Genomic DNA, 57,671 nt, shown 5'->3' on the forward strand with positions numbered 1-57,671 from the left:
GGAGGCGGGCGAACGCCGCGACATCACGTTCCACGTCCCCTCCGAACGTCTGCGGGACGCCGGCGATGGCCAGGTACGCGTGACCTGTTCGTTGGAAGCGGGTATGGGCGATTCAGCCACCGTGACACTGGAGTAGGCCAAAAGGCACTACGGAAAATGTGGGGTGTGATGCGCTGGAACCGCGTCACACCCCCGATGACGAGCCATCGGCCCGTCATCCGCGCAACCTGCAAGGCTGCGGGTTGTCACCCGATAGAAGGAAACAACGAAGGAGATTATAGATGAGATTGTCATCAGGCGATCCAGCCGGGCGTATCTCCGCCCGGAACCAACACAGGAAATGGCTGCGGAGCGGTTTGGCTGCAGTGCTGTCGATGGCGACGCTGGCGGCATTGGCGGCTCCGGCGAGTGCCACCGACACGATGCCATGGGGTGGCCAGTATGCCGATACCAGCCATCCCGAGCAGGCGGCAGGAGCCAACCAGCCATATCAGCATGGTTACACCGGTCTGGATATTCTGAACTGGAACCCGGCAGCGGACAAGGATTCAGAGTATCTGCGTTCCCGTGTGCCGTTGCAGACCCGCATCGCCGCCAATGCCGCGACTCAGAAGGACCCGAACCTGCCCGCCGACACGGAGATGTTCAACCTCGCCGGCGATTACGGCAACGCATTCTTCGAATCCTTCCATGACAACAACGTGTTCTCGCAGTACCTGTTCAACTACTGGCAGTACACCGACTACTACGGTACGTGGCACGGCCAGCCGACCGCGAACACACCAAAGAGTCTGTATGACGAGAAGGCCCAGTCCGATTGGACCCAGAAGTGGTTCGAGTTCGGCACGCTGAATCTGCCGAACGCCGCATACACGAACGCCGCCCACAAGAACGGCGCGAAGTCCATCGCGACAATATTCTTCTCCGGCAACGACCGTGGCGAGCAGACATACCGGGACCTGCTGCAGGGCAAACGCGACGACGGCACCTACCCTGTGGCCGACAAGCTGGTGGAGATCGCCAAATACTACGGATTCGACGGCTACTTCGTCAATCAGGAATCCAACGTTGATGCCGCGGATGTCCCGGCGTTCCAGGACTTCATGAAGCAGATCGTCGATCAGGGCATCTATATCCAGTGGTATGACTCCGCAGTCTATCCGGACGGCTATGTGAGCTACCAGAATATGTTCAACGATGCCAACTCGCCGTGGGTGCAGGATGCAGCCAAGGGCAAGGTCTCTGATTCCATCTTCCTGAACTACTGGTTCAGCGGCAATATGCTCAAGGATTCGGCGGACCATGCCAGCAGCCTCGGCATCGATCCGAAGACGTCGGTGTTCGCGGGCATCGAGGCAGGAAAAGAGAAATTCGACAACATTTCCTCGAACGCCAACTATATGAACGTCAATCTGGACGCCGACGGCAAGCCGTACGTGAGCATCGCCGCACTTGGCGCCGACTTCGTCTCCCATGAGCTGGGTGATGACAAGAAGGTCTATCCCAAGTACCAGAACCAGGTATTCGACCGCGAACGCCGTCTGTGGACCGGTTCATCCACCGGTGAGGCCGATACCACCGACATCGCCGACCCATACATTGACGACGGCACGAGCGACGACGGATGGAAGGGCTTCGCCTCGCAGATCGCCGAACGCTCGGTCATCGGCGGAACCGTCTTCTCCACGTCATTCAACACTGGCCACGGCCTCGAATGGCGCGACGGCGGCAAGCAGACCAGCGACCAGCAGTGGGGCAATATCAACCTTCAGGACATCCTGCCGACCTGGCAGTGGTGGATCGATGCCAAGTCCGACCCGCTCGAGGCCGACTTCGACTACGGTACCGACTACGTGGCGGCCCCGCGCTTCACGTATGCCAAGGTCGGAGCCTATGAAGGCGGCGATTCGCTCGTCCTGAGTGGCAAGCTGTCCAGCGACAACACGATGCGTCTGTACAAGACCGACTTGGACGTCACCGGCGGCACCAAGATCGATCTGACGTACAACAAGCTCTCATCCGATGACTCTAAGCTGCAGCTCGCGCTGATCTTCGCCGACGACACCAATGCCGTCGTGCCGGTCGATGTCGCCGACGGTGCTAAGACCGACGGATGGAAGACCGTGACCGCAGACCTGTCCCAGTATGCGGGCAAGAAGATCGCAACGCTCGGTCTGATCGTCAAGGCTGGTGCAAACCCCATCGACAACTATCAGGTGAACATCGGCAAACTCACTGTGAGCGATGGGGCGGCGCATACCCCGGCGACTCCGACTGGCTTCGCCGTCGAACGCGCCTACGCCGATTCCGACGAGCTTACCGTCAAGTGGGATATCGACGACTACTCGACCACAAAGAACTACCTGCTCTACCTCGACGACACGTTCCTCGGCGGCCGCTACGACGACACCCTATACGTCAAGCACCTGCCCGCCAAGACCGGCACCCTCAGGTTGTACGCCGTGGGAGCGGACGGCTCCCGCTCGCTCGCCGCCGAAGCGCCGCTGAACGAGGCGGCATCCGTGTCCGGTGTGAAAGTCGAACCCGGCAAGGACGGCAAGGTCAAGGTCTCTTGGACGAACCCGCAGGTGTCTGGCGAGAAGACCGTCACCCTCGCATCCGACACCGGTTCGTGGCGCTATGCCGCGCAGCCGTACTCCCAAACGGTGAAGATCTCGGCTGACAAGACGGACGTGACCATTGACAACGCCCCTGTGGATGGTTCCCGTTATGTGCTGACCGTCGACAACGCCGGTGGTGCGGCCGCTACCGCAACTGGGAGCTTTGCCGATGCGACGATCGAGCCCTACCCGGCATGCTCGGTGACGTGGGATGGCGATAGCGTGACGCTGGTTCGCCCGCAAACCCAGGATTGGCGTTACCTGTACATGACCGAGAAGTGGACCGACGAGAACGGCGATGCGCAGAGCAGGGAACTGGGTGCAACCTACACCTATTCACAGCAGACCCCGCCGATCACCGGCATCATCCGAGGCCGTACCAAGCCGGCGTCCTACACCCAGAGCATTGCGACCGGCCATGAGCTGTGGGTGCAGGTCGAGGACTACAGCGGCAACAAGACCGAGCCGGTGAAGATCCCGACGGCCGATGAGATTGCGAAGGGTTGCACCGTCGCCGATCCGACCCAGCCGGATGCCGCAAAGTCCACCCTGACCGCCGTAGACGGCGAGGCTGCCGCGGATGGCAAGGCCACGCGTACCGTGACCGCCGCCGTCAAGGACTCCTTCGGCAACCCGTTGACCGGCACGGATGTCGCTTTCGTGCTGCCGGACGGGGTTACCACAGCCGAAGGCAACACCTCGATCGCAACTGACGCCTCCGGTGCCTCGACGCTGAACGTGGTGTCCGCCAAGGCCGGCAAGTACACGATCAAGGCCAAACTCGGCGATGCCGAGATCGGCGAGGGTGTGACGGTCGAGTTCAAGGAGGTGCCAGCCACGGACGACAAGCCGGACAAGCCTAGCGACGAGACCGATACAGGCAAGAAGCCCGAGACGTCTGACACATCCAAGGACAAACTGGTCAATACCGGTGCCTCCGTGGCTGTCGTCGCAGCCGGTGCCGTGGTTCTGCTCGTCATTGCCGGTGCCGTCGTCATGGTGCGCAAGCGCATGTGATTCGCGGTGACTGACAGGCCCTGTGTCTGACAGGAAATCGAAGGGCGGTCTCCCTCTAGCGGGATGCTAGGCGTCCTCCGGTTCCCTTGCCGGATGTGGGGCCTGTCAGTCGTTCCTGCGTATGTGTGTCTCCATACGAGACACACATACGCCACAGCGCGCAGGCGTCGGGCATATAATAATTGGAATGCGATACTAAAACGCTTTAGCAATACGGTACAATTTATAGTTATTGTTGCTGGAGATATGATTGGTCTTCCGCTATGTTGCGGGTGCAGGTCATAGACCCATGACCTCATCGACGTCGGAGCGAACGGGGGAGTTATGAAGTCCGTCCAAGAGCATGTGCCGCAGCCGGCATCTCAGTTATCCTCCGGTTCATCGCGCGTGAGTCTCAAGGATATCGCCGATGCCCTTGGCATTTCGCCGACGGCGGTGTCCTTCGCCATCAACGATCGGCCAGGGGTGTCGGCGGAGACCAAGAAACGAGTCAAAGAGGCCGCTGCGAAGTTGGGATGGCAGCCGGTATACGCCGCGCAGGCGCTGGGTTCCTCGAAGACCATGACCGTGGGGTTCGCTCCGGCGCGTTTCAAGCAGGGGCTCAACGAGGAAGCCTTCATGCTGCACTTCATGGCCGGCGTGCAGGCTTCGCTGAGTCTCAAGGGCTACGGCCTGCTCTATCGGCCATGCTCATCCGCCAAGGAGGAGCTTGCGGTGTACCGGGATTGGGCCTCCCGCAAACGAGTGGACGGTGTCATCCTGGTCGATCTGCGCGTCGATGACCAGCGGCCGAAGCTGATGAACGCATTGGGCCTGCCTGCAGTGCTGGCCGGCGGTCCGGATCCTGACAATCTGGTGCCTTCGCTGTCCATCGACGATTCGAAAACCATGGACACCATCCTCGAGCATCTGCGGAAGATGGGGCATCGTCGCATCGCGTACCTCTCCGGCGACCCCTCACTGGACTATTCGCGCGGACGTGAGGCGGCGTTCCGGCAATTCGCGAACAAGTACGGTCTTGATGACATCCATATCGACTACACCTACTTCGATTCCAGCGTGGCGTCCGAAATGACATTGAACCTGCTGCAATCGCCGCAGCCTCCCACCGCGTTCATCTACGAAAGCGAGACCTTGGCCGCCGAGAGTCTGCATTCCATCACCGAATGGTATGTGCTGGACAATTACGAACGCACCGTGCAGGGTGTCGGTGAGCTGACAGGTCCCCGATACCCGTTCAACCTGCCCGCGATCGTCAGCTTCGAGGACAGCTTCGTATGCGAGGCCGCATATCCATCGATCACTTCCGTGCATCGTGACGCGAGCGAATACGGCTCGAAGATCGCGAAACTGCTGCTGAAGATATTCGCGGGGGAGAAGGTCTCCGGCAACCGCAAGATCCTGACACCCAGTTTGGTTGTCCGCGACAGTACCTCCCGCACTATCAACTGACACTCAACTGACACTCCGGTCGAGGCTGGTCACGAGTCTGGTCGCGAAGTTGGCCGCGAGCCCGGCCAATCGAAATGGTGAAGCCCCTGTCCCGGGCAATCGGGACAGGGGCTTCACCATAGGTCGCGAACGTATCAGGCGGCGTTCTTGACGGCGGTGGCGATGGAGACCGCCGGGTCGAGGAACGGGATCAGCGTGGACTGGAAGGCATGGTAGAGGTCGGATTTGCCGGGCCAGACGGTGCCGATGACCTTGTTGTCCTTGTCGAGCTGGTGGAACCAGGAGCCGCCCTCGTGGTCGATGAGATGCTCATCGACGTACTGCGCGAACGTGGCATACCAGTCGGTGTACTCCTCCTTGCCGGTCGCGGCATACAGAGTCGCGGTGGTGTTGAGCGCTTCGGCGAGCGTCCAGTGCATGCGATCGGTGACCACGGGCTTGCCGCTCCAGTCGGTCGTGTAGGCGAGGCCCACGGTGCCGTCCGCGTTCCAGCCGTCTGCCACGGCGCGCGCGAACAGCTGTTCGGCGGCCTCGATGTACGGCTGCGCGCCCTCCAGATTGGCGAAGGAGCTCAACGCCCACTGGGAGATCAGGCGGGCCCATTCGATGCCGTGGCCGGGGGTGGCGCCGTACGGCTTGAACTGGTCATCCTTCTTGTCGGCGTTGAACTCCAGGTCGACGGACCAGTCGGACTTGAAGTGCTCGGGGATACGCCATTCGTTGGCCTTGGCCCATCCGATCACATGGTCGATGATGCGGCCGGCGCGCACGCGGTACTTGTTGTCGCCTGTGGCGTCCGCCACGGCGAGGAACGCCTCCGTGGTGTGCATGTTGGCGTTGAGGCCGCGGTACGGGTCGAGCTCGGTGAACTCGGTGTTCCAGGTGTCCACGGCCAGACCGGTCTCGTCGTCCCAGAAGCGCTTGTCGAACGTGGCCAGCGCCTCATCGAGCAGCTCCTTGGCTCCCGGACGTCCCGCGAGCAGCGCGGAGGATGCGGCGAGCATCACGAAGGCGTGCGTGTAGCAGATCTTGTCTGCGGCGGGGGAACCGTCCTCGTTGACCTGCGGATACCAGCCGCCGTTGACGTCATCATGCAGAATGCCGGTCAGACCCTTCAATGCGGCGTCCACGAGCTTGTCCGCGCCCGGGTAGCCAAGCAGAGATCCAATGGAATACACGTGCGCCATGCGGCAGGTGATCCAGGTCTGCACGCCCTGTGCGGGGTCGAGCGAGCCGTCGGCGTTCAGCCAGCCGGAACCGCCGTTCGGCGCGGGGAAGCCCTTGCCGAACTTCAGCAGCTCATAGGACTCCGAAGCCATGAAGATGCGGTTGGCTTCGGTACCGAGCACATAACGTGGATTGGTGGTCATTTGCTTTGCCTTTCCTTGTTTCCTGTTATCTCTGATCAAGAATCCGAATCGTCGTTGATCACCGCTTGACGCGGATGTCGAAATAGTCCATGACCAGCTCGCAGAACATCATATTCGACCAGCTGAACCACTCGCGCGTGTACTTCGTCGGGTCATCCACATCGATGCCTTCATGCATCAGATGCGTGCCGGCATCGGTGGCCACGAGACGGTCGAGGATATGGGCCTCGTACTCCTTGTCTCCGCTGGTCATCGCCTCGACCGCCAGCGCGATCGGCCACACGTATCTCGGCGGCGTGTGAGGGGAGCCGATGCCTTTGAGGTACGTGCCCTCGTAGTAGTAGGGGTTCTCGTCGCTCAGCAGCGTGCGGCGGGTGGCTAGGTAGGTCGGGTCGTCCGGCTCGCAATATCCCAGATACGGCGCGGCCATGAGGTCGGGCACGTTGCTGTCGCCCATGATGTTGTAGTGTCCGAGTCCGTCGGTCTCGAAGGCGTAGATCGTCTCGCCGTTGCGATTCCTGGTTTTGCCGTAGGCTTCGATACCGTCGTGCACCGCGACGCGCAGCGCATGGGCGCGCGAGACGACCTGCGGGTCGTCGAGGATGTCGCCGCCGAAGATGCGCTCCAGGTAATCCATCACCACGACCACAAACATGTTCGACGGCACCAGATAATGGTAGGTGCAGGCGTCGTCGCTCGGACGGAAGCCGGACCAGGTCATGCCGGTGACGGCCACCGGGGTGCCTCGGCCGTCGTTGTCCAAGGATTCGGTGGGGATGTCCGTGTCGCGGATGAAGAAGTACGGCGAGCGTGTATGGTCCTGCTCGGTCTCGAACACGTCGAGGATCTTGGCGACCCCGTCCACGAACTCCTGGTCGAACTGGTCGGTTCGTCCGGTGTTGGCGTACAGCAGCCATGCGAGCTGGATCGGATAGCACAGGGAATCTACCTCGTACTTGCGTTCCCACAGCCAGGGGCTGGAGAAGTTCGACTGGTCGTTGGGGTCCCATGTGTGCCCGTTGGGCTCCTCATTGAAGGCGTTCGCATACGGGTCGATGTTGATGTAGCGGAACTGCTGTCGCACCAATCCGCAGATCATGTCGGCCAGCTCCGGGTCGTCCTTGGCGATGACGAGATAGGGGCGGACCTGCGCGGTGGAATCGCGCAGCCACATGGCGGGGATGTCGCCGGTCAGCAGGAACGTGGTGCCGTCCTCATGGCGCTTGACCGTGGTGGTCAGGGTGTTGGCGAAGCAGGCGTTGAAGTTCTCCGCCCAATCGGCATGTTCGCTGCCGCACAGGTCGGTGATGTGACGCATGAAGTCCTGCACCGACTTCGGTACTGCGATATCTGTCATATGATCCAACTTCTTTGTCTTGGGGATACTCGTATGGAACACGGATTATTCTAAACCGCTTTAGTTGTTGACACGCCAACGTTTTCGCAACTCTTCCGTTGAGCTGCATTGGTGCTGGACTGCTGCCATGCTGCTGCCATGCTGTCGTTGCGCCAAAGGTTCTCGCCATAAGAAAAGCCCCGCCAAGGCGGGGCTGGAACAGTGGGACTAGATAGCGGGGCCGGGCAGTGGGAACCTGTTTGCCGAATCAGGGAACCGGAACTGCCGGCAGATGACTGTCAGTTGGCGATCTCGCCCTTTTCGGTCATCTCCTTGAGCTGTGCCGGGGTGTACTTGTCGCGCTTGAATTCGGAAACGAAGTACAGGCCCACGATCAGCAGCTCGATGGCCGGCAGGATGAACGAGAACTGCATGGTGGTCGCATCGGAGAGCGCGCCCTGAGCCATCGGCAGGATCGCGCCGCCGACCAATGCCATCACGATGATGGCGCCGGCGGTCTCGGTGTGACGACGGTCCTCGACGGTCTTGAGCGTACGCGAGTAGATCGTCGGCCAGCCCGGGCCCAGCAGCAGGCTCACGATCACCGCGAGCCAGACGGACGCCATGCCGGGGACGAACGCCGTGCCCACGAGCACCACGAAGCCTGCGATCATATACACTGCGAGCACGCGGGTCTCGCGGAACTTGGACAGCAGATAGCTGGCGGAGATACGACCAACGAAGAAGATGATGTAGCTGACGATCATGTAGTTCGCGGCGTCACGGTCGGTGATCGGCGCGCCCGCCTTCTCGGATACGTTGAGCGCGAGACGGATCGTGAACGACCAGATGCCGGTCTGGGCGCCGATGTAGATGAACTGCACCAGGATGCCCTGCCAGAAGCGTCCATTATGGGCGAGGTACGTCATGGTTTCGCCCAACGTGGCCTTGGCCACATCGCCGGACTTGGTCTGCGGACGGCACTTGGGGAACTTCACGATCGCGAACAGCACGATGAACAGCAGCATGATGGCCATGACGACCATGTACGGCTGCAGGGTGCGCCCAAGCTGCTCCGAAGCGAGGTCGATGGCGGCCTGCGGATCGGTCTTGCGCAGCTTCTCCATCTCGGTGTGCAGGTTGGAGTCCTGGAACACCAGATACTTGCCGAGCAGGATGCCGGTGAGCAGACCGAGCGCGTTCATGGTCTGCGCCACGTTCAGGCGAAGTGTGCTCAGACGCTTCGGGCCGAGCAAGGTGGCGTAGGTGTCGGCTGAGGTCTCCAGGAAGCTCAGACCGATGGCCTCCACGAAGATGGCGAACAGGAAGACGTAGGTCACGAGGCGCGAGGCGGGGAAGAAGATGAAGCAGCCGAGCGCGAAGAACGCGAGGCCGGTCATGATGCCGATCTTGTAGCTGGTCTTCTTGATGAACAGCGATGCGGGGATGGCGATGATGAAGTAACCGGCGTAGAACGCGCTTTGCACGAACGCGGTCTGCATGTCGGACAGCTCGAAGACGGCCTTGAACTGGGTGATGAGCACGTCGTTGAGGCTCGAGGCGATCGCCCAGAAGGCGAACAGCACCGAAGTCATCGCGAACTGCAGTACTGGCGTACGGTCGAGGTATCCGTCGGGGCTTTCCACCCACGCCACTTTCTTGGATGAGGTGTTGTCCATGATTGTGTATCCCTTGGTTATGTATCTCTTGGTTGTGTATGGACGTGAAGCTGTATGGCGATTGATATGGGCGAATGCGCGCGGTGATGCGGCATTCGCATGCGGTGATGGTATGGATGCGGCTTCGGGCGACAGCGCCGGGGCGGTGCAGGTCCCGGAGCCGTCGCCGTCGTGGGCCTGCTACATGATCTGGCAGAACTCGATGACCTCGTGGTTCGGGCCCAGGACGTTGAAGTATCGGATGCCGTGCTCCCAGAACGTGTCGATGTGCTGGATGGAGCCCTCCACGAAGTCAAGTCCGAGCTTCTGGGCTTCGGCGAACGAGGCTTCGATGTCGGTGGAGTCGAGGGCGAAGTGGTTGATCGCGCCGTTCTCCATCGGGGTCGGGTCCATGGTCCACACTTCTAGCGTCAGATTGTTCAGACGCAGGAACGTGCAGCGGTCCTCGCCGTTGGGATAGATGCCGAGGCATTCGAAGCCGAGGCGCTCGTAATAGGCGATGGTGCCTTCGAGGTCGGTGGTGGGGATGCCGACGTGCTGGACTCCGGTGACGGTGTCGCGAATGGACATGGTTTCTCCTTTGAATTGATGGTGGGTTGATTGTCGTTGATGTTCCAGAGTGGAAGAGAGCGACCTCGAACGAGGTGCGAAAGGGGCGCCGTTGTCCCTTCCACACCTCGACCGAATGGAATCGCAGGTCAGAGGGACCGCGATCCTTTTATGGGATATGGGTTGTGTATTGGTTGGGTTGGTTGGCCGGAGGGATGTCGGTCACTTGCCGGCTTCGGCGAGGTAATCGGGCATCTGCTCCGGGTACGCCGGCCATGCGCCGGACTGGGTGCACACATAGGCCGCGGTGTTGACGGCCTTGCGGTGTGCGACCGCGAGCGGATCGCCCAGCAGCGTGCGTGCGGTGAAGGTGCCGGAGAAGGAGTCGCCGGCACCGACGGTGTCCACCACTTCGACATGGGGGGTGTCCAGCGTGGAGGACTCGCCCTTGCGGGAGATGATGGTGGAGTAGGCGGAGCCTGCGGTCAGGATCACGTAATCCAGGTTGAACTCGTCGAGGAACCAGCGGGAGGCGTCCTCGCCGGAGGTACCGCGGATGTCGAACATGTCGCGCAGCAGGAGCAGCTCCTCATCGTTGATCTTGAACACGGTGGCGTAGCCGAGCAGCTCCTGGATGAGCTCCTTGGAGTAGTGGTCGCCGCGCAGGTTGATGTCGAAGAACTTCATCGCGCCGGGCTTGGTGTGCTTGAGCAGCTCGGTGATGGTGGCGTGGGTCTCGGGGGAGCGCAGTGCCAGGGTGCCGAAGCAGATGGCGTCCGCCTTGGAGACCACGTCGATGAGCTGGCGGGTGTACAGGATGTGGTCCCATGCCACGCCCTTGACGATGGTGTATTCCGGGATGCCGTTCTTCAGAGCGACTTCGACGGTGGAGGTCGGCCAGGCGTTGCGCTGGATCACGGTGTTGATTCCGGCTTCGTCTGCCTTGGCGACGAGCTCGTCGCCAAGCTCATCCTCGCCCACCGCGCTGATGGCCCAGCCTTCGGCGTCATTCTTCATCGCGTGATAGGCGAAGTTCACGGGGGCGCCGCCCGCTCGTTTGCCGGTTGGCAGCATATCCCACAGCAGCTCGCCGAGGCTGAGGACGATTGGGGTGGTCATGGTTGGTTCCTTTCATTGGGTTGTGATCAATGCGTATAAAAAATCGTTTAGTGGCGCGAATCCTGCACCTAGGAGACATCGAAGAACACCGAGGGGTGCTCTAGGAATTCCGTGACCGCCACGGCTGCCGCGCCGGAGACGGCGGCATCCGCGGACAGTGTGGACAGCGTGATGGAGGTGGATGTGAAGATCTCGGGGATGGACCGTTCTTTGACCGTGTCGAGCACGGTATCCAGAAGCATCGTGCCCGCCTCGGCCACGATGTCTCCGATGATGATGTGTTCCGGGTTGAAGCCGTTGAAGATGGTGACGCATCCGTAGCCGACATACCGTGCTATGGATCTGACCAACGACACGGCCTGTGCGTCGCCGTCCTGGGCCTTGGCGAACAGTGCCCGTGCCGCATCGGTGTGTGTCATGACGGAGGCTTCGGGGATGACGGTGCCTTCTTCGATGAGCATGGCATGGATGGCCGGGGTGGAGCAGTAGCGCTCCAGGCAGCCGACGTTGCCGCAGTCGCAGGGTTTGCCATTGACGTCGATGGAGATGTGCCCGATTTCCGTGGCCGCGCCGAGGTGGCCATTGATCAGGCGCCCGTTCTCGATGACTCCGAGCCCGACGCCTTCGCCGATGAGGTAGTAGGCGAGGTTCTCGTTGGATTTGACTGCCGGGTCGAACAGGAAATGAGCCAATGCTCCGGCGCGGGCGTCTTGCTCGACGAACACCGGCACACGGAAGGCGGACCCGAATTCATGCACGAAGTTGATTCTGCGCCAGCCCTGCATGCTGGATACCACGGCGGTGCGCCCCTCGTTGCGCAGGTATGGACCCGGCACTGCCATGCCGATCGCCACGATGGTCGGATCGATGTCGATCAGTTCGGCAAGACGGCGGTGGATGATGATGGCGGTGTCGTCGATGGTGTCGTCGTATACGGTGGGCAATGACTCCAGGGAGATTGCGTTGCCGCGAAGGTCGAATACGCCGATCTGCACCAGCGAGCGCGCGAATTTCACGCCGATGATATGGAACTGGGTGGTATCGAGCTTCAGGCCGATGGACCGACGGTTTTTGGAGCCTTCGATGTCTCCGGTCTCCTCGATGACCCCCGCCTCGATGAGACGCGCGGTGATTTTGGTGATGGCCGCGGGGGTCAGATCCAGTGCCTTGGCGATCTGCGCCCGGGAGCTGATGCCGTGGTGGTACAGATGCTGAAGGATGCGGGAGCGATTGGACTCGGAGACGCTGGCCTGCGAAGTGGCGTGTTTGACTTCGAATGCCATGGGTCCTCCTTATCTGCTCCCTTGCGAGTGATCACGTCCGCTCGTCGTCGAACATCATCTTTGAATCTGAACTTGATTAAGATATTAACGTTGTTAATTGATTTACGCAATCAATTAACAACGTTCGGCGTGTCGCGGAATCGTGTGCTGTTTGCTAATTTGTTAAGAATGTTGTCAATACTCCGGGGCACACTGATCATGGATTTGCGCATGGAATCATGCGCGTATGCATGACAGTGTTGGTTCAACGGGGAGCTGAAGGAGCCAGGCCATGATTGAGCAGGTCGACAATGCGAATAGGAGCCGCATCGGCGTCGATGTGGGTGGCACGAAGATCGAGGCGGTGCGGTTGGACGCGTCCGGCCTCGTGTGTGAGTCGGCGAGGATTCCCGCACGGCCGGGCAACGAGGCCGTAATCGAGGACATCGTGTCCGCGGCCGCACGGGTGTGCGGTGGCGATTTCCAGCATGTGTCCTCCATCGGCATCGGTACCCCTGGACGGGTGGATCATCGGACCGGGCATGTGGACAACATCGTCAACCTGTCGGTGACTTCCTTGGACATGGGGCCGCTGGTTGAAGCGTGTACCGGAGTCGCGACCCATGTGGAGAACGACGTGAACGCCGCCGCGTTGGGCGCGGCTGCGGTGCTTGGCGGGACGCAGGGGCTTCCCGGCACCGTGGCTTTCCTGAACTTCGGCACCGGACTTGCTGCCGGTCTGGTGCAGGATGGTGCTGTGTTGCATGGATTCAGCGGAGCCGCCGGAGAGGTAGGGCATATCCCCGTTGAGCCGCATCGCTTCAAGTGCCCGTGCGGACAGTATGGCTGTCTGGAAACGGTATGCTCCGGTTCCGCAGTGGCGCGTCTATGGCCTGAGGCCGACCCTGCGATGCCGGACCTGATCCGACGTGCGAGGAAGCGCGAGTCTAAGGCCGTGGATGTGCTGGACATGGTGGTTCGGGCCATCGGAGACACGATTCAGATCGTGGCTCAATCAGTGGATCCGGACGTCATTGTGCTCGGCGGCGGCATGGCGAAGACCGGTAAGCCCCTGGTCGAGGTGATTACCTCGGAACTGCGCCGCAGGGAGGGGCAATGCCGGTTCCTGGCGGGATTGGATCTTCCGGGCCGGCTGCGGCTGGCGCCGCTGGACCGACCCGTCGGCGCCATTGGCGCGGCGGTCGCGGTCTGAGGGCAGGATGCATGCGGCGTTGAGGTGATGGCGGGACTGGGCTGTGCCGGATGCGGATTGCGTGAAACGCTCAGTAGCCGAGATAATCGGAGAGTACGGCGATCGCCTCGCCTTGGACGGTCATGTCCGCGCCGCATTCGCACCGTCGCACGATGGTGTGCTTATGGAATGTCGAGGATGTGCTGGCATCAAGGTACGACTGTGTGGCGTCGATGAATGTGTCGTTGACGATGTCGGGCCATCCATAGACACAGACGTCCGCCATATCCAACAGACCGACCGGCATGGAAAGCGCCTGTCCGAGGTGTCTGCCGGCCTGGCTGAGGATGGCGATTCGTTGGCACTCGCTGGCGTTGGCCAGCTTTTTCCTCAGGATGCTGCCTGAGATCATGGTTTCCAGACAGCCGCGCTTGCCGCAGGGGCATTGCGGACCGTCGAGATCGATCGATATATGGCCGATCTCGCCTGCCGCATGCATTTCGCCGGTGACGGGCGCGTCGTTGATGAGGATGGAGGAGCCTATGCCGCTGTCGATGCGTACGAACAGCATGTTAGGGTCCCCCTGCCCGAAGAACCGTTCGGCGAGCATCGCGGCTGTGGCGTCATTGGTCACGGTCACGTCGATGCCGAAGGTGTCGAGCAGCGGTTCGGCGAGATTCAAATCGTGCCATCCGCGCAACGTGGAAGTCCTGATGGTGCCTCCGTCCACCACGCCCGGCGAGGCGATGCCGATGCCGATGACCTCTCCTGATGCCATTGACAGCATCTTCTCGATGAGTTCGCTGATCGTCTCGATGGAGACCTGGGTGTCTTCCTTCACGGTGATTTCCGCGTGACGCAGTGACTGCCCGAGAAGATTGGTGACTGCGCCGTGCAGGATGTGCTCCTGTGCCAGGTCGAGGCTGATGATGTTCAGCCGGTCGATGTCGACGCTGACCAGCGTGCCGCGTTTGCCTTTACCGCCGCTGGGGGCTTGCCCGGTCTCCCTGAGTAGCCCCTCGCCCAGCATCTGGTTGACCACGTCCGAGACGGCGACCCGGCTCAGTCCTGTGCGGCGCCCGAGTTCCGCACGCGAGTACTGGTTGGTGGGGAACAGCAGCGAGAAGATGAGCCTGCGGTTGTTCCGCCGGACGTCTGCCGGCGAGGCCTTGGCCGGGCGGATCGGTGACGGTGAGGCGACTCCAAAGAGCGACATGCATTCCCCCTTCTGGATGAACATGTGGTCCGTGCAACGGCTTCCGGTATTGTGCGTGAGGGCCGTATGCTGAAGTCCGTTCACCGTTGATTCTGTTACGAAACTTCACTAACGTTTAACCAGTTTACCTCAGATCTCAGGAGCGCATGCGCTGAAAACACCGGTTTCAGGCAAGTCCAAAATTGTAACTAACATTAACAAAAAGGAGCCAGCGTGCCTTCTGGAGCGTCGGGGCGAAGCGTAGCAGAATGTGACGTGGAAGTTGCCATCGCACACGTACCGGATGCTGTCGTCGAAGATGGCCGGCTGCGGTTCCAAGGGCGATACGCATTGAGGGCCTGCGTCATATGCAGGGAAGGAGCATGGAGACATGTCGAATAGGACCGAGACCGTTACACGGGTTACCGCTGCGCTCGAAGGCGCGCCGTCAGCGTTTGCCGTCCGCAACGCGCGCAAAGTGGATGCGCGCGGAGAACGCAGCGGATATTGGATGGTGGCCGATGCGTCCGGCGTCATTGTGGCGACCGGAACCGATGAGAGCGCCTTTTCGGAAGCCTGCGCCGCTGCCGGGGTCTCCGGTGATGGTTCAGTGTTGGATGCCGATGGCCGCATTCTGGTTCCGGGCTATGTGGACATCCATGCGCATGGCGCTTGGGAGAAGAGCTTCGACGACGGTCCGGAAGGCATCGATGTGGCGCGTACCGGCCATGCCGTGCACGGCACCACCCGACAGGTGCTGTCACTGATCACCAATCCGGTCGACGTGATCTGCCGCAACATCCGCACCGTGCGGGACAAGATGGCTTCCGGCCGTCCGGATATCCTCGGATGCCATCTGGAGGGGCCGTTCCTCGCACTGGCGCGCAAGGGTGCCCATGACCCGAAATGCCTGAAGGATCCGGTTCCCGAAATCGTCGATGAGATGCTCGAGGCGTCCGGCGCGGCTGATGGCAGCCGCGGATGCATCCGCCAGATCACCATCGCCCCTGAACTGCCGCATGGCATTGGAGCCATCCGCCAGTTCGCCGCCGCCGGAGTGGTCCCCGCTGTGGGGCACTGCGATGCCGACTATGAGACGGCACAGGCGGGATTCAATGCCGGGGCGGGCATCATGACGCATATGTTCAATGCGATGAACGGGCTGCATCATCGCAACCCGGGCCCGATCCCGGCTGCTGTGGAGGATCCGCGCGTCACCATCGAACTGATCAATGACGGTTTCCACGTGCAGAATCCGATGGTCAAGCTCGGATTCGGGTTCGCTCCACACCGCATCGCCTTCGTGACCGATGCCATGGCCGCCACCGATTGCCCGGATGGCGCCTACAAGCTTGGAGAGTTGGATGTGAATGTGGTGGACGGCCACGCCCGACTGGTCTCCAACGGCGCCATCGCCGGCTCCACGCTGCTGCTTGAAGGCGCTGTGAGCCGTGCCGTGAATGAGCTCGGCATCAGTCCTGTGGCTGCGGTCGAGGCCGCGACGCTGACGCCGGCGAAGGCTTTCGTCTTCGACAGGCCCAATGAGGTCACCGGAGCACCGATTGGCCTGATTGCGCCCGGTTTCGCCGCCGATATCAACGTGCTCGATCCGCTGACCTGGAAGACCGAGCACGTCTGGTGCGCGGGCCGTCGGATCAAGTAGCCGGAGAAGCAGTTCGGTTTCCTCGGGATGCTGACGACAATGGGCTCCCCTCAGGCGAGGGGAGCCCATTGTTTCGGACTTGGCTGGTGAGTACTTGGCTGGTGAGTGCAAATCCGATTCCGATGGCCGATATCGGTGTTGCAGCCGGTATCAGTCCGTTAATCAGTACTGCTCGCCGTTGAACTGGAACAGGGCGTGAGCGTCGCCGTGCTTCTTGTTCTCGAAGTAGCGGTTGAACAGCTGCAGGCGCTCAACGGTGCTCGCCGCCAGTGGCTGGGGAAGCGCGTCCAGATCGAACCAACCCACGTTGAGGCTTTCCTCGTCGCCGACGAACGGCTTGTCATTGCCTCCCGGCTTCACCGTGCAGAGGAACGAATGATCCATGTACATGGTGTTGTCACCGTTGGCGTAGGTGATGACCTTGTCCGATGAGGTGACCGCCACCAGATCGGTGACGACGGCATCCACGCCAGTCTCCTCCTTGATCTCGCGCACCACCGTGTCCGCCGGCTGCTCGCCCGGCTCGTTGATGCCATAGACCATGGCCCACTCGCCAGTGTCCGAACGACGGCCCAGCAGCAGCTGGCCCTGATCGTTCAGCACGTAACCAGTCACGCCATTGAGCCATAGGAGATCATGGCCGATTTTCTTACGTAGTTCGAGTACGAATTCCGGAGTTGGCATGTCATATCCTTTCGATCGGCCATGATCCTTCGCGGCTGCCTGTGGTGCAGCCGCTCACTTCGCCTACGGTCAGCCCACTGGGCTGCCCGTTTGACGGCTCAGCATGGCCGATTTTCTTCCTCAGTTCGAGTACGAATTCCGGAGTTGGCATGTCATTTCCTTTCGCAGTAATAGGGCAGCAAGGCTCCCTCGCTAGTATCCTGCATCAGAGGTTCATTGATGTTATTCTTGGCTCCCCTTGTCAGGGGAGCTGGCCCGTGAAGCGGGTCTGAGGGGTAGTCCATGCGTCAGCGAATTGTTGACGCATGAACTGTAGGGAGCCTCATGACGTCACTTGGAAGCGGCGGCGCGCTCGGCCATCCACTGTTCGACCTCGTCGATCTGCTTCGGGATGCCTGCGGACATCCATTCGGGGCCGTGCTCGGTCATGAGCACGTCATCCTCGATGCGGATGCCGATGCCGCGGTATTCCGGCGGGATGAGCAGGTCATCCTCACGGAAGTAGAGTCCCGGTTCGATGGTGAACGCCATGCCTGGACGAATCGGCGCTCCCTGATAGGCCTCGAAGCGTGCCTGCGCACAGTCGTGCACATCGAGGCCGAGATGGTGCGCCACTCCGCATGCAAGCCAACGGCGATGCTGCTGGCCTTCGGGGGACAGCGACTCCTCCACGCTGACCGGCAGCAGACCCCATTCATGGAGACGCTCGGCGATCACGCGCATGCAGGCATGATGGATATCCGAGTAGGTGGCGCCTGGCTTGGCTGCCTCAAAACCGGCCTGCTGGGAATCCAGCACCGCCTGATACAGGCGCTTCTGCAAATCCGTGAACTTGCCATTCGTGGGGAAGGTGCGGGTGATGTCCGCAGTATATAGCGAATCGACTTCGACTCCGGCGTCGACCAGCAGCATGTCACCGCTCTTCACCACGCCAGTGTTGCGCATCCAGTGCAGAATCGGGGCGTGCGGGCCTGATGCAACAATGGAATCGTATCCTACGGTGTTGCCCAGTTCGCGGGAGACCGCGTTGAAAGCGCCTTCGAGGATGCGCTCGGAGCGGGGCTTGTCGAGAGCGGAAGGGAGCGTGGCCAGCAGCCGGTCGAATCCCTGCTTGGTGGCGTCCACTGCCTTGCGCAGTTCACCGATTTCGTAGGAGTCCTTGACCATACGGGCTTCGGCCGCGAACTCGTGCAGCTTGTCGTCGGCGGCCGAGTTCTTGTCCGGGTCATCGGAACCGTTGGCTTCGCGAATCGACTCCACCAAGGAGGTGATGGCGGGATCGGTTTCGCGGATGACGTGCACGCGAACGGCACCGGCCTCCGGGCCCACATCCTTAGACAGGGCGTCAGCCAGTTGCGCGATATCGTGGGTCTCGATACCGGTCATGGCGGTCATTTCCTTGAGGCCGGCGCGAGGGCCTACCCAGTATTCGCCATAATGCGCATTCATGAAGAAATCAGTGGTGGAATTGTCGGCGCGCGGCGCCACGAACAGTTCCGGAGTATGTGTACGACCCGCTTTGGCTTCAGGGGAGTCAGGGTCCACGGGGTTCAGCACCAGGACCGCGCCCGCCTCATAGTCCATGCCCAGGCCGCTGTAATAGGCGAACGTGGTATCCGGACGGAATGCGTAATCGCAGTCGTTGTTGCGTACCTTCGGCTGGCCTGCGGGGATTACCAGACGCTCGCCGGGGAACGCCTTGCCCAGCGCCTCGAGACGCTGAGGAGTGAACTTGGAAGATTCCAGCGGCTTGATGTCCGGTTCGTCATCCGCCCAACCGGTCCTCATGAACTCCTTGAACGCTTCGGAACGTGGACGGAGCGATCGATTGTTCACGCGATCGCTCATGTCCTGATCGTTGCCGGGTGCGTTTCTGCGCTCCTCGGCCTCGTACTCCTTGTCCTTGTCCGTGATCACTTCAGTCATGAACGCTCCTTATACGGTTCGTTGTTGATGGCATTGGCTCCCATAGTAGTCCGCGATGCAACGACGGATGCGGTATTGGGGGTAACAGTCCAAAATACGCCACTCGACTGTATGGGGCGGACGATGGCTTCGGCCTTGTACGGCGTCCGGATAGGATGATGCATTGTGGAGGCAAAGCGCAAAGCGAATGACGGAGTAGGGCGGTTCCATCAGCCACGGCCGAATGCCGGGCTGCCGCTGCCGGAGCGTATGCTCAGCCATCCGGGTCTGCTCACCATCGTCTATTTTCTGGGGCTTGTCGCCCTGATCACGGTATTGCTGCTCATTCCTGCAGCTTCACGCGAGCCCGGCTCCACATCGCCTTTGGTCGCCCTGTTCACAGCGGTCTCGGCCCTTTCCACCTGCGGCATACCGGTGGAGAACACAGCGACCCATTGGACGGTGTTCGGTCAGGCGATCATTCTCGTGGGCGTCCAGCTCGGCGGGCTTGGCGTGATGACGTTCGCGGCCATGATCACCTTGTTCCTGAACCGGAAAATGAACATCTCCCAGCAGCTGCTGACCGCGCGCGAAGTCGGCGTCACCAAGCTCGGCGAAGTCAAAGGCGTGCTTGCCGTGGTGTTCGCCACCACGTTCATCATGGAGGCGGTCACCTTCGCCGTGCTGCTACCCAGTCTGCTGAAATTCACCGGATACCGTTGGCGTACCGCGATATGGGAGGCGTTGTTCTATGCGGTCTCCTCGTTCAATAACACCGGCTTCACGCCGGATGCCTCCGGCCTGTACATCAACAGTTGGTCGGTGGGCATGCCGGTGATGATCAGTGCATTCCTCGGCACACTCGGTTTCCCTGTGCTGCTGGAGATCGGGCGGTCGATTCGCCGCCGCATCGCCCCTCGTCGATGGAGCCTGCACACCAAGCTCACGTTGGCCACCACCTTCCTGCTGGTCGGTGTCTCACTGCTGTGGTTCCTGGCCGACGAGTGGAACAATCCCGCACTGTTCGCCAATTCGGATGCTTCGGAACGATTGCGCGGTGCACTGTCCGCCGCGGTGATGCCGCGCTCCTCCGGTTTTGACCTGTCGTGGGTTCCGTGGGTGAGCGATGAGACGAAGCTGTATATGAGCGTTTCGATGTTCATCGGCGGAGGCTCCTCCTCGACTGCGGGCGGTATCCATGTGACCACGTTCGCAGTGCTGATGCTCACCATGATCACCACGTTCCGTGGCCGTGATGAGGTGACCGCATTCCGCAAGCGCATTCCCGGACGCATTGTGCGTTCGGCCATCAGCATGACGATGGCATGCGCTCTCGTGGTGTTCGTCGCATCTATGGCATTGATGCAGGTGACCGGTCGCTCCCTGACCGACGCCTTGTTCGAGACCTGCTCGGCCTTCAGCCTCGGCGGATACACGGTAGGGGTCGCGGATGCGAACAACCCTGCCACCATGCTCATCCTCGCATGCGTCATGTTCTTCGGGCGCATCGGTCCTATGACCATCGTCTATGCCATCAACAAAACCCGTGAGGCCGTCGCCATCCATTACCCGGACGAATCCGTGTCCGTAGGCTGAAATTCTCCCTCACTGCTCTCCCTCCTGTCTTCCCGCCTTGCCGCCTGTGGCGATTGTCCTCAGCGATTCTCCGCCGTTCCATCCAATTGGGGGATACCGGCGCGCAGGAGCTTCATGTTCAATGGCGTCTTTTCATAGACTTCGGCGTACGTCAGATGCACTATCTCGCTTGCTCCGGCACGCTTCAGCCCCGAATCCCGTTCGCGTTCCTTGGCCACTGTCTCATGGATGCTTCGGTTATCGGTCATCGACGGATCGACATACTTTCTCGAGCCGTCGTACTCGGCGACCACAATGCGTCCATTGCGAAGACGCCATACGAAATCAACCCGGTATTCCGCACCGTTCTTCGGATCCTGTACCGGAACCTGAATGTCGGGTACCACGAAACGTTCTTCGATCATCGTGCCGCGGGCCAACGATTCCCCGCCGTTTTCGCTACGTGGATTGGCGTGGCGGAGCAGTCGGAAGACCGGCGTGTAGTCCACGCACATGGTGCTGCATGCCTGGGTGATGTCGTTTGCACTCACTCCTTTTGCAAGCGCCGAATCGAAGAGCGGCAACGCAAAACGGAAGTCGTAGGTTCGTGCGCATTCAATGAGCGTGCTGGCGGGCGGTGTCACCAGCAGCCCGGTAGTTGGTTCTCGTACGGCAAGCGATGGGGCATTGGGCATGTATACGCGTTTCAGTTGACTATGGCGTTGTTGGGTGCCGTGACCTGTCGTCATGATCGAGATGGAGCCCTGATGCAGACACCATTGGTGTTCGAAACCATAGGCTGTCGCGGCGGTCAATCCTCCGAAGATCCAATGCGGATGGGCGTCGCCCAACGCTTTGGCTATATGCATGGTGCGTTCGGGAGGTGTGAGCGATAACCAGTACGTGGTGTCCGCATACAGACTTGGCGAACCTTTGTAGGTGTTTGTCAGTTCGCCTGCCTTGGCGCGTCTTTGCAGTGCCAGTTGCTCAGCGGGCACAGTGGAATACGCGCATCGCTGCTTTGACTGGGCGGCATGGATCAACTGCGTTACTGTCTTGTGTGTTTTCATGAACTCGACCGTATGCTGTGCCGCTACGTGGTGGCAAGCGTGATCGACCATTGTGGTTCCAGCTTCGCCGTGGTCAAGGCTTGGATGTCCAAATCGTTGGTATTCCGCCATTATCGCGGTCTATGGCTGGAACGTGAAAGCATGTTGAGTTATCCACATCGGCTGTATTGCAAGGAATTATCGAAGTGTCTCGATTTCGAGAGGCACGACCGAGGGGCGACGGATTGCCATGCGTGTTAGCTGTCCTTGACGGTCGGGCGTATATCCTGTGTTGGTGACTGGTGCTGCTAGTGGTCTGTCTCGTAAATAATTGAGGGATTCGGTTTTTCTCTCCCGGTCAGCTTCGCTGACAGCCCGTCCCGCAATCAGGGACACGCTGCGCGCGGCATCTGGCTGGTACGCCTGGCGGCTCACGCGTTGCCTACAGACAGCTCCGCTGTCTGCTTCACGGCACCGGTCCCGCAATCACGGACGCGCTACACGCGCGGCATCCTGCTGGCTCGCCTGTCGGCTCGCACGTTGCCTACAGACAGCTCCGCTGTCTGCTTCACGGCAACGTCCATCAGAGGGGGCCAGTACCGCTCAACCAATTGCGAGACAGACCACTGGCTTGTGGCTGGTGCTGGCTGTGACGTTTATAGGGCAGGGAATGGCCACTTGACTGCTGCGCAGCGAAGGCCTATGGGCAGGATATGGCCTTCTTACTGCTGCTGAGGCTTGGCGGCGAAGTTGTTTGGGCAAGTACTGGCCGTTTGACTGCTGTGTCGTGAAGCCATGCGGGCAAGTACTGGCCGGCTGACTTCGCTGGGAGCCGTCCGGCGATGGGAGCTGGGCAAGGACTGGCCCTGTTGCGTCGATGAGAAGCCTTGGCGAAGTCATCTGGCCAGTTCATGTCACGGCAGCTTCACTGAGAGCCCGTCAGTGAAGGAGCGATGACATGGACTGGCCCTTTGACTGCGGTGAGGGGTGTTTTCCGAAGGAGGATGGCCAGTCCCTGCCCTGCTGGCGTCGCTGGAATCGGTGGAATCGGTGGAATCGATAAGAGATAACGACACGATGCGTCGGCACTATCCGGCACGATGCGCCGACATGACGCGCCGGAAGATGCGCCGGGAGGTGTGGCAGGCAGTATCGGGCGGCGGATATGCCATGAGCTGATGGCATGGTCTGCGTAAGCCACCCTGACGGCTAAGATGGAGGAGTTTGGAAACAGCAGACCGTAGAAGCGTGGAGGACCGGAGAAGGTATGTCATTCGAGCATCCGAACAGGAACAACGAGACGATGAGGGACGTCGAGCTGGACATCATGAGCCGTCCGCCCGAGCACAACACCACGAATCTTGATCTGGACCGCATGAATCTGATGCTTGACCTGCTGGGGCACCCGGAGCAGTCGTTCCGCGTGATTCATGTGACCGGCACCAACGGCAAGGGATCCACTGCACGTATGGCCGAAGCCATCTGCCGCGCCTACGGCATGCGCACCGGACTGTATACGTCGCCGCATCTCGAACGCATCAACGAGAGGATCGCCATCGACGGCCAGCAGCTTTCGGATGATGATTTCATCGACATCTGGGATCAGATCAAGGATCTGGTGGCTTTGGTGGATGCCAAGATGGCCGAGCAGGGCAAGCCGAAGATGAGCTTCTTCGAGGTGCTCACCTCCATGGCGATCTGGAAGTTCGCGGATGCGCCAGTGGATGTGGCCATTGTGGAAGTGGGCATGGGCGGCACCTGGGACGCCACCAACGTGCTCGATGCCGATGCCGCCATCATCGGACCGGTCGATATGGACCATATGCAGTGGCTGGGCGACACGGTCGAGCAGATCGCCGGCGAGAAGGCCGGCATCATCAAGCCCGATTGCACGGCGATCATCGGCCGACAGCCGCACGAAGAGGCCGTGATGCCGATTATCGAGGAGGCGGCGCGGCGCAACCATGCCACACTGGTTCGCGACGGGTATGAGATGACCGTCTCCGACCGCATGCCGGCCGTCGGCGGTCAGGTCGCCACACTCACCACGCCGAACGGCACCTATGAGGGTGTGCCGATCGCCAAGTTCGGTGAGCATCAGGCGCATAACGCGCTCGCCGCGCTCGCCGCCGCCGAAGTGGTGATTCCGGTCAACGGTCCGCTGGATGGCGATCTGGTGGCCGAGGCGCTGAGCTCGGTCAGGATTCCCGGGCGCATCGAGCAGATCCGCACCTCGCCGACCATCATCCTCGACGGAGGTCATAACGTGAACGCCGCCGAGGCGCTGCGCAAGGCCATTGAGGAGAACTACGATTTCAAGCAGCTGGTCGGCGTCGTGGCCATGATGAAAGACAAGCAGGTCGAACAGTATCTTGGTGTGCTCGAGCCGGTCCTGAGCTCCGTGGTGGTAACCGAGAACTCATGGCGTGACCGTGTGATGCCGGCCGATGATCTGGAGAAGATCGCAGTCGATGTCTTCGGCCGCGATCGCGTGGTCAAGGAACCGAACCTGCCCGATGCCATCCAGACCGCCGTCAACATGGTCGATGCGGAAGACGAGCTCGGTGTGGGCTACGGCCACGGTGTGCTCATTTGCGGCAGTTTCGTGACCGCGGGCGACGCGCGTGCCATGCTTGAAGAGCATGCCAGCCCCACGATGAAGCAGGCCATGAGCATCCACCAGCCGTCGGTCGAACCCGATGATTCCCATTCCGGCGATTCCGATGTCGACGGACAGTCGGACGCCGCCACCCAGGAGGCGGCCGACAATCTCGAAGACACGGTCAGCCCCGATGATTTCGACGTATTCGATGTCCTCGGCCTGAAGCATCTTGCCGGGTCGGATTCCGACTCGGATCCGACCGGCGGCAGCACCGGCGAGTCACGCCATCAGGCGTGACGGCCATCGGTTCCGTCCATGTGACAATGGTCCAGCGAAACGGTCTGTACCCATGTACCTCAAAGAACTCACCCTGCGCGGTTTCAAATCCTTCGCATCGGCCACCACACTGCGCTTCGAGCCGGGAATCACCGCAGTCGTGGGCCCCAACGGCTCCGGCAAGTCGAACATCGTCGATGCGCTGACCTGGGTGATGGGGGAGCAGGGTGCCAAGAACCTGAGAGGCACGTCAATGGAGGATGTGATCTTTGCGGGCACATCCTCCAGGCCGCCGCTCGGCCGTGCGCAGGTGAGTCTGACCATCGACAACTCAGACCACATGCTGGACATCGATTACACGGAAGTCACCATATCCCGCACGATTTTCCGCAACGGCGGTTCCGAATACGCGATCAACGGGTCGGCATGCCGGCTGCTGGACATCCAGGAGCTGCTCTCCGACACCGGTCTGGGGCAGCAGATGCACGTGATCGTCGGACAGGGGCGATTGGACGCCATTCTCAAGGCCGACCCATCCGGGCATCGCGCCTTCATCGAGGAGGCCGCCGGAATACTGAAGCATCGCAAGCGCAAGGAACGTGCGCTGCGCAAGCTGGCGAACACCGAAACGAACCTCAACAGGCTCGACGACCTGCTGCGTGAGATTCACCGTCAGATGGGGCCGCTCGGCAGGCAGGCGCGCATTTCGAGACGAGCCGACGCCATCCAGGTGACCGTGCGCGATGCGCAGGCCCGCCTGTATGGTGAGGATGCCCAACGTTCGGCGGAACAGCGTGACGCGGTACGCAAGGAACTCGGCGAGGTGCGGGAACAGCTTGCCGAAGCGCAGCGCGAACTCGCACAAGTCAAAGTGCGTATCGATCAGGTCGAGGCGTTGAGTTCGCAATCAAGCCCCGCCATAGCCAAAGCCAACCAGTATTGGCATGATTGTTCACAGATTCGTGAACGGTTGCGTTCGATTGCGCAGCTTGCCGATGAACGTGCGCGCTCGCTTGCCGGGCAGATCGTCGCCAATTTCGGGGAAGACCCGGATATGCTGAACAAACGGGCCGAGGAATTGGACTCTCAGGCTCAGGCTCAGTCGGGAATCGTGTCCGACGCCCGTCTGGCGTTCGACAAGGCGACGGAGGAACGCGCCGACAATGAGAGAAAACTCGCGTCGACGCGCCAGACACTCACCGAATTGCGCAAAACAGCCCAAGAACATGATGCGAAGATATCCAGACTTCGGGAACTCATCGCCCGAGAGGAATCCGCAGTACAGCTTGCGGCAAGCCGTGCCAAGGATTATACGGATCAACGTTCCGCGCTCGCTTCGCAGTATGACGAGGCGAAGCTTCAACTGAACGCATTGCGTGATGAAACCGAGGCAGTATCCGATGACGGTGGCACCGCGTTGGATGACGCCAGGGCCGCGCTCGCTGAACGTCGTGATCGTCTCAATGAGATCACCGACCGTCAGAGGGATATCCAGTCGCGGATTATCTCCCTGAAGGCCAAGGCGGATGCCTTGTCCGACACCTTGGACAGTCGCAACGCATCGGGAGCCTTGGAACGGGACGACAAGGTTTCAGCGTTGGGCCGCCTTACCGACTTCATCCATGTGACTGAAGGATGGGAAGACGCGGTGGCGCATGCTCTCGATCAATATGCCAGCGCCATCGTGGTGCCGACAGCCGGCAACATGCTCCATGCGCTCGAAAAGGCGCGTACTGACAAGTTGGGCAAGGCGGTGGTGTTGTCCGCAGCGTTGGAAGATGACGCCGCGACCGGTCCGCAGCCCGAGACACGGTCGAAGAGTGAAGCCTCAAAGGCCTATCAGTCATTGGCCGATCTGGTGGTTCCCAATTCGGATGCCGCCGATCGGATGCAGGCCGAAGCCGTCGTGCGCGCCGTGCGCCTGCTGCTGGATGATGTGGCGGCGGTTCCTGATATCGAAACGGCGCAATACATTGTCGTATCAGGCGAGGCGACGCGTGCGGTCACCAGCAAGGGGGAGATGTTCGTCTATGGCGTGGCGGCATCCGGAGGGTCGACGTCGTCTCAGTCCGACCTGTCGTTGGCCGCCCGACGGGACAAAGCGCTGGCACAGGCAAGACAGTTGGAGGAAGAAAGCCGATCAATCGCCGAACAAGTGCAGGCAGCCAAGGCCGCACGTGACGAGGCGGCCCGGCTGGTCGACCGCGAATCCGCCGCTCGAACGGAAGCTCGGCTCAAAGCGCAACAGGCCGAGCGGTCGATGAGATCCGCAGAAGGCCGTGTCGATTCGATCGCCCGCCAGCTTGACCAGATGGACAGGAAAACCGCCGATGCCGCGTCGAGTCGTGAGGACCACCAACTCAGACTCGACGATCTTGCCGCAGCGCTTGACGCCGCACAGCAACCGGATTCCGGGCATGCCGACTTCGATGAATTGGGCAAGCGCGAGCAAATGCTGGAGCATGAGCTTTCCGCGGCAAGGGAGCGTGAGGTCACCGCCAAGATCACCTGGACGGAGGCGGGCAGGAAACTCGAATCGCTGAACCGTCAGGCAGGACTGTTGCGCGACAACGCCAAAGAGGCCGCAGAACGCCGTGCACGGATCGAATCGTTGAACGAGCGTCGACGCGAGCAGGCGACACACCTTGAAACTGTGGCCAGCGATGCACGCAGCGTTGCCGGGATGGTGGAACGTACTCTCGACGAGGTCGCAGCGGAACGCGACCGTTTGCAGAACGCCGCATCAGCGCATGATCAGGAGCTCCGGGCACTGCGTTCACAGCGCGATGCGGTCGAGCCGAAAGTCGCCGATCTGATCGCTCGCGAGCATGTGCTGGATGTGAACCGGGAGCGTCTGGCTGCGGAATACGGTCAGCTCACGCAGAAGGTTTCGGACGAGCTGGGCCTGACGCTTGAGGAGCTGGTACGTGACTATGGTCCGGATCGGCCGGTGCCTGTACTGGATGATGAGGGCAGGCCTGTGCCGTTGGATGCGGATCCGGCCGATGGGACGGTCCATGAGGATGAACCCCATCGCTTCAAAACCGTGCCATACGACCGTACGGAACAGAAAAAGCGGCTGGACAAGGCCCGTCGCGACCTGGCGGCGCTCGGCAAAGTCAATCCGCTGGCCACCGAGGAATATGAGGCATTGGAGGAACGCAACAAGTATCTCAACGACCAGCGCAACGATGTGGTCAAGTCGCGCGATGACCTGATGCAGCTCGTCAAGGACCTCGACTCCACGATGATCACCGTGTTCAAGTCGGCGTTTGACGATACCGCCGCGGCGTTCGAGAAGGTGTTCGCCACGCTGTTCCCGGGCGGCACCGGAAGACTGCGATTGGACAATCCGGAAGACCTTCTGACCACCGGCGTACTGGTCGAAGCCAGTCCTGCCGGCAAACGTGTCAAGCAGCTGAGTCTGCTTTCGGGTGGTGAGCGCTCGCTGACCGCGCTGGCGCTGTTGTTCGCCATCTTCACCGCCCGTCCCAGTCCGTTCTACGTCATGGACGAGGTGGAGGCCGCGCTCGATGACGTCAACCTGACTCGCCTGATCAATGCACTCAATGAGCTGCGCACCCACGCGCAGCTCATCATCATCACGCACCAGCAGCGCACGATGTCCATCGCCGACGCGCTCTATGGCGTCACCATGCGCGCGGACGGCGTCACCGCGGTCATCAGCCAGAAGCTCGAACGGTAGGGGATATCGTGATCACGGCAGATGCCTTTGGGATCGCCTCTACCGGTTCAGCAGGCGGCGCATATGCTGCAATGCAGTGAGTGCGGCGTAGAAGCCGCGCCTGATCGGCACGTCCCGCGCAGGCGCTACCGGCTCGACATCTTCAGAGAACTTGGTCTTGAACGTGTTCAATGATCGCAATGACGGTGCGAAATCGCTGCCGATGCCCATCAGATCGATCTGCGTGCAACCATACTGTCCCAGAGCACAGCAGAAGAAATACAGCAATTGATCGGGTACAAGATCCTTCTGTATTTCAGTACGGGAGCAGGCATAGTAGTACACGGCATGATCGTGATTGATGGTGACGATAGCCCATGCCACGACACGTCCGTCGATCCGCGCGGCGAACAGCCGGCAATGATCGGGACCCAATGCCTTGAGCATATCCGTGTAATCGCTCATCGGTGCTGGGGTGAATCCGTCACGTTGCGCAGTCTCGACCATCGCATCGTAATAATCCTTGAAATCGGTGAGTGCCTCAGTGGTCTCGTCCCTGCATACCGCCCTGCTTTCTCGCAACGCCTTGCGCACGTCGCGGCGGCCTCGCTTTTTCATGCGGGCCAGGATCTGATCGTCGCCGCCGGTCAGGTCGACGATGACGGTTCGGTCATATGGCACAGTGGACAGCACCGGTTTGGTGCCTGCCGTCGTCCATGTGTCGATGCGCAGGAACACCACTTCTGGATCCTCATGATGCACATATTCGACAAGCGCGTTGATCACTGTGCGCTCCAGTGCAGGATTAGGCAGAACCGTCCAGACCGGACCGTGCGTGGATCGTAGATACCGGTAGCCATGCGTCCTGTATTCGATCAGGGAAAGCATGGCCACCGGCGCGTTCCCCCCCATCCATGATCATCAGTGCGTTCCAGAAGCGGCGTCCGTCGATCGTGTCCTGATATCGGGCCCAGGTCTCGGTCTGTTCGATGGGCAGCGTGATGTCGCACCCTTCGGTCTCCTCGTGGATGTCCTGGAATGACGTTGCGACCACAGTGAGCATGATTCTTCACCCCTTCACCACCTAGCAGGTTTCATGTAACCGTGCAGTATTGTGCAGAACCAGCATAGGTATGAGGTTCGATTTGTCTCCTATATCACTGGGACTATCCTGAACGTGGCCTGAATGCAGATTGGTGATCCGCGATGCTCAGTGTTCGGCATTGCCGCGTTTGCGCAGCTTCTGGATGAAGCGCAACAGACCGTAGAAACCGCGCTTGATCGGGATGTCATGGCCGGCGGCCACCGGTGTGATATCCGGTGCGAATTTGGTCTTGAACTGGTTCAAACCCTTGAGCGATGGCGCGAAATCCGAACCGATGCCCATCATGTCGAGACTTTGGACGCCCTGTGCGCCCAACGTGCAGAAGATATGGTAGAACATCTTGTCCGGCACACGCAGACGACGTACGGCGGTACTCATGCAGCCGTAGTAATACACTGCACGATTGTCGTTGAGGGTGACGAGGCACCAATTGACCACCTTGCCGTCGATGCGGCTGACGAACAGGCGGCAATGCTCGGGGCCGAGTTCCTGAAGCATGTCCTCGTAGTCCTGCTTCGGTGCCGGTGCGAATCCATCGCGCTTGGCGGTATCGACCATCACGTCATAGTATTCGTCGAATGAGTGGGAGGCCTGCTCGGTCTCATCGGCGCAGACGGCGGGGCTTTCCCGCAACGCCTTGCGCACGTTCTGGCGTCCGCGGGCGCGCATGCGGGCTAGGATCTGGTCGTCGCCGCCGGTCAGGTCGACGATGACGGTCTGATCGTATGGCACTGTAGACAGCACGCGGTAATACCCGTCCTCGAACCAGGTATCCACGCGCAGGAACGCCACTTTGTGATCCTTGGCATGTACAGCCTTCGCCAATGCGTCCACCACTTCGCGTTCTTCATCCTGGCTGGGCTTGGTCTTCCACGCCGGCCCGTGCAGGGAACGCAGATAATGATATCCGTGGGTCTCGTAGTCGATCAGGGAAATGACGGCGATGAGTTCATTGTCGCGGCGGATCAGGAATGCGCCCCACGGGTGGCGTCCCGGAACTTTGGCCTGATACTTGCCCCATGCCTCAGTCTGCTCGATGGGCAGGATGATGCCGGCTTGTGCCGCTGCGTGTTCCATGGCTGCAAGTGTGACGTGTTCCAATGCGATCAACGGTCGCTCCTTCTCTCTATGGATACTCTGTATGCCTTGTATTGTTCTGTACTCAGTCCCTGAATCAGTCCTGTATCAAGCCGAACAGTCGTTTGACCACATGATCGTCGCCTTCGTATGGCGCATGCCTGCCATCGACCTTGATCCAACGCTCCTCGCCTTTGCCGATGACCAGCAGTACGGTCAGCTTGTCGGCATGGGAGCGTGCATCAACCACGGCATCCTCGATGGCTTTGGCACGGTCGAGTTCGATGCTGCACTCGACATGCGGATTCGTAATGTATCCTTTCATCTCATTGAGGATGTCGGTCATGGATTCGTGCACGGTGTCCTCCGAGGTGAGGATGATCCGATCCACACGATCCTGCGCGCCCTTGATGATGCCTTCGCGCCGGTCGACGGCCTTGTCTCCCACCGAGCCGGTGACCAGGACGATACGGGGATTGCGGTCATGGTACTTGTTCGCGACGAATTCGACCAAGGTCTTCGTGCTCACGTAATTATGTGCATAGTCGACGTACGCCACCATATTGCCGGACTCATAATGCTCCATACGTCCCGAGATTCGTACATGTTCCAACGCGGCGAACGCTTTGGCATCGGCGGGCACGCCGACTGCCCGAGTCAGTGCGATGGCGGCTGCTGCATTGGCGGCATTGAACTCGCCCTCCAGCTCCAATGAGAAATCGCCGACCTGTGTCCCGTGTTCGCGGACCAGATATCCGGAGCCTGTGCTCGTGTCAGGCAGTGCCGTGATATCGGCTGCTGTGCCCTGATCGTCGATATCGTGCGTGGCGAATGTGGTGACCGGAACACCGGCGGCCGAGGCGTCCTGACGAATCAGGTCGGCATGTGCGCAGTCCGCGCCGAGCACCAACGTGTGGCAGTGGCGCGTGATCTGACGCTTGCAATAGAAGTAATCCTCGAACGTGGGGTGTTCGATTGGACTGATGTGATCGGGAGAGATGTTGAGGAACGCGCCAGCGTCGAATGTCAGCCCATAGACACGTTCCACCTTGTACGCTTGGGAGGACACCTCCATCACCAGGTACTTCATGCCGTTACCGACCGCCTCACGCATCATGCGGAAGGCATCCATCGATTCGGGCGTGGTCAGATCGGATTCCACATAGGTGTGGCCGTCTAGGCAATTGTCGACGGATGAGAACAATGCACATCTGCCATCGGAATACGCGTTGAGCACCGCCTGGACGAAGTATGCGGTGGTGGTCTTGCCCTTGGTGCCGGTGATGCCAATCACGGTCAGCTCATCCTGCGGACGGCCGTAGAACGCTGCGGACAGCAGGCTCATCGCCTTGCGGACATCGTTGACGATCAGCCCGGGGGCATGGGTCGCGGTAGAGTACTCGGTTTCGGCCACATAGGCGGCGAGTCCTGCGTCGTCAACGCCGGCCAGATACTCGGCCTTGAAGCGGCCCTTGCAGCACAGGAGTGTTCCCTCGGCCACCTTGCGCGTATCGTACGTGATTGCGCTGAACGGTTCGCTGGCGCCGGCGATGTCCTCGGCGTTGTCAGTCCACTGGTTCGTTTGGATGATCTCCCGCAGCAGATGGTGCTCGTCGAGCAATGCGGCGGCCGTGGCCAAAGTCAATGCCATAACATGTTCTCCCTGTTTCTAACCGAATAGTCATTCTACAGGCGGTCCGCCGTGTGAGGCGACCCACCGAGTATCAACCACGATATGGGCACATGATTTGGTTACAATGAGCAATCGTGACAAGCACGAAGCAAGCATCTGCAACACCTCGGAAGCAAGGGGAACAACGCCTGCCGCATGGTACGGCCGAAGGCCATGCCGCAGGGGAATCCATGGCGGACAGGCGCGCCAGATTCGAACGGCTCGCGATGCCTGCGGTCAACGCCCTATACCGTCAGGCCATGCGGCTCACGAACAATCCCGATGATGCTCAGGATCTTGTCCAGGACACCTTCGAACGAGGGTTCAAGGCGTTCGACACCTTCCAGCCGGGATCGAACTTCGAGGCGTGGATGACCACCATCGAACGCAACGCCTATTTCAACCAATACGCCAAATCCAAGCGCAGACCCCAGCGGGCCAACGACTCCACCGGCGAATACGACGACTGGGACATCTATGACGCCGCCGAACACTCGTCGGATGGGCTGAAATCCGCCGAGGAGGAGTATCTGGATGCATTCGCGCCCGAGGAGATCATGGCGGCGCTCGCCAAGCTGTCGCCGGAACGCCGCCAGGTGTTCATCGATGCGGCTATCGACGGCAAATCCTATCAGCAGGTGGCGGATGAGCAAGGCGTGAAGATCGGCACGGTTATGAGCCGACTCAATCGTGCGCGTACGCAGCTCAAACGCGAATTGGCGGAATATGCGCGTGAGCGCGGGTACGTGGAGGACGATACGGGGAAAGGCTCAAGTTCACCATCCGCGAAGTTGCCTGAACAACCGCATGCCCATGCGGATACGGTCCATAATGGAGTACAAGGAAAGGAGATGTGATGAACGATCGGAATCTGCGGCGTGTCATGCCGGATGTGGAAACCAGTCATATCTCCATCACCAGTGCTTCGGACGGAGTGGTCAGCAGGACGGAAGTGCATATCACCACGAGCCAATGCTGCTCGGGGGACCATGCCTCCGGTTGCGCATGCTCGGCGGACACCGTATCCCAGCGATCCGCCGCCCAGCAGACGGGTGAACCGTATGCCGATCAGGTTGCGGGGGAGTGCTTCGACCCGGCCACGTGCTGCGATGCCCGTGAACAGGCGCTGATCGCCGCGCTGCGCGCTTATCTGCGCCCCGATGTGGCTCCGGAATGCCTGATGGCCAAGCTCAAGGCCACGCTTGATCATTGCTGCGGCGAAGACCGGTGATTGGCGATGCCATCGAAGGAACTGCCTGCTAGTTAGGACGGCATTACGCATAGCTGGTGCGATATATAACAAGAAAGCCCATCTGATTGCTCAGATGGGCTTTCGGCGTTTATGAGAAACGCGAAGGATCAGGTGTTAGGACGCTTGCCGTGGTTGGCGGCCTTCTTGCGACGATCCCTGCGCTTACGTCCGCGCATGCCCATGATGGACTCCTTTACTGAAAATCAATAAGCCTACGGAATTATGCCACATGAGCGCGACGTTCTCAACCGCGCGTCCATGTGGCGTCTACCGAAGGGTCGATGTGTGCCCTGGTTTGGCCGAACGAACTCAGATCTGCTCGGCCTGGAATGTGATCACTGTGGTGTAGTCGCTGCCGGGGTCGAGCACGACCAGATCCTTGCCGGTGCGGAAGGCGTCGGCATAAGCGGTCATCGGTTCGACGGCAACGCCGGGCTGACGCTGCTTCACGCCGATTTCGTTGCCGGTGCACACCTGCCAGGAGTTGATGGTCTTGTCGCCGGTCAGGGTCACCTTGATGCCGTCAGGACGGGTGAAGACGGCGGAGGTGCTGCCGTCCGCGCCACGGTTGGTGATATCGGTCCATGCGTCATCGAAGCCACGGCCTTCCAGCGTGGGGTTGTCGCGCAGGTCGAAGATGCCGGACACCGGTTCTTCGCCGGTGGGCAACAGGTGCTCGTCTACGGTGACATGCGTATCGCAGTGGAGTTCGAGGCGGCACGGTTCGTTGTCGGCGGTGATCGCCGGGCCGGTGGCGTTCTTGCCGTTGGCGAGCCACGGATGGATGCCGAAGGCCCACGGGGCCTTGGCGTTGTCATTGTTGTGGACGGTGAAGGTTTCCGTGAGTCCGTTCTCGTCCAGCGCATAGGTGGCGGTGATGGTGATGTCGAACGGGTATCCGGCGATGTCGGGGGAACGCCAGGAGAGCGTCACGTGGGATTCCTGCAGGTCCTCGAGCTCCCACATGTAACGGTAGGCGTAGCCGTGCAGGGAGGATTGACGGTCGAATTCGTCGATCGGCATCTGGTAGTCCTCGCCGCCGAACGTGTACTGTCCATTGGTCACGCGGTTCGGGTAGGGGGCCAGCACCCAGCCGTTGCAGCACGGGATGACCTTGTTCGGATCAAAGGGGACGATGATGTCCGTGCCCTTCCACTTCAGCTCACGCAGACTCGCGCCCAGTTCCGTGACGACGGCGCTCCAATCGCCGGACGAGATGGCGTATTGGTTACCAGTGCGAGGCTTCAAAGCCATAATGCACACTCCTTTGTGAAAGCGGATTGTTACCGTTCACAATCGTACCGCACCCATGCTGTGAGGCGCGGCGGGGAAGCGTCTCATTTCGATAAACGGGTGTGCTTGTGATGCCTCCTTGCCTCTTTGCGGGAAAGAGGCATCACAGGTTCGTTCATGGGCTCCCCGGAATCATGGCCGTAGCCGTTACAGAGGAATCCCGTGCCGGACTACTTCCGAGTCACCTCGTAGCGGACCACAGTGGTGTATTCGCTGTCGGGGGCGAGCGTCACCAGATGGTCGCCGGTGCGGAAGGCGTTGGCGGGGGCGGTCATCGGCTCCACGGCGATGCCATACGGGTGTTCGGCGAATGGTGCACCGGTGGCGGTATAGCACTGCCAGGCGTTGATGGTGTCGTCGCCGATAAGCTTCACCTCGATGCCGTCCGGACGGCTGAACGTGGTGGTGGTCGTACCGTCCGCGGCACGTTCCACGTCCACCCAGGCGTCGTCGAAGGCGCGGCCTTCGAGCGTGGGGGCGTCATTGAGATCGTAGATGCCGGAAACCGGTTCGGTGCCGGTGGGGATCAGCGCCTCGTTCACCGTCACATGGCTTGCGGCCTTGATCTGCAGACGGCATGCGGCGGAATCGGCGTCACGTTCAGCCGAGGTGGTACCCTGCTTTCCATTGGCCAACCAAGGATGCAGGCCAAGGGCCCAAGGGGCTGGCTCGTCGCCGTCATTGCGCGCGGTGACGGCAACGGTCAGGCCTTCCTCACCGAGCTCGTAGGTCACGGTGACAGTCACATCGAACGGGTAACCATCCAAGTTCGGGAAACGCAGCGACAGCGTCACGGCGTTGTCGGTCAGCGACTCGAGCTTCCACATGTAGTGGTAGGCGTATCCGTGGTTCGCGTTGTTGCGGGGCGCCGGATGGTATTCGTTGACCGGTGCGCAGTAATGCTTGCCGTTGAAATCGTATTCGCCGTTCTCGATGCGGTTGGGCCAGGGCGCCAAGATGTAGCCGTTGCAGGTGGGGGTCAGGTCGTTCACGCCGAACGGGCAGAAGATCTCCGTGCCCTGATAGTCGAATCGACGGATTTTCGCTCCAAGCTCACAGATCACGGCGCTGTAGTCGCCATAGTGAATTGAATACTGATTGCCCGTGCGTGGCGTTTTGCTTGTCATAGGAATCACTCCCATAGTGAGATACGGCTTGTTCCGGCGGCGTTCGTCACCGCTGGGTTCAGTCTAATCCTTGCGCTGTATCGGTGCGGCAACTGTTCCTGCCGTGGCTGATGCGTGGCTGATGCCAGTGGCGAGCATCACATTGCGCGCAAGATCGGTGCTTCGGTTCGGAAAACTGCGATGCGGGACACCTTCAGGATGCCAGAGCAGGGAAGGAGTGCGCCGAGTGTGCCGTACACTGGGAGTCGGTAATGACGTTCAGGAGGTTCCCCATTATGTCCAGAAGTGTGGTGCTTGCCGACCCGCGTGGATTCTGCGCCGGCGTGGATCGTGCGATCCTGACCGTGCAGACCATACTCAAGGCCGCGGAGTCATCGGGGAAACTGCACCGCGATGATGGGCTGCCTCCCGTGTACGTGCGCCGGCAGATTGTGCACAACAGGCATGTGGTCGAGGACCTCGCCGGCCAGGGTGCGGTGTTCGTGCAGGAGCTCGCGGAGATTCCCGACGAAGCTGCGGCGGCGGGTATTCCGGTGGTGTTCTCCGCGCATGGCGTGTCGCCCGAGGTCGTGGCGGAAGCCAGACAACGCGGCATGCACATCGTGGACGCCACCTGCCCGCTGGTGGGCAAGGTGCATCGCGAGGTGCTGCGGTTCGTGCGCGAAGGCTATGAGATCATCTATATCGGTCACAAGGGCCACGATGAGGCGGTCGGTGTGGTAGGGGAGAGCCCGGAGCATGTGCATCTCATTGAACATGCCGATGACGTGGCATCATTGGATTTCACGCCTGGCACGAAGCTGGTGCTGCTCTCCCAGACCACGCTCAGCGTGGATGAGACCGCCGATACCATCGCGGCGTTGAAAGCGCGTTTCCCGTGGATCGAGGAGCCGCCGAGTTCCGACATATGCTACGCCACATCGAACCGTCAGGCCGCGGTGAAACTCGTGGCCCAGCAGTCCGATTGCGTGGTGATCGTCGGGTCTGCCAATTCCTCGAATTCCGTGCGGTTGATGGAGGTCGCCCAGGAAGGGTTGGGAAGTCGAGGCAGAGCCTACCGTGTGGACGATGCTGGTGAACTTGATGCCCGATGGTTCCAGGATGTGGAGAACGTGGGTGTTTCCTCCGGTGCTTCAGTACCTGAAGAGCTGGTGTCCGGCGTCATCGATGCATTACGTGATTTGGGTTTCACCGGCGTGAAATCAGTGGAGACCATCAAGGAGAATATGCATTTTGTATTGCCGTCTGAACTCAGACGGCAATCTTCGCGGTCGCGGTAGCGCCCGCTCACTTCGCCTACAGAGAGTCCACTGGACTCTCTGTTTGACGGCTCAGTCGGCCGAGCTTCGCGGCCGGAAGCCTTCGCGGTCGCGGTAGCGCCTACCACGTGCCGATCGGGGCGGCGATGCCGTCGAGGACCTTGAGCAGATCATGCGGGTTCACTCCTACGGACAGTCCGCGTTTGCCGCCTGAGACCAGAATGGTGTCGAATTGCAGCGCGCTCTCATCCAGCACGGTTTTGTGATGTGTTTTCTGTCCTAACGGCGAAATCCCGCCGACCACATAGCCGGATTCACGCATGGCCACCTTCGGGTCGGCCATGGTGGCTTTCTTGGCACCTACGGCCGCAGCCAGGGCCTTCAGGTCCATATGTCCGCTGACCGGCACCACGCCGATCACCCGTTCGGCACCGGTGTCCGCCATCAGCGTCTTGAACACCTGATGTTCGTCGAAACCGAGTTTGGTGGCCGCTTCCACGCCATAGCCATCGTCCATATGATCATTGGAATGCTCGTATTCGTAGAGCTGGAACGCCACGCCGGCCTTTTCCAGCTGCACGGTCGCCGGGGTGGAACCCGTGCCCTTGTCGTGTTTGTTCTTCTTTGCCATGGTTCCTGTTCTACTACGAAGTGTCCTACTACGAAGTGTTTTATTGCGAATGCTCCTACGAAAAAGCCCCCGCTCGAAGCGGGGGCTTCACTACGCAAGTTCTCTTGCGAACCTATGCGGCGTCAACCGCGATAATTCACTCGGAGATCTCGGCGAAGTACAGCAGGGTACGGATCATGTTGGAGGTGAAGCCGTACTCGTTGTCGTAGAAGGAGACGGTGCGAGCCAGGGTCAGGCCGTCGATGTTGTTCACGTCGGTCTGAGTCGGGTCGAACACGCCACCGTGGGTGTCGCCGAGGATATCGGAGGACACGATGCCCTCATCGTTGTAGCCGTAGTACTCGGTGTCGGAGAAGGCTTCCTTGAAGGCAGCGTTGATCTCGTCGGCGGTGACTTCCTTGTTCAGGACGGTGGTCAGCTCGGTGACGGAGCCGTCCGGAACCTGGACACGCTGGGCGTGGCCCTGCAGCTTGCCGTTCACGGACGGAACGACCTTGCCGATGGCCTTGGCGGCGCCGGTGGAGTGGGCGATGGTGTTGATGCCGGCGGCGCGCAGGTTGCGGCCGGACTTGGTGCCACGCGGGCCATCCAGCAGCATCTGAGTGCCGGTGTAGGCGTGGATGGTGGTCATGAAGCCAGCGCGAATGCCGAACTTCTCATCCAGCAGCTTGACCATGGCGGCCATGGAGTTGGTGGTGCAGGAGCCGGCGGACACGATATTGTCGGAGGCCTTGAGGATGTCGTGGTTCACGCCGAACACGACGGTCGGGGTGGTGTCATCCTTGGCCGGGGCGGAGATCAGAACCTTCTTGGCGCCGGCGTTCAGGTGGGCCTGGGACTTCTCGGCGGAGGTGTAGAAGCCGGTGCACTCGAGCACGAACTCGACACCGTCGTTCTTGACCCACGGGATGTTGTTGGCGTCCTTCTCGGCGTACACCTTGTATTCCTTGCCGTCCACCACGATGGAGTCCTCGGTGGCCTTGACGTCGACCGGGGTGCCGTCGTCGTGACGGAAGGTGCCGTGGGTGGAATCGTACTTCAGCAGGTAAGCCAAGGTGGCCGGAGTGGTCAGATCGTTGATGGCGGCAACTTCGATGTCACCAGCCTGGCCGCCGCGAGCCTGCAGCTCGAAGATGCGACGGAAGGCGAGACGACCAATGCGACCGAAGCCGTTGATACCAATCTTAACTGTCATGTAATTCTCCCTTGTAGGGTGGCGGACATGCGCTGTGCGCATACCGCGCCGTTGTTTACCAACAGTTGTTACTGTAATGCCGACTGTGTACACAAAGCAATGGCCGTACGTGTGTTTCGGGCAAAAAATACCAAAAATTTGTGAACGCTCACATCCGCTGTGCCACCTGTTCTCGCGGGCTTTTCCGAACGTTCATGATGTGATGCCGTGAGGAAGGGGACGGAAGGGCGGGGACGGCCGCCATACTTGGCGTCATTCACGTACCAGAAGTGCGGATATTGTGGTGTCCAGCTGCCCGATATCGCCGGTGAAGTCATGGCAGTGGGAGACCGATGGCATCCCCGCCTCAATCGGGAAGGTGACGATCAGGGTGCCCTTTGTGACGCTGATGGAGGCGGCGGTGCCGTCGCGGAACTCGTTGCTCAGCCCCAGCGCCATCGTGTTGGTGAGCGTGCCGTCATGCAGTTCGTATTTCAGCCCTGATTCGTTCACGCCCAGCGAAACGTCGGACAGCGAGAACACGGACACCATGCGTCCGCTGCACTGCACCGGTTGGGCGGGGAATGCCAGCTCGCCGTCGCAGATCGCAGTGATCACGGTGTCATCGCCGTGCAGAAAGCCGGTCGCTCCATGCCGGGCGAGCAGACCCATCAGCTGGATGTTCGCGATCGTGTGGTCCATCCGGCCGCCGAGTCCGCCCCAGATATGGAACCGGCGGAATCCCGCGCCCCAGCCGATCTTCAGCGCCGACAGCATGTCGGGGTCGTCCTTTGTCGGAGGCAGTGCGATGGTCCGGGCGTCGGAATCGGGCCTGCGACCCTGAAGGGAGTCGAAATCCCCCACCACCACATCCGGCACAAGCCCGAGTGCGCGGACATGGTCGAGCCCTCCGTCTGCGGCCACTACGAAGGCCCCATCCGGCACCGTGGGGGTGTCGTAGTATTCGCCGGCTCCGAAAATCACGCAATCATCAGTCATACTGCCAACTGTAACCGTCATGCTGCTAGGCTTGCGCAACAGTGGACCACGTATGAGCGGAACAGGAGCGGGCATGGCACATATCACCGAGGCGAGCGAAAGGCCGATTCTCAAGTCGAAGGTGTTTCTCTACGTCACCGAGTTCTTCTCCGGTATGTCGGTGATGGCCGCCGAACTCGGCGCCTCGCGACTGCTGGCACCGTATTTCTCCAGTTCGCAGATCGTGTGGACCATCATCATCGGTACCATCATGATCGCGCTTGCCTTGGGTGCCGTGTTCGGCGGCCGGTGGGCGGACCGGGATCCGAACCCGGACAAGCTCTACCTGCGCATCATGGTCGCCTCCGTGTGGATCGCGCTCATACCGTTGGTGGGCAAATACCTGATCCTGCTCATCTCCGGACTGCTGATCGTCACGGTGTCCACGAACTTCCTGATCATCGCGGCATTCATCTCATGCGCCATCATCTTCGTGCCGCCGCTGTTCCTGCTGGGCACGGTGACCGCCGGGCTCAACAAATTCGCCACCACCTCGCTGGAGGACAACGCCTCCGTGGTGGGCCGGCTGTCCGCCTGCAACACCATCGGCTCGATTCTCGGCACCTTCCTGCCCACGTTCGTCACCATCCCCGCAGTGGGTACATTCGTCAGCTTCCTGATCTTCTCCGGTGTGCTGCTGTTGATTCCGCTGGTGTATTTCATTTCGATCAAGGCGCATCGTGTGGCATGCGCGGTGTCGGCGGTGGTGTTCATCGTCACCAGCTGCGTCTCGCCGCTCACCGGATTCGCATTCTGGGAGACCAACCTCGCCTATGAGGGGGAGTCCATCTACAACTATCTGCAGGTCAAGAACCTGTCCGATCGGACCATTCTGTCCACCAACGTGCTCTTCGGCGTGCAATCCGTGACCATGAAGGATCCCGGGCTGACCGGCATGTACTATGACACGGCGCTTGCCGCGCCGGCTCTCGCCGACAACGACGAGTCCGCACTGATCCTCGGCATGGGCACAGGCACCTATGCGCGTCAGCTGCGACAGTATTATCCCGGGATGAAGGTCACCGGGGTGGAGATTGACCAGAAGATCACCGATCTCGCCGGACGGTATTTCGATGAGCCCGCGGATGTGCCCGTCTCCACGTACGACGGGCGCGCATGGCTCGCCGCCTCGCACGACCGCTATGACGTGATCATGGTGGACGCCTATCAGGACATCACCATTCCTTTCCAGATGAGTTCGACCGAATTCTTCTCCATGGTTCGCGAGCACCTCAACCCCGGTGGTGTGATGGTGGTCAACATGAACATGGTGTCGGATGGTTCCGGTTCGATCAACGAGGCGCTTGCCGGCACCATCGCCAGCGTGTTCGGCCATGAGAACATGCTCACCGCCGATGTGCCGAACACCACGAACCGCGAGCTGTTCGCGAAAAAGTCATCGGGGGCAGGCGATGGAGACACAGCGGATGGAGAGATCCCCTCCAGCGATATGAAACAGGTTTCACGGTCCGAGACATTGCAGGACATCACGTATGATCGGACCGGCAGCGCATCGCTGGAATCGTACATGGGTGAGGTCGCAGGACGGTTCGCCGCAGTGGCGCAACCAACGGATTCCTCGCTCATCCTCACCGACGACAAGGCTCCGGTGGAGGTGCTCGGCATGCGGGCCATCGATCAGCTCATTGCCGAAGAAGCCGGTCCATACCGCGAGATCCTGCAGACAGAAGGTATCGGCGGGTTGCTGCGTGCGGTGCAGTGATACGGTGCAGTAGCGCGGTGCAGTAATACGGTGCAGCAGTGACCTCATGCACAGTTAATGCCTTGTGCCAGATATTCGTTTGAATGCATTTCCGGTTCCCTTGTCAGGGGAGCTGTCCTCCCGTGAAGCGGAACTAACGGGTAGTCATTTTGTCAACAAATGTGTGATACAGAACACTGGCGACGCAAAACCTCGGACCGACTGGAATTTCACCCCCGCTCGCAATCCGTCAGCGGGGCGGAACCTCGGCATGACCGATGACTTGCTCCGCGGTCCTATTCTCAGCGGTGCAGAACCTCTAGCCGACCGATATCCCGCTCCGCTTACAGCCCGTCAGCGGTGCAGAACCTCTAGCCGACCGATATCCCGCCCCGCTTACAGTCCGTCAGAGGGGCGGAACCTCTAGCCGACCGAGAAATAACCACGCCGATCAACCCCAAGAGGTGCAGAACCTCGGCGCGACCGATATCCCGCTCCGCTTACAGTCCGTCAGAGGGGCGGAACCTCTAGCCGACCGAGAAATAACCACTCCGATCAACCCCAAGAGATGCAGAACCTCGGCGCGACCGATGACCTGCTCCACTGTCCCCTTCTCAGCGGGGCGGAACCTCGGTTCAACCGATATTCCGCCCTACCTACAGCTCGTCAGTGAGGCAAAACCTCGAATCGACCATGTATCCGCCTCACTCACGACTTTCTCACGACTTGTCCGCGAGGCAAAACCTCTAGCCGACCAAGAAACAACCCCGCCAAGCATCCCCGAATAGGCAGAACCTCGGCACGACCGACATCCCGCTCCGCTTACAGTCCGTCAGCGGTGCAGAACCTCGGATTGACCGAAAACATGCCCTGCTTGCAGCCCGTCAGCGGGGCAATACCTCGGACCGATTGGCATTTCGCTCCGCTTACAGTCCGTCAGCGGGGCGGAACCTCGGCGCGACCGATGACTTGCTCCACTGTGCCCTTCTCAGCGAGGCAAAACCTCTAGCCAGTCAAGAAACAACCTCGCTTGTGGCTTGCCCGAGGGGTGGAAGCACAATCTGATTGAGGTTTTGCTTCGGCAAGGTTTGTCTCCAGACAGGTTGTCTCCAGACAGGTTGTCTCCAGACAGGTTGTATCCAGACAGGCTGTATCCAGACAGGTTCTGTCCCGGTAAGATACCCAGACAGGGTTACCCGGCGGACCGCCCAGGCGAATCTCGGCAGGCGACCGGCATGTCCTCTACATGAGGGCGACACGCGGCTCCGATCTGTCTTGCCTTATGGTAAGCTTCTCTTTTGGCTTGAGAAATCAAGAAAGCGGGGTAACCCCACCTGGAAACCTGTCAAGGTCTCGGGTTCAAGGCAACGGCCTCAATGATTGCGCATGCGATGCTGTCGGTAGGTATATCGGCGATTGATTCAGTTAGCGTAATCCGGTGCTTTTGCGATGCCGAACAGTGTCGCGGATGATGATGCTCGCCTCATGCGGGCTCGATGTTGTCGTGAATCCGATATGTTGATGGGAATTCAAGGCGGGTCCCGTGTAGAAACATGCAGAGGATTGGAGTCATCATCAGCGACGAACCACGTATTAACGACGAGATTCGCGTTCCGCAGGTGCGCCTGATCGGCCCGAAGGGCGAGCAGGTGGGCGTCATCGCGACCACAGTCGCGCTGAACCTGGCCAAAGAGGCGAACCTCGATCTCGTCGAGGTGGCGCCGAACGCGAAGCCTCCGGTCGCCAAGCTCATTGATTACGGCAAGTTCAAGTACAACGAGAAGATCAAGGCCCGTGAGGCCCGTCGCAATCAGAGCACTGCGGAAATCAAGGAGATTCGTTTCCGCCTGAAGATCGACGATCACGACTTCGATGTGAAGAAGGGTCATGTTGTCCGCTTCCTGAGTGGCGGCGACAAGGTCAAAGTGACCATCATGCTGCGCGGCCGTGAGATCTCCCGCCCGATCGGCGGTGTGGAACTGCTGCAGCGTCTGGCCGACGATGTCGAGGAATTCGGCACCGTCGAGTCCAAGCCGAAGCAGGAGGGACGCAACATCATCATGACCTTGGCACCCAAGGGCAAGAAGGTGCACACCCAGTCCGAGCAGCGTCGACGCGGAGCAGAATCCCGCGCCGAGCGTCAGGCTCGTCAGGCTGCGCGTCTTGCCGCCAAGCAGGAGGCTCAGGCTCAGGCCATCGCCGACGCCAATGCCTCGATTTCTCCCAAGACTTCCGATTTGAAGAAGCAAACCAGCAAGGAGGGCAGCAATGCCGAAGATGAAAACTAATTCCGCCGCTTCCAAGCGCGTTCGTATCACCGGCTCCGGCAAGGTGATGCAGGTCGGTTCCGCTATGCGCCACAACCTTGAGCACAAGTCCGCTCGCAAGCGTCGCGCCCTGTCCGCTGACGCCGTGCTGCGCGGTGGCCAGGCCAAGAAGCTGAAGCAGCTGCTGCAGAAGTGAGCCTCGGGCTTACACCAAACCAGATAAGACTTTCAGAAAGCTGAGGAATAGATTATGGCACGTGTCAAGCGCGCAGTGAACGCCCACAAGAAGCGTCGCGTTGTTCTCGAGAGGGCTTCCGGCTACCGCGGCCAGCGCTCCCGTCTGTACCGCAAGGCCAAGGAACAGCTGCTGCACTCCTTTACCTATAACTTCCGCGACCGCAAGGCTCGCAAGGGTGACTTCCGCAAGCTGTGGATCCAGCGTATCAACGCTGCCGTCCGCGCCGAAGGCATCACCTACAACCGCTTCATCCAGGGTCTGCACCTTGCTGGCATCGAACTGGATCGTCGCGCCCTTGCCGAGCTCGCCGTTTCCGACCCGGAGACCTTCAAGACCATCGTCGACGCCGCCAAGGCCGCTCTGCCTGAGGATGTCAACGCTCCTGCCGAGGCGTGAAGCCGACAGTCCGGTGGACTGTCGGTAGCCGAGGTGAGCGGCTATGCCGCGAAGGACGTGCGTGAAGCACGTCGGGCGTGAAGCCGACAGTCCGATGGGCTGATTCTGTAAGGAAAACCCCGCGATTCCGCGGGGTTTTCCGTATGCATGCCCCTATACCATTAAGCACCATGACCAGCAGCTTCGCCAGACTCACCGAACAGTTCATCGTCCATATCGGTGTGGAACGTGGACTTGCCGACGCCACTGTAAAGGCATATGAATCCGATATCGCCAAATATGTGGAATGGCTTGAGTCGCAAGGCATCAGCGATCCGAACGGCATCACCTCGAAGACCGTCGAGGATTACGTCGCATCCTTGGATGAAGCTGGGGAGTCCGCACGTTCGAAGGCCCGACGTATCGCGTCGTTGCACGAATTCCATCGTTTCGCGCTTGGCCAGCATATGGTGGCCGATGATGTCTCAGCTGCGGTGAAAGCCCCGAAAAGCGCATCGACCCTGCCAGACGTGCTCAATGTCGATGAAGTGACGAGGCTTCTTGACGCCGCAGCCGTGGGCGATTCCACTGATCCCGTAGTGCTGCGCAACAAGGCGCTGTTGGAATTCATGTACGCCACCGGATGCCGTGTCTCGGAAGCGGCCGGAGAGAACCTTGACGACATTGACCTGGACGAGCATGTGGCTCGTCTTATGGGCAAAGGGTCCAAACAGCGTCTGGTGCCCATCGGCAGTTATGCCTGCGAGGCGCTCTCCCAATATCTGGGTGCCGCCCGCGGTGAACTTGAACGGCGATCCACGTCCGGCGTGCCCGAACGTCGTGCACTGTTCCTGAACAAGCGCGGCCGGCGCATCTCCCGACAGTCCATATGGGAGGTGGTCAAGGACGCCGGCGCACGTGCGGGCATCACCAGGCCGCTGCATCCGCACACGCTGCGGCATTCCTTCGCCACGCATCTGATTCAGGGTGGAGCGGATGTGCGTACCGTGCAGGAGCTGCTGGGGCATGCAAGCGTGACCACCACACAGATTTACACCCACGTGAGCCCCGAGCACCTTATCGAAGCGTATATTTCCTCGCATCCGCGCGCGCGTTGAGTGCAGAGCCGGCAGCATGCTCCGCTCTGGTGGGTCACGCCCGTGCATGGCTATACGGAGGCCAGAAATCGGGCGATGCCGGCGAGTAGTCTGTGAGGGGTTGAGGTTTTTCGCGAAGGGTACGGCAGCGATGGAAGATTGGCGCGACGATCACGGGCTCGAAGACGGGTTCCGTCAAGGGACATTGCCGATGGCCGGAACGTATGTCGTTGCCCCTCAAGATGACGAGGATGTTGATAAGGTGGACAGTATGCCTACCGATTTGCTTGGACGTGAATATGAAACCTTCCCCGCTCCCGAACCACTGCAACAGCATGGCCCGGCCAGGGTCATTGCCATGTGCAACCAGAAAGGCGGCGTAGGCAAGACCACCAGTTCCATCAATATCGCCGGCGCGCTCGCCCAGTACGGACGCCGTGTGCTCATCGTGGATTTCGACCCGCAGGGTGCGGCCACCGTGGGCCTGGGCATCAACGCGAACGCCGTCGACAACACCATCTACACCGCATTGTTCGACATCTCCGTCGACCCCCATGACGTGGTGCAGCATACCGCATTCGAGAACATCGACATCATCCCCGCGAACATCGACCTGTCCGCCGCAGAAGTGCAATTGGTCACCGAAGTGGGGCGCGAGCAGATCCTCAACGGCGTGCTGCGCAAACTGAAAAACGAATACGACCTGATCATCGTGGATTGCCAGCCTTCCCTCGGCCTGCTGACGGTGAATGCGCTGACCGCCGCCGACGGCGTGATCATCCCGGTCGCCGCCGAGTTCTTCGCCCTGCGAGGCGTGGCCCTGCTCATGCAATCCATCGAGAAGGTGCAGTCCCGCATCAACCCCTCCCTCGAAGTCGACGGTGTGCTGGTCACCATGTACACCAACACCCTGCACTGCGAAGAGGTATGCCAGCGCATCTATGAGGCGTTCAAGGACAAGGTGTTCCACACCTGCATCTCCCGCTCCATCAAGTTGCCGGACTCCACGGTGGCGGCGGCGCCTATCGTCATCTATGCGCCGGGGCACAAGACGGCCAAGGAATACCGCGAGGTGGCGCGCGAGATGGTGGCGCGCGGCGTTGTGGCGTAATGGACGCCTCCGTATCCTCAGATTCGGGGTTCCAAGTCAATCTTGAGGTATATTCAGGGCCGTTCGATGTGCTGCTCGGCTTGATCGCCAACAACAGACTCGAGCTGACGGAAGTGTCGCTGTCCGCGATAACCGAGGAATTCCTGACGTACGTGCGTGGCCTCGACCTTATCAAGGCCACGCCAGGCGGAGGTGTGTCCGACCGGAACATGGATGAGGCCAGTGCGTTCCTGGACGTGGCCTCCATCCTGGTTGAGGCGAAGAGCGCCGCGATCCTGCCCCGAGACGAGGATGAACGCATTGACGACCAGAGCATGGAGGCGTTGCGGGAACGCGATCTGCTGTTCGCGCGTCTCATCCAATACCGGGCCTACAAGCAGGTGGCTTCGGATTTTCGCGACGCCATGTCGGCGAACGCCGGCCGTTTCCCGCATCCTGCGTATATGGATGAAACTGTCAATGCGATGCTGCCCGAACTGGCATGGACCATCACGCCACGTGATTTGGCCTTGCTGGCAGCCCGCGTGATCGCCAATGCGCCGGCCACAGAGGTGTCCGTGCACCAGCTGCATGTCCCTTTGGTCGATCTGCGCGCACAATCCGCACTGGTCAGGGGCCGGTTGGTGGAAGCCATGAAACGTAGTCCCGACCATGCCATGTCCTTTGCGGCGCTGACCCGCGATTGCGCGACCACACTCGAGGTGGTGGCACGTTTCATGGCTGTACTGGTGTTCTTCAAACAAGGGGTGCTGCAATACCGGCAGGATGGACCGTTCGAGGAGCTGCGTCTGCGTTGGGTGCCCGGTGCGGACGAGACGATGGGTGACGTGAGCATATCCGAAGGAGACTTTGCCTGATGGTTGATGAGACGCCGCAGCCTGCAGTGGAAGGTGCAGTGGAGGAGTTCCCCGGTGGCCTGCCGGCATGCCTTGAGGCGATACTGATGGTTGCCGACCAGCCGCTGACCGCCGCGGATATGGCTCGCATACTGGGGGTCGCAGAATCAGTGGTGGACGATGCGCTGCTGCAGCTGGGCAAGGAATACGACGGAAGTACGTCTGAAGGCATCCGCCCGCGTGGCTTTGAATTGCGGCACACCGCTCGGGGATGGCAGTTCGCCAGCCGCGCGGCGTTCGAGCCCATCGTCTCCGCCGTCGTCACCGATGGGCAGACTGCGCGCCTGAGCCAAGCCGCGCTGGAGGCATTGGCGATCATCGCGTATAAGCAGCCGGTCACCCGCGCCCAGGTGGCTGCGATTCGTGGCGTCAATTCGGATGGCGTGATTCGTTCGCTCAGCATCCACGGGCTGATCAGGGAGAGTGGCGTCGATCCGGAGTCTCGCGCTGCGTTGTTGGCGACATCCGAACTGTTTCTGGACCGCATGGGGTTGGATTCCTTGGAACAGCTGCCGTCGTTGGCCCCATTCCTGCCTTCCGAATCGGAGATCGTCGATATCGCGCGCTCGAGGGGGAATGCGGATTCCGCGATCTGAGCATCGCTACAATAGTTATAGTCATGGTGACTATAAATCGTGCTATGCTGACAGGGCAAGGGAAGAACCAGGTCGGAATCAGGACTCGAGAGCATATGCTTCTGGGCTCTGGATTCGGGGTTCGGTGTATGCGGCGGCAGTGCAGGAGGCGTCACGGTATGGGATTCGGCAATGTATCGGAACGTCGCAGCGCGCCGCCGCAGGTCGGCGTATCGGTGGTGATTCTGGCGCTTGGGCCGGAGCATGCCGAGGCGCAGGATGACTCAGGACGGTCGCAGTTATGGTTGCCGTTGGTCAGACGAGTCCGCCAGCCGTTCCTGGGCCGTTGGGCATTGCCTGGCGGAAACCTCCGGGCCGACCGTTCGCTCGAGCAGTCCGCGTTCGAGGCGTTGGAATCGACCACCGCGCTGCATCCCCGATATCTCGAACAGCTGTATACGTTCGGTGATCCCGATCGTTCGCATGGGGGACTGCCGATGGTGTCCATCGTGTACTGGGCGCTGGTCGAGCGGGAAGAGGCGAATGGAGTCGACCGGGGGAGCGACCTCGCGGACGCCATCGGCCGGGACGATGCCGGCAGTGACTCCAGCGGTGACGTCTCCGTGCGGGCCACCGCCGACGGCGACGGCAACGTGCGCTGGTTCCCGGAACACGATCTGCCTCCGCTCGCCTTCGACCATCGGGCCATCATCGATTACGCGTTGGAGCGGTTGCGGTCCAAAATCGAGTATTCGGATGTGGCCACGAGGCTCCTTGGGCCGACGTTCACGCTGCGCCAGCTGCACGACGTCTACGAGGCCATCGCCGGTCAGGACATCGATCTGGCGAACTTCCGCCGCAAGATGCTGGCTTCCGGCGATCTGGAGGATACCGGTCTCAAACGGCGCGAGGGACGGCAGCGTCCGGCGGCGGTGTACCGGTACGTGCCACGACGGCCGCAGGACGCCGGCTCCGCATATGCGATCGACCGCGCCGTCAAGCGGGACGAGGACGAACCGGATACCGTCGACAGCGCCCTTGCTGCGCTCATCCCCTCCGCACGCGGATAGGCGGCGTCACATCGACTGTTGCCGGGTGATGTCACTGTCCAATTGCGAATATCACATGTTCAACAACACAACACAACACAATGAGAAGAAGGTTCACTATGAGTGACACCAAGGAGAAAAGCTCCGCGCTCTCCGTGGAGGAACAGGGCATCGACACCATCGCCGAGTCCGACCGTCACGGCAGCCCGAAGGACCTGTTCTGGCCATGGTTCGCAGCCAACATCTCCGTGCTCGCCATGTCATATGGCGCATGGGCGCTGGGCTTCGGCGTTTCGTTCTGGCAGGCCACGCTCGCCGCGATTATCGGCATCGTCATATCGTTCCTGCTGGTGGGCATCGTATCCATCGCCGGCAAGCGGGCCAACGCTCCGACCATGGTCATCACGCGCGCCACGTTCGGCGTGGAGGGCGCCAAGGTGCCGTCCGTCCTGAGCTGGATCGCCACGCTCGGTTGGGAGATCTCCCTGACCACCACCGCGGTGCTGGCGCTGGCCTCGACCTTCCAGCGTCTTGGCTGGGGGAGCGGCGCCGCGCCGAAGATCGTCTCCACGGTAATCGTGGTCGGACTTGTGGTGGTCGCCGGCATCTTCGGCTATGACCTCATCATGAAGGCGCAGCAGGCCATCACCATCATCAGCGGCGTCGTGACCGTCGGCTTCCTGATCCTCGGCTGGTCGCACATCGATTTCTCCGCAGTCGGCTCCGCCGCCGACGGCTCGATTCCGGCCATGCTTGGGGCGCTTCTGTTCGTGATGTCCGGCTTCGGTCTGGGATGGGTGAACGTCGCAGCCGACTATTCCCGTTATCTGCCGCGCAAGTCCTCCAACTCCGGCATCGTGTTCTGGACCACGTTCGGCGCATCGCTGGCTCCGGTGCTGCTGGTCATCTACGGCGGCCTGCTGGCCGTGTCCAACAAGGATCTCGCCGATGCCGTGGGCAACGACCCGATTGGCGCCATGGGCTCCATCCTGCCGACCTGGTATCTGGTGCCGTTCACCATCGTGGCCGTGCTCGGCCTCATGTCCGGTGCCATCATGGACAACTACTCCAATGGGCTGGCGCTGCTGAGCTTCGGCATCAAGCTGCCGCGCGTGGCCGCCGCCGCACTTACCGCGGCGCTTACCGTGCTCGGCGTGGTTTATGTGACCTTCTTCTCCGACACGTTCATCGGCCCGTTCCAGGGCTTCCTCATCACCCTCGGTGTGCCGATGGCGGTGTGGACCGGCCTGTTCATCGCGGACGTGCTACTGCGCCGCAAGGACTACGACACCGATGACCTGTACAACGCCTCCGGCCGCTATGGTGCATGGAACGTCAAGTCCCTGGTGATCCTCGTGGTCGGCACCATCGTCGGCTGGGGCCTTGTGGTCAACTCCTATGCGAGCTGGCTGGAATGGCAGGGCTACTTCCTCGCCCCGTTCGGCGGCAAGGAAGGCGCATGGGCGTCCGCCAACCTCGGCGTGATCGTGGCGCTGGTCATCGGACTTGTCGGCGCCCTCATCTTCCAGCGCGGCGACATCGCCAAGCAGGAACAGGACTGACAGGTTACAGGCAATACGCAAGAAGGAGACACGATGGGCATCCCATCCGATGAATGGCTGGTCGTCATCGACCGCCAGAAGGTATTCGCCGAATCCGACTGGTCCGACTGGGCCTGCCCCGACGGCTCGTTCCACACCACCGACGCCGCGTTCGAGGCGCTCGCCAAGGCATACGGCGACCGGGTCGTCTATACGCGATACGTGGCGCCAACACCCGCCAAGGACGCGTGGGTGGACTACTTCAAGGATTGGCCGCAGTTCCTCGTCCCGCCGGACGATCCGATGTACGACCTGACCGAAGAGACCGCTGCGCTTGCCGCCGGACATCCTGTCGTCAGCCGTGACACCTTCGGCAAGTGGGGAGACGAGCTGGCCAAGGCGATCGGCGGCGCCAAGAAGATCGCCCTGTGCGGCGTGGCCACCGATTGCTGTGTGGTCACCACGGCGCTCGCCGCCGCCGATGCAGGGATCGCCGTGCGCGTCGCCGCCGATGCCTGCGCCGGGTCCAACCCGGAGAACCATCAGCGCGCCCTTGACACGATGGCCCTGTTCTCACCGCTGATCACCGTCACCGATTCCGCCGCGATCCTTGAATGAGCCGTCAGCTCCTGCGCATATCAAAAGGCGACGGATGGATGCGTGGAACCAGGGAGGGTCTTGCGCATCCATCCAGCCGGTCAAGGTATGCCGGTAATATCGTTGCGGTTTGTGTGTAAGTACAGGTAAACGCCTGAAAGCAAGTACTCAAGTACGCAAGTACCGAACGATTACGCAACAGAATCAGTATTAAGAGAGGTTTCGATGGCGGTTCGTGGAGATATCCGTAATGTGGCGATTGTGGCTCACGTCGATCACGGCAAGACCACCCTGGTCAATGCCATGCTCAAGCAGTCCCACGTCTTCTCCGATCGTGAGGAAGTGCCTGATCGTGTGATGGATTCCAACGCGCTGGAACGCGAGAAGGGCATCACCATTCTGGCCAAGAACACGGCCGTGGAATACACGGGCCCGCTGGCTGCCAAGTACGGCTATCCGGACGGCATCACCCTCAACATCATCGACACCCCCGGCCACGCCGATTTCGGCGGCGAGGTGGAGCGTGGTATCTCCATGGTCGATGGCGTCGTGCTGCTCGTGGACGCCTCCGAAGGCCCGCTGCCGCAGACCCGCTTCGTGCTGCGCAAGGCCCTTGAGGCCAAGCTGCCGGTGATCCTGTGCATCAACAAGGTCGACCGTCCGGACGCCCGCATCGACGAAGTGGTCTCCGAGGCCACCGACCTGCTGCTCGGCCTCGCGCAGGACGTGGTGGAGGAAGGCATCGACCTCGACCTCGACCACCTGCTGGACCTCCCGGTCGTCTACTGCGCCGCCAAGGCCGGCTATGCTTCGACCAACCAGCCCGAGAACGGCGGTCTGCCGGACAACGACAATCTCGAGCCGCTGTTCGAGGACATCATCAAGTACATCCCCGCGCCTGAATATGAGGAAGGCGCACCGCTGCAGGCTCACGTGGCCAACATCGACTCTTCCGACTTCCTCGGTCGACTCGGTCTGGTCCGCATCTACAACGGCACGCTGGAGAAGGGCAAGACCTACGGCCTGTCCCGCGTGAACGGCACCATCGAGAACTTCCGCGTCGCCGAACTGCTGCGTACGCAGGGCCTCGAGCGCACCCCCGTCGAGACCGCGGGTCCCGGCGACATCGTGGCCGTCGCCGGTGTGAACGACATCATGATCGGCGAGACCATCGTCGATCCGAACGACCCGAAGCCGCTGCCGCTCATCCACGTTGACGACCCGGCCATCTCCATGACCTTCGGCGTCAACGATTCCCCGCTGGCCGGCCGCGAAGGCAAGGACCACAAGCTGACCGCCCGCATGATCAAGGATCGCCTCGATCGCGAGCTGATCGGCAACGTGTCAATCAAGGTGCTCCCCACCGAGCGTCCCGACGCCTGGGAGGTGCAGGGACGTGGTGAGCTCGCCCTGGCGGTGCTCGCCGAGGAGATGCGCCGTGAAGGCTACGAGCTGACCGTCGGCCGCCCGCAGGTGGTCACCAAGAAGATCGATGGCGTGGTCAACGAGCCTATGGAGAACACCACCATCGACGTGCCGGAGGAGTACATGGGTGCGGTCACCCAGCTGCTCGCCGACCGTAAGGGCCGCATGGACTCCATGTCCAACCACGGCTCCGGCTGGGTGCGTCTGCAGTTCACCGTGCCTTCCCGTGGCTTGATCGGCTTCCGTACCGCGCTGCTCACCGCCACCCGCGGCACCGGCATCGCCTCCTCGATCTCTGCTGGATACGCTCCGTGGGCCGGTTCCATTGTGACCCGCCAGAACGGTTCGATGGTCTCCGACCGCGCCGGTGTGGCCACGCCGTACGCCATGCAGCGTCTGCAGGCCCGCGGCAACTTCTTCGTCGAGCCGCAGTCCAACGTGTATGAAGGCCAGGTCGTGGGTGTGAACAACAAGCCCGACGAACTGGACGTGAACATCACGCTGGCCAAGCACATGACCAACATGCGTTCCTCCACCGCCGACGTGCTCGAAACCCTCACCCCGCCGATCAAGATGAGCCTCGAGGAGAGCCTTGATTTCGCCAACGAGGATGAGTGCGTCGAGGTCACGCCGGAAGCCACCCGCGTGCGCAAGATTATCCTCAACCGCGAGGACTGGTACAAGTGGCGCGCCAAGCAGCGTCGTCAGAATAATCAGACCAAGTAGTCTGATTATTCAGACGACGCTGCCTTCGCGGATGCCCTGTGGTGGCATCCGCTCACCTCGGCTACGGACAGTCCACTGGACTGTCCGTTTCACGCCTCGGCATCGTCAGAATAATCAGACCAAGTAGTCTGATTATTCTGACGACCTTCGCGGGCGCTTGTGATGCGCCCGCTCACTTCGCCTACGAAAAGCCCACTGGGCTTTTCGCTTGACGGCTCAGCAGAACAACGCCGCTACGAAGTAGTCTGATTCGATATTCATGCCGGCTTTCCCGTTTATGGGGAGCCGGCGTGATCATATGTACATGTACTTGGGACGTACGTATGATGGGGCGCATGAATCTGCGAACGAATGATCCGCTTCCTTGGTCGCATCGGCAGAACGAGCTGGTCAGAGCGTTGATTACAGTGCTGTCCGGCGCTCTCGCCGCATTCGTGGGCACCTTTGCCCATCGTATGGGTGCGGATATCAATATCCCCTATGGACTGGTGCTGGCGTTCCTGCTGATCATCCTGTCGACATGGTGCGCACGATCGCGCATGGGTGTGATAGGTCTCGCGCTGCATCTCATCGCCTCCTCGATGACGGCATGGGGGCTGGCCCTCACCACCACATCCGGCAACGCATTGATTGTGGCCGGATTCCAAGGCGATATGCCGTATTTCACCCAACACGCCGGATATATCTGGTTGTATGCTGGTGCTCGTGCAGGTGATCATGCTCGTCGTGCCGGCTCGCTGGTTCACTATGCCCGCCAAGATGCAGACGATGTGACACGGTATACAGGAATCCGCCGTTACCATAGAACGTTATGGCGCGTATTCAACTGTATTATCTAGGCCCTGAGGGTACGTTCACTCATCAGGCGGCAATGACGGCCGCCGATCAATTCGCCCCGCTGGGTGATTTCGATCTGGTTCCGTCGCCGAATGTCCCAGCCATAATGAACGCGGTGCAATCGCATCACGGATGGGGCGTCATCGCATGGGAGAACAATGTCGAAGGGTATGTGGTCCCGAATCTGGATGCACTGATAGATGCCACCGATGCGGCCGGTTTCGCCCGTATCAACGTTGATGTGTCCTTCAGCGCCTTCACCGTTCGCGGCCATGGCATATACGACTGCACCGGCGATACCGTCAGCGCCCATCCGCATGGTCTGGCACAATGCACGCGGTTCATCGCCGAACATCGGCTCACGCCGACGCCGGCATCATCGAATGCGGCGGCCTGCCGTGATCTGAAGCCAGGACAGGTGGCGCTGGGTCCGAGCATCTGCGGCGCGCTGTATGGTCTCGACACTCTTGCGGACCATGTTCAGGATTTCGACGGTGCACGCACCGACTTCCTCGTCATCGCACCCAGAGACCAGGTGCAGGAGCTCAACTCCCGTGCCCGACACGGTGGCGCCACTGATTTCGAGACCATCATCACGTTCATTCCGCTTGCCACCGGCCCCGGGGTCGTGGCGAACGTGCTCGATGTATTGCGCATCGCGGGTTTGAACATGACCAGTTTCATATCCCGTCCCATCAAAGGCCATGATGGGACGTACATGTTCATAGACACGCTGGATGCCGCGCCTTGGGAACCTCGATTCCAGAAGGTATTGGAGATGTTGGCCATGCAGGGCATCTGGCTGAAGACCCTGGCCGTCTATCCGCGTCGTGAACGCGCGAACCCGCCGGTCGATGCCTGGATGCTGCCCGAAGGCGGCATCCACATCGATATCGATGAGCGGCGTGTGCCTGAAGGCTGGCAGTACGACCAAGAGGTGAGAAAGGAACTGCTGTGGTAGATACGGTTGGTGTTGTAGGACTCGGATTGATCGGTGGGTCGCTCGCCAGACGTCTGGCGGCAGGCGGCACGAGGGTGGTTGCTTGGAATCATAGGCCTCACCCTTATGCGCAGGCCGAAGCGGACGGCATTGTCTGCGCAAGGGATCTGCGCGAACTCATGGATGCCGCCCCGGATGTGGTGGTGCTGTGCAACCCGCTGAAGGCCATGCCGTCCGTGCTTGCCGCACTGGCTCCGTTGCTTGCGCAGAACCCGCGTGTCACGCTTACCGATGTCGGGTCGGTCAAGGGCGTGGTCCGCGAACAGGTCAGGGAAGCCGGATTGGAAGCTTGCTACGTGGGTGCGCATCCGATGGCGGGCAATGAGCTGTCTGGTTGGAGTGCCGCTGACGCCCATCTGTTTGATGATGCGCTGTGGGCGGTCACCGTGGAAGAGGACACGGAATACCGCCGATTCTTCGACGTCGCCTCGATGATCACCCAACATGTGGGCAATCGTCTCATCGTGCTCGATGACGAGACACACGACAAGGCAGCAGCGATGATCTCGCATATGCCTCATGTGGTTTCCACTGCATTGATCAACGAACTGACAGCGAACCCCGACCGTAATATCGCCGCGGCGTTATCCGCCGGGTGCTGGCGGGACATGACCCGTGTCGCATTGACCGACCCCGACCGTACACGGGCCATGGTCGAAGAGGATGCGGTGAACGTGGAAGTACTGTTGCGCCGCATGGCTGCGAGGCTCACCGACATGGCCGATTGGCTGCACGATGCGGATGCGTCGCAGGTAAGGGGCTTCTTCGCCGAAGGTGATCCATTCCGCAGATACAAGTCGGCGATTGCGCATTCCGATTCATTCGCGAATCGGGAGCTTGAGATTCCGGAATCGGGATGGCAGCAGGCATTGCTGTTCTCAGCACGCCGCGGCGAGGCCATCATCGGCTTCGTTCACTTGAGGCAGGCCATCATACAGGTGCGTCCCTCGGTGTGAGCTGGAGGCCTGTCGTGTCGTCTGCTCAGAGGTTGGCCTCCTAATGAGAGAGCCGGCAGCGAATCAGACAAGGGGAGAGACAGGCTGTCTGAGTCCTCGCACAATGCGGCACTCGTCTACGGGCGGGGCCGGGTGCGCGGACGCTCCGGCACCGGCTTGAGCGTGGCGATCTGCTCCTGATGGATGGTCACATTCTGCGCAGGACGCGACCCGTTGGCGGCCGCATCACGCACCATCTCCAATGTGTACCCATCCCATGAGGTCACGTGGCCCACATAATCACGGAATTTCATGCGGCCGTCCGCCGGGTCGATGCCATCGGTGATACGCACCACAACCCGTGCGCCTACAGGAATCTGTCGTGGCAATGTCATGATTATCGTCCCCTTCGTATGTCATGAACCTCAACGCTGAAGCCTTCGGCTTCCAGAATACTCCGCCATTGATGACGACTCATGCATCATCGCCATTCGGCGGTTATTCGGAGGCGACTGCGTCAAGTACAGGTTGCTTCAGCGCGCGTGACGCGGGGGAGACGGACGCTATCAGTCCCACCAGAATCGAGAGCGCGAGGAACACCGCCAGCTGATTCCAGGGAATGCTCAGTGTGGACAATCCGTTTGCCTCGTACACCGCACGAATCACCACGCCGGCGGCAACGCCTACCACCATGCCCAGCACCGTGCCGAACACGGCGATGATCGCCGCCTCGATGCCCAGCATGCCGCGTATCTGTGCGCGCGAGGTTCCTATGGCGCGCAGCAGGCCGATTTCCTTGGTGCGTTCGGAGACTGATAATGCCAGCGTATTGACAATACCGAAGATCGCGATCACGATTGACAGTGCCAGCAGGGCGTAGAGCACCAGGAGGATCTGATCGACCATCGAACTCATCGTGGATTTGAATTCGTCGCGATTCTGCACGTTCACCACGTAATACGGTTTCACGGCATCGATGAGCCTCGTCTTCAGGCCATCGAGATCGATTCCTGACTTCCCGTTGATGAACAGCATGATGGTGAACATCGTGTATTTGTTGGCGATCTTGTTTGCCGCATCATCGTTCATCAGCACCATGGAACGGTAGATGGAGTTCTCGATGATGGCGCCCACCTTCATCGTGACGTGCGTCGTCTCGTTCTTGGTCTTCACCATGGTCGCCGGATCGACGTTCTTCGCATCATCGCTGACCTTCTCTATCTCCTTGGTTTTCGCCTGTGCCCCGGCCATATCGCCGGCGGCCATCAGCTGCTGCGCCTGAGCGGTCAGGTTGTCGATGGTTCCCTTGACCTGAGCCTGATAATCGGCCTGGGCCTTGGCTGTCGCAGCCTCGTCGACCACGACCTGCCGACCATTGACCCTGACTTCATCGCCGACTTTCCAACCATTGTCCTTGGCCACTTCGAGACCGACCACCAGC

At 60.7% G+C, this 57,671-nt stretch carries 45 protein-coding genes and 2 pseudogenes (2 of these 47 only partly in view); 26 read left to right on the forward strand and 21 right to left on the reverse strand.

Features of this window, described 5'->3' with window-relative positions:
• The 3 genes from BREU_RS05795 to BREU_RS05805 all read left to right on the forward strand — a co-directional run.
• On the forward strand, positions 1-136 hold the end of the coding sequence (locus tag BREU_RS05795) for a glycoside hydrolase family 3 protein (protein WP_223847929.1). It extends 2,144 nt beyond the left edge of the window; 136 of the gene's 2,280 nt are visible here — the last part of the coding sequence; the start codon falls outside the window, past its left edge; the stop codon is at positions 134-136.
• Positions 137-281: 145 nt separating this feature from the next.
• Positions 282-3,638: an endo-beta-N-acetylglucosaminidase gene (locus BREU_RS05800; protein WP_181162059.1), complete on the forward strand. Its 3,357-nt coding sequence runs from the start codon at positions 282-284 to the stop codon at positions 3,636-3,638.
• 324 nt (positions 3,639-3,962) lie between these two features.
• Complete coding sequence (locus BREU_RS05805; RefSeq protein WP_044088791.1) at positions 3,963-5,090, forward strand: LacI family DNA-binding transcriptional regulator; 1,128 nt, start codon at positions 3,963-3,965, stop codon at positions 5,088-5,090.
• A gap of 134 nt (positions 5,091-5,224) precedes the next feature.
• Here the strand turns inward: BREU_RS05805 and BREU_RS05810 are convergent, their stop codons facing one another.
• From BREU_RS05810 to BREU_RS05835, 6 genes are all read right to left on the reverse strand, one after another.
• Positions 5,225-6,460 carry an AGE family epimerase/isomerase gene (locus BREU_RS05810; protein WP_044088792.1) on the reverse strand — a complete coding sequence of 412 codons (1,236 nt, stop codon included), beginning with the start codon at positions 6,458-6,460 and terminating at the stop codon, positions 5,225-5,227.
• A 58-nt stretch (positions 6,461-6,518) separates the two neighbouring features.
• Positions 6,519-7,817 carry a glycoside hydrolase family 125 protein gene (locus tag BREU_RS05815; RefSeq protein WP_044088793.1) on the reverse strand — a complete coding sequence of 433 codons (1,299 nt, stop codon included), beginning with the start codon at positions 7,815-7,817 and terminating at the stop codon, positions 6,519-6,521.
• Between the two features lie 278 nt (positions 7,818-8,095).
• Positions 8,096-9,475 carry an L-fucose:H+ symporter permease gene (gene fucP, locus BREU_RS05820; protein WP_044095858.1) on the reverse strand — a complete coding sequence of 460 codons (1,380 nt, stop codon included), beginning with the start codon at positions 9,473-9,475 and terminating at the stop codon, positions 8,096-8,098.
• A gap of 180 nt (positions 9,476-9,655) precedes the next feature.
• On the reverse strand, positions 9,656-10,045 hold the full coding sequence (locus BREU_RS05825) for a VOC family protein (protein WP_044088794.1): 390 nt from the start codon (positions 10,043-10,045) through the stop codon (positions 9,656-9,658).
• Positions 10,046-10,246: 201 nt separating this feature from the next.
• Entirely contained in the window at positions 10,247-11,143 is an 897-nt protein-coding gene (locus BREU_RS05830) for a carbohydrate kinase family protein (protein ID WP_044088795.1), read from the reverse strand.
• 68 nt (positions 11,144-11,211) lie between these two features.
• Positions 11,212-12,426, reverse strand: a complete 1,215-nt coding sequence (locus BREU_RS05835) for an ROK family transcriptional regulator (protein WP_044088796.1) — start codon at positions 12,424-12,426, stop codon at positions 11,212-11,214.
• Positions 12,427-12,697: 271 nt separating this feature from the next.
• Between BREU_RS05835 and BREU_RS05840 the strand changes: the two genes are divergently transcribed.
• Positions 12,698-13,618, forward strand: a complete 921-nt coding sequence (locus tag BREU_RS05840; protein WP_044088797.1) for an ROK family protein — start codon at positions 12,698-12,700, stop codon at positions 13,616-13,618.
• A 70-nt stretch (positions 13,619-13,688) separates the two neighbouring features.
• On the opposite strand, the gene BREU_RS05845 is transcribed toward BREU_RS05840, so the two are convergent.
• On the reverse strand, positions 13,689-14,813 hold the full coding sequence (locus BREU_RS05845; protein ID WP_044088798.1) for an ROK family protein: 1,125 nt from the start codon (positions 14,811-14,813) through the stop codon (positions 13,689-13,691).
• 370 nt (positions 14,814-15,183) lie between these two features.
• Between BREU_RS05845 and BREU_RS05850 the strand changes: the two genes are divergently transcribed.
• Positions 15,184-16,455, forward strand: a complete 1,272-nt coding sequence (locus BREU_RS05850; protein ID WP_044088799.1) for an N-acetylglucosamine-6-phosphate deacetylase — start codon at positions 15,184-15,186, stop codon at positions 16,453-16,455.
• 162 nt (positions 16,456-16,617) lie between these two features.
• Here BREU_RS05850 and BREU_RS05855 read toward each other — a convergent pair whose 3' ends face one another.
• Both BREU_RS05855 and BREU_RS05860 read right to left on the reverse strand, forming a co-directional pair.
• Positions 16,618-17,139: an NUDIX hydrolase gene (locus BREU_RS05855; RefSeq protein WP_044088801.1), complete on the reverse strand. Its 522-nt coding sequence runs from the start codon at positions 17,137-17,139 to the stop codon at positions 16,618-16,620.
• A gap of 330 nt (positions 17,140-17,469) precedes the next feature.
• Positions 17,470-19,065, reverse strand: a complete 1,596-nt coding sequence (locus BREU_RS05860) for an aminopeptidase P family protein (RefSeq protein WP_044088802.1) — start codon at positions 19,063-19,065, stop codon at positions 17,470-17,472.
• Between the two features lie 165 nt (positions 19,066-19,230).
• On the opposite strand from BREU_RS05860, the gene BREU_RS05865 reads away from it, so the two are divergent.
• Positions 19,231-20,640: a TrkH family potassium uptake protein gene (locus BREU_RS05865; protein ID WP_223847930.1), complete on the forward strand. Its 1,410-nt coding sequence runs from the start codon at positions 19,231-19,233 to the stop codon at positions 20,638-20,640.
• 59 nt (positions 20,641-20,699) lie between these two features.
• Here the strand turns inward: BREU_RS05865 and BREU_RS05870 are convergent, their stop codons facing one another.
• Positions 20,700-21,800, reverse strand: a complete 1,101-nt coding sequence (locus BREU_RS05870; RefSeq protein WP_223847931.1) for a hypothetical protein — start codon at positions 21,798-21,800, stop codon at positions 20,700-20,702.
• A 1,135-nt stretch (positions 21,801-22,935) separates the two neighbouring features.
• Between BREU_RS05870 and BREU_RS05875 the strand changes: the two genes are divergently transcribed.
• The gene (locus BREU_RS05875; protein WP_044088804.1) at positions 22,936-24,567 is read left to right on the forward strand and encodes a bifunctional folylpolyglutamate synthase/dihydrofolate synthase; all 1,632 of its coding nucleotides are present in this window, start codon (positions 22,936-22,938) and stop codon (positions 24,565-24,567) included.
• Positions 24,568-24,619: 52 nt separating this feature from the next.
• Entirely contained in the window at positions 24,620-28,252 is a 3,633-nt protein-coding gene (gene smc / locus BREU_RS05880; RefSeq protein WP_044088805.1) for a chromosome segregation protein SMC, read from the forward strand.
• Positions 28,253-28,291: 39 nt separating this feature from the next.
• On the opposite strand, the pseudogene BREU_RS05885 reads toward smc, so the two are convergent.
• The 3 genes and pseudogenes from BREU_RS05885 to BREU_RS05895 form a co-directional block, all read right to left on the reverse strand.
• Positions 28,292-29,294 (reverse strand): annotated as a pseudogene (locus BREU_RS05885) (lipid II:glycine glycyltransferase FemX).
• A 147-nt stretch (positions 29,295-29,441) separates the two neighbouring features.
• Positions 29,442-30,446 carry a lipid II:glycine glycyltransferase FemX gene (locus BREU_RS05890; protein ID WP_044088807.1) on the reverse strand — a complete coding sequence of 335 codons (1,005 nt, stop codon included), beginning with the start codon at positions 30,444-30,446 and terminating at the stop codon, positions 29,442-29,444.
• Between the two features lie 64 nt (positions 30,447-30,510).
• Complete coding sequence (locus tag BREU_RS05895) at positions 30,511-32,064, reverse strand: UDP-N-acetylmuramoyl-L-alanyl-D-glutamate--2,6-diaminopimelate ligase (protein ID WP_044088808.1); 1,554 nt, start codon at positions 32,062-32,064, stop codon at positions 30,511-30,513.
• 212 nt (positions 32,065-32,276) lie between these two features.
• Between BREU_RS05895 and BREU_RS05900 the strand changes: the two genes are divergently transcribed.
• Both BREU_RS05900 and BREU_RS05905 read left to right on the forward strand, forming a co-directional pair.
• Positions 32,277-32,942 carry a sigma-70 family RNA polymerase sigma factor gene (locus BREU_RS05900; RefSeq protein ID WP_044088809.1) on the forward strand — a complete coding sequence of 222 codons (666 nt, stop codon included), beginning with the start codon at positions 32,277-32,279 and terminating at the stop codon, positions 32,940-32,942.
• Positions 32,942-33,316: a hypothetical protein gene (locus BREU_RS05905; protein ID WP_044088810.1), complete on the forward strand. Its 375-nt coding sequence runs from the start codon at positions 32,942-32,944 to the stop codon at positions 33,314-33,316. The genes BREU_RS05900 and BREU_RS05905 overlap by 1 nt, the downstream gene beginning before the upstream one ends.
• A 128-nt stretch (positions 33,317-33,444) precedes the next feature.
• Here the strand turns inward: BREU_RS05905 and BREU_RS12650 are convergent, their stop codons facing one another.
• The 3 genes from BREU_RS12650 to BREU_RS05915 all read right to left on the reverse strand — a co-directional run bounded on the left by BREU_RS12650 (position 33,445) and on the right by BREU_RS05915 (position 35,757).
• Positions 33,445-33,519 carry a 50S ribosomal protein bL37 gene (locus tag BREU_RS12650; RefSeq protein WP_099327425.1) on the reverse strand — a complete coding sequence of 25 codons (75 nt, stop codon included), beginning with the start codon at positions 33,517-33,519 and terminating at the stop codon, positions 33,445-33,447.
• A gap of 127 nt (positions 33,520-33,646) precedes the next feature.
• The gene (locus BREU_RS05910; RefSeq protein WP_044088811.1) at positions 33,647-34,591 is read right to left on the reverse strand and encodes an aldose 1-epimerase family protein; all 945 of its coding nucleotides are present in this window, start codon (positions 34,589-34,591) and stop codon (positions 33,647-33,649) included.
• A 209-nt stretch (positions 34,592-34,800) separates the two neighbouring features.
• The gene (locus BREU_RS05915) at positions 34,801-35,757 is read right to left on the reverse strand and encodes an aldose 1-epimerase family protein (protein WP_044088812.1); all 957 of its coding nucleotides are present in this window, start codon (positions 35,755-35,757) and stop codon (positions 34,801-34,803) included.
• A gap of 275 nt (positions 35,758-36,032) precedes the next feature.
• Here BREU_RS05915 and BREU_RS05920 point away from each other — a divergent pair, with 275 nt between their 5' ends.
• On the forward strand, positions 36,033-37,037 hold the full coding sequence (locus BREU_RS05920) for a 4-hydroxy-3-methylbut-2-enyl diphosphate reductase (RefSeq protein ID WP_044088813.1): 1,005 nt from the start codon (positions 36,033-36,035) through the stop codon (positions 37,035-37,037).
• Between the two features lie 100 nt (positions 37,038-37,137).
• On the opposite strand, the gene ybaK is transcribed toward BREU_RS05920, so the two are convergent.
• The 3 genes from ybaK to BREU_RS05935 form a co-directional block, all read right to left on the reverse strand.
• Entirely contained in the window at positions 37,138-37,647 is a 510-nt protein-coding gene (ybaK, locus tag BREU_RS05925) for a Cys-tRNA(Pro) deacylase (protein WP_044088814.1), read from the reverse strand.
• A gap of 136 nt (positions 37,648-37,783) precedes the next feature.
• Positions 37,784-38,842 (reverse strand): type I glyceraldehyde-3-phosphate dehydrogenase, encoded by a 1,059-nt coding sequence (gene gap / locus BREU_RS05930; RefSeq protein ID WP_044088815.1) that lies wholly within the window; start codon positions 38,840-38,842, stop codon positions 37,784-37,786.
• 252 nt (positions 38,843-39,094) lie between these two features.
• The gene (locus BREU_RS05935) at positions 39,095-39,820 is read right to left on the reverse strand and encodes a thiamine diphosphokinase (protein WP_044088816.1); all 726 of its coding nucleotides are present in this window, start codon (positions 39,818-39,820) and stop codon (positions 39,095-39,097) included.
• Positions 39,821-39,893: 73 nt separating this feature from the next.
• On the opposite strand from BREU_RS05935, the gene BREU_RS05940 reads away from it, so the two are divergent.
• The 15 genes and pseudogenes from BREU_RS05940 (at position 39,894) to BREU_RS06010 (ending at position 56,251) form a co-directional block, all read left to right on the forward strand.
• Positions 39,894-41,582 (forward strand): spermidine synthase, encoded by a 1,689-nt coding sequence (locus BREU_RS05940; RefSeq protein ID WP_044088818.1) that lies wholly within the window; start codon positions 39,894-39,896, stop codon positions 41,580-41,582.
• A gap of 1,532 nt (positions 41,583-43,114) precedes the next feature.
• Positions 43,115-43,849 (forward strand): translation initiation factor IF-3, encoded by a 735-nt coding sequence (gene infC / locus BREU_RS05945; RefSeq protein WP_044088819.1) that lies wholly within the window; start codon positions 43,115-43,117, stop codon positions 43,847-43,849.
• Positions 43,830-44,024 carry a 50S ribosomal protein L35 gene (gene rpmI, locus BREU_RS05950; RefSeq protein ID WP_044088820.1) on the forward strand — a complete coding sequence of 65 codons (195 nt, stop codon included), beginning with the start codon at positions 43,830-43,832 and terminating at the stop codon, positions 44,022-44,024. The genes infC and rpmI overlap by 20 nt, the downstream gene beginning before the upstream one ends.
• A gap of 54 nt (positions 44,025-44,078) precedes the next feature.
• Positions 44,079-44,462 (forward strand): 50S ribosomal protein L20, encoded by a 384-nt coding sequence (gene rplT / locus BREU_RS05955; RefSeq protein WP_044088821.1) that lies wholly within the window; start codon positions 44,079-44,081, stop codon positions 44,460-44,462.
• A gap of 170 nt (positions 44,463-44,632) precedes the next feature.
• Positions 44,633-45,559 (forward strand): site-specific tyrosine recombinase XerD, encoded by a 927-nt coding sequence (gene xerD, locus BREU_RS05960; RefSeq protein WP_044088822.1) that lies wholly within the window; start codon positions 44,633-44,635, stop codon positions 45,557-45,559.
• A gap of 250 nt (positions 45,560-45,809) precedes the next feature.
• The gene (locus tag BREU_RS05965) at positions 45,810-46,649 is read left to right on the forward strand and encodes a ParA family protein (protein WP_044088912.1); all 840 of its coding nucleotides are present in this window, start codon (positions 45,810-45,812) and stop codon (positions 46,647-46,649) included.
• On the forward strand, positions 46,649-47,506 hold the full coding sequence (locus BREU_RS05970; protein ID WP_044088824.1) for a segregation and condensation protein A: 858 nt from the start codon (positions 46,649-46,651) through the stop codon (positions 47,504-47,506). Before BREU_RS05965 ends, BREU_RS05970 begins: the two co-directional genes overlap by 1 nt.
• The gene (scpB, locus tag BREU_RS05975) at positions 47,506-48,141 is read left to right on the forward strand and encodes an SMC-Scp complex subunit ScpB (RefSeq protein ID WP_044088825.1); all 636 of its coding nucleotides are present in this window, start codon (positions 47,506-47,508) and stop codon (positions 48,139-48,141) included. The genes BREU_RS05970 and scpB overlap by 1 nt, the downstream gene beginning before the upstream one ends.
• A gap of 158 nt (positions 48,142-48,299) precedes the next feature.
• The gene (locus BREU_RS05980; protein WP_044088826.1) at positions 48,300-49,190 is read left to right on the forward strand and encodes an NUDIX hydrolase; all 891 of its coding nucleotides are present in this window, start codon (positions 48,300-48,302) and stop codon (positions 49,188-49,190) included.
• Between the two features lie 98 nt (positions 49,191-49,288).
• A complete protein-coding gene (locus BREU_RS05985; RefSeq protein ID WP_044088827.1) occupies positions 49,289-50,731 on the forward strand; it encodes a purine-cytosine permease family protein in 1,443 nt (480 codons plus the stop codon).
• A 33-nt stretch (positions 50,732-50,764) separates the two neighbouring features.
• The gene (locus BREU_RS05990; protein WP_044088828.1) at positions 50,765-51,328 is read left to right on the forward strand and encodes an isochorismatase family protein; all 564 of its coding nucleotides are present in this window, start codon (positions 50,765-50,767) and stop codon (positions 51,326-51,328) included.
• A 204-nt stretch (positions 51,329-51,532) separates the two neighbouring features.
• Positions 51,533-53,458, forward strand: a complete 1,926-nt coding sequence (gene typA / locus BREU_RS05995) for a translational GTPase TypA (protein ID WP_044088829.1) — start codon at positions 51,533-51,535, stop codon at positions 53,456-53,458.
• A gap of 335 nt (positions 53,459-53,793) precedes the next feature.
• Positions 53,794-54,232: pseudogene (locus tag BREU_RS06000) on the forward strand (alcohol dehydrogenase).
• A gap of 37 nt (positions 54,233-54,269) precedes the next feature.
• A complete protein-coding gene (locus BREU_RS06005) occupies positions 54,270-55,256 on the forward strand; it encodes a prephenate dehydratase (RefSeq protein ID WP_044088831.1) in 987 nt (328 codons plus the stop codon).
• A complete protein-coding gene (locus BREU_RS06010) occupies positions 55,250-56,251 on the forward strand; it encodes a prephenate dehydrogenase (protein ID WP_044088832.1) in 1,002 nt (333 codons plus the stop codon). The genes BREU_RS06005 and BREU_RS06010 overlap by 7 nt, the downstream gene beginning before the upstream one ends.
• A gap of 116 nt (positions 56,252-56,367) precedes the next feature.
• On the opposite strand, the gene BREU_RS06015 is transcribed toward BREU_RS06010, so the two are convergent.
• Both BREU_RS06015 and BREU_RS06020 read right to left on the reverse strand, forming a co-directional pair.
• The gene (locus BREU_RS06015) at positions 56,368-56,625 is read right to left on the reverse strand and encodes a DUF6725 family protein (RefSeq protein WP_044088833.1); all 258 of its coding nucleotides are present in this window, start codon (positions 56,623-56,625) and stop codon (positions 56,368-56,370) included.
• 103 nt (positions 56,626-56,728) lie between these two features.
• Positions 56,729-57,671, reverse strand: partial view of an ABC transporter permease gene (locus tag BREU_RS06020; protein WP_044088834.1) — the 3' portion only. The gene runs 1,976 nt beyond the window's last position; only the last 943 of its 2,919 coding nucleotides appear in the window; the start codon falls outside the window, past its right edge; the stop codon is at positions 56,729-56,731.

The sequence above is a fragment of the Bifidobacterium reuteri DSM 23975 genome, from assembly GCF_000741695.1.
Taxonomy (GTDB): domain Bacteria; phylum Actinomycetota; class Actinomycetes; order Actinomycetales; family Bifidobacteriaceae; genus Bifidobacterium; species Bifidobacterium reuteri.

Bases quoted from the DNA above. Each gene is read 5' to 3' on its own strand.
- BREU_RS05970 (WP_044088824.1), top strand. From the start codon at position 46,649: ATGGACGCCTCCGTATCCTCAGATTCGGGGTTCCAAGTCAATCTTGAG.
- BREU_RS05845 (WP_044088798.1), bottom strand. From the start codon at position 14,813: ATGTCGCTCTTTGGAGTCGCCTCACCGTCACCGATCCGCCCGGCCAAG.
- BREU_RS06005 (WP_044088831.1), top strand. From the start codon at position 54,270: ATGGCGCGTATTCAACTGTATTATCTAGGCCCTGAGGGTACGTTCACT.
- gap (WP_044088815.1), bottom strand. From the start codon at position 38,842: ATGACAGTTAAGATTGGTATCAACGGCTTCGGTCGCATTGGTCGTCTC.
- BREU_RS05870 (WP_223847931.1), bottom strand. From the start codon at position 21,800: ATGGCGGAATACCAACGATTTGGACATCCAAGCCTTGACCACGGCGAA.
- BREU_RS05850 (WP_044088799.1), top strand. From the start codon at position 15,184: ATGTCGAATAGGACCGAGACCGTTACACGGGTTACCGCTGCGCTCGAA.
- BREU_RS05825 (WP_044088794.1), bottom strand. From the start codon at position 10,045: ATGTCCATTCGCGACACCGTCACCGGAGTCCAGCACGTCGGCATCCCC.
- BREU_RS05910 (WP_044088811.1), bottom strand. From the start codon at position 34,591: ATGGCTTTGAAGCCTCGCACTGGTAACCAATACGCCATCTCGTCCGGC.
- BREU_RS05875 (WP_044088804.1), top strand. From the start codon at position 22,936: ATGTCATTCGAGCATCCGAACAGGAACAACGAGACGATGAGGGACGTC.
- BREU_RS05900 (WP_044088809.1), top strand. From the start codon at position 32,277: ATGGCGGACAGGCGCGCCAGATTCGAACGGCTCGCGATGCCTGCGGTC.
- ybaK (WP_044088814.1), bottom strand. From the start codon at position 37,647: ATGGCAAAGAAGAACAAACACGACAAGGGCACGGGTTCCACCCCGGCG.
- BREU_RS05985 (WP_044088827.1), top strand. From the start codon at position 49,289: ATGAGTGACACCAAGGAGAAAAGCTCCGCGCTCTCCGTGGAGGAACAG.
- smc (WP_044088805.1), top strand. From the start codon at position 24,620: ATGTACCTCAAAGAACTCACCCTGCGCGGTTTCAAATCCTTCGCATCG.
- BREU_RS05915 (WP_044088812.1), bottom strand. From the start codon at position 35,757: ATGACAAGCAAAACGCCACGCACGGGCAATCAGTATTCAATTCACTAT.
- BREU_RS05810 (WP_044088792.1), bottom strand. From the start codon at position 6,460: ATGACCACCAATCCACGTTATGTGCTCGGTACCGAAGCCAACCGCATC.
- BREU_RS05935 (WP_044088816.1), bottom strand. From the start codon at position 39,820: ATGACTGATGATTGCGTGATTTTCGGAGCCGGCGAATACTACGACACC.
- rplT (WP_044088821.1), top strand. From the start codon at position 44,079: ATGGCACGTGTCAAGCGCGCAGTGAACGCCCACAAGAAGCGTCGCGTT.
- BREU_RS05980 (WP_044088826.1), top strand. From the start codon at position 48,300: ATGGGATTCGGCAATGTATCGGAACGTCGCAGCGCGCCGCCGCAGGTC.
- fucP (WP_044095858.1), bottom strand. From the start codon at position 9,475: ATGGACAACACCTCATCCAAGAAAGTGGCGTGGGTGGAAAGCCCCGAC.
- rpmI (WP_044088820.1), top strand. From the start codon at position 43,830: ATGCCGAAGATGAAAACTAATTCCGCCGCTTCCAAGCGCGTTCGTATC.
- BREU_RS05855 (WP_044088801.1), bottom strand. From the start codon at position 17,139: ATGCCAACTCCGGAATTCGTACTCGAACTACGTAAGAAAATCGGCCAT.
- BREU_RS05940 (WP_044088818.1), top strand. From the start codon at position 39,894: ATGGCACATATCACCGAGGCGAGCGAAAGGCCGATTCTCAAGTCGAAG.
- BREU_RS05990 (WP_044088828.1), top strand. From the start codon at position 50,765: ATGGGCATCCCATCCGATGAATGGCTGGTCGTCATCGACCGCCAGAAG.
- BREU_RS05840 (WP_044088797.1), top strand. From the start codon at position 12,698: ATGATTGAGCAGGTCGACAATGCGAATAGGAGCCGCATCGGCGTCGAT.
- scpB (WP_044088825.1), top strand. From the start codon at position 47,506: ATGGTTGATGAGACGCCGCAGCCTGCAGTGGAAGGTGCAGTGGAGGAG.
- BREU_RS05800 (WP_181162059.1), top strand. From the start codon at position 282: ATGAGATTGTCATCAGGCGATCCAGCCGGGCGTATCTCCGCCCGGAAC.
- BREU_RS05805 (WP_044088791.1), top strand. From the start codon at position 3,963: ATGAAGTCCGTCCAAGAGCATGTGCCGCAGCCGGCATCTCAGTTATCC.
- typA (WP_044088829.1), top strand. From the start codon at position 51,533: ATGGCGGTTCGTGGAGATATCCGTAATGTGGCGATTGTGGCTCACGTC.
- xerD (WP_044088822.1), top strand. From the start codon at position 44,633: ATGACCAGCAGCTTCGCCAGACTCACCGAACAGTTCATCGTCCATATC.
- BREU_RS06015 (WP_044088833.1), bottom strand. From the start codon at position 56,625: ATGACATTGCCACGACAGATTCCTGTAGGCGCACGGGTTGTGGTGCGT.
- BREU_RS05835 (WP_044088796.1), bottom strand. From the start codon at position 12,426: ATGGCATTCGAAGTCAAACACGCCACTTCGCAGGCCAGCGTCTCCGAG.
- BREU_RS05815 (WP_044088793.1), bottom strand. From the start codon at position 7,817: ATGACAGATATCGCAGTACCGAAGTCGGTGCAGGACTTCATGCGTCAC.
- BREU_RS05830 (WP_044088795.1), bottom strand. From the start codon at position 11,143: ATGACCACCCCAATCGTCCTCAGCCTCGGCGAGCTGCTGTGGGATATG.
- BREU_RS05895 (WP_044088808.1), bottom strand. From the start codon at position 32,064: ATGGCATTGACTTTGGCCACGGCCGCCGCATTGCTCGACGAGCACCAT.
- BREU_RS05860 (WP_044088802.1), bottom strand. From the start codon at position 19,065: ATGACTGAAGTGATCACGGACAAGGACAAGGAGTACGAGGCCGAGGAG.
- BREU_RS05965 (WP_044088912.1), top strand. From the start codon at position 45,810: ATGCCTACCGATTTGCTTGGACGTGAATATGAAACCTTCCCCGCTCCC.
- BREU_RS05905 (WP_044088810.1), top strand. From the start codon at position 32,942: ATGAACGATCGGAATCTGCGGCGTGTCATGCCGGATGTGGAAACCAGT.
- BREU_RS05920 (WP_044088813.1), top strand. From the start codon at position 36,033: ATGTCCAGAAGTGTGGTGCTTGCCGACCCGCGTGGATTCTGCGCCGGC.
- infC (WP_044088819.1), top strand. From the start codon at position 43,115: ATGCAGAGGATTGGAGTCATCATCAGCGACGAACCACGTATTAACGAC.